The sequence below is a fragment of the Pararhizobium sp. PWRC1-1 genome (genome assembly GCF_049897905.1).
GTDB lineage: Bacteria > Pseudomonadota > Alphaproteobacteria > Rhizobiales > Rhizobiaceae > Pararhizobium.
In genome coordinates this window covers 1-56601 of record NZ_JAFCXE010000008.1, presented here as the reverse complement: position 1 = coordinate 56601, position 56601 = coordinate 1, and the positions used below count along the sequence as shown (strand labels likewise).

The 56601-nt window shown below is 61.0% G+C and carries 51 protein-coding genes and 1 rRNA gene (1 of these 52 only partly in view); 21 read left to right on the top strand and 31 right to left on the bottom strand.

Features of this window, described 5'->3' with window-relative positions; all coding sequences use genetic code 11:
* Positions 1-503: the 3' portion of a M48 family metallopeptidase gene (locus ACP7E0_RS14235; RefSeq protein ID WP_426125857.1), read on the top strand. Its footprint begins 256 nt before the window's first position; 503 of the gene's 759 nt are visible here — the last part of the coding sequence; its start codon lies beyond the left edge, outside the window; its stop codon occupies positions 501-503.
* Positions 504-514: 11 nt separating this feature from the next.
* On the opposite strand, the gene ACP7E0_RS14230 is transcribed toward ACP7E0_RS14235, so the two are convergent.
* Genes ACP7E0_RS14230 through ACP7E0_RS14220 form a run of 3 tightly spaced genes read right to left on the bottom strand, consistent with a single transcriptional unit; the run spans position 515 to position 1347 of the window.
* Positions 515-715 (bottom strand): YqaE/Pmp3 family membrane protein, encoded by a 201-nt coding sequence (locus ACP7E0_RS14230; RefSeq protein ID WP_426125688.1) that lies wholly within the window; start codon positions 713-715, stop codon positions 515-517.
* Positions 716-772: 57 nt separating this feature from the next.
* Positions 773-1138, bottom strand: coding sequence for a type II toxin-antitoxin system VapC family toxin (locus ACP7E0_RS14225; protein ID WP_426125687.1), 366 nt, complete (start codon positions 1136-1138; stop codon positions 773-775).
* Positions 1132-1347, bottom strand: coding sequence for a ribbon-helix-helix protein, CopG family (locus ACP7E0_RS14220; RefSeq protein WP_426125686.1), 216 nt, complete (start codon positions 1345-1347; stop codon positions 1132-1134). Before ACP7E0_RS14220 ends, ACP7E0_RS14225 begins: the two co-directional genes overlap by 7 nt.
* 128 nt (positions 1348-1475) lie before the next feature.
* On the opposite strand from ACP7E0_RS14220, the gene ACP7E0_RS14215 reads away from it, so the two are divergent.
* From ACP7E0_RS14215 to ACP7E0_RS14190, 6 genes are all read left to right on the top strand, one after another.
* Positions 1476-2162 carry a phosphoribosylanthranilate isomerase gene (locus ACP7E0_RS14215; RefSeq protein ID WP_426125685.1) on the top strand — a complete coding sequence of 229 codons (687 nt, stop codon included), beginning with the start codon at positions 1476-1478 and terminating at the stop codon, positions 2160-2162.
* Entirely contained in the window at positions 2159-3379 is a 1221-nt protein-coding gene (gene trpB / locus ACP7E0_RS14210; RefSeq protein ID WP_426125684.1) for a tryptophan synthase subunit beta, read from the top strand. Before ACP7E0_RS14215 ends, trpB begins: the two co-directional genes overlap by 4 nt.
* 4 nt (positions 3380-3383) lie before the next feature.
* Positions 3384-4223, top strand: a complete 840-nt coding sequence (gene trpA, locus ACP7E0_RS14205) for a tryptophan synthase subunit alpha (protein WP_426125683.1) — start codon at positions 3384-3386, stop codon at positions 4221-4223.
* A 50-nt stretch (positions 4224-4273) separates the two neighbouring features.
* Positions 4274-5188, top strand: a complete 915-nt coding sequence (accD, locus tag ACP7E0_RS14200) for an acetyl-CoA carboxylase, carboxyltransferase subunit beta (protein WP_426125682.1) — start codon at positions 4274-4276, stop codon at positions 5186-5188.
* 129 nt (positions 5189-5317) lie between these two features.
* Complete coding sequence (locus ACP7E0_RS14195) at positions 5318-6661, top strand: bifunctional folylpolyglutamate synthase/dihydrofolate synthase (RefSeq protein WP_426125681.1); 1344 nt, start codon at positions 5318-5320, stop codon at positions 6659-6661.
* Positions 6662-6704: 43 nt separating this feature from the next.
* A complete protein-coding gene (locus ACP7E0_RS14190; protein ID WP_426125680.1) occupies positions 6705-7334 on the top strand; it encodes a GNAT family N-acetyltransferase in 630 nt (209 codons plus the stop codon).
* 61 nt (positions 7335-7395) lie between these two features.
* Here ACP7E0_RS14190 and trxA read toward each other — a convergent pair whose 3' ends face one another.
* From trxA to ACP7E0_RS14130, 12 genes are all read right to left on the bottom strand, one after another.
* Entirely contained in the window at positions 7396-7719 is a 324-nt protein-coding gene (trxA, locus tag ACP7E0_RS14185; RefSeq protein ID WP_113313031.1) for a thioredoxin, read from the bottom strand.
* 90 nt (positions 7720-7809) lie between these two features.
* A complete protein-coding gene (gene addA / locus ACP7E0_RS14180) occupies positions 7810-11376 on the bottom strand; it encodes a double-strand break repair helicase AddA (protein WP_426125856.1) in 3567 nt (1188 codons plus the stop codon).
* Positions 11366-14557 (bottom strand): double-strand break repair protein AddB, encoded by a 3192-nt coding sequence (gene addB / locus ACP7E0_RS14175; RefSeq protein WP_426125679.1) that lies wholly within the window; start codon positions 14555-14557, stop codon positions 11366-11368. Before addB ends, addA begins: the two co-directional genes overlap by 11 nt.
* Positions 14558-14561: 4 nt before the next feature.
* On the bottom strand, positions 14562-15296 hold the full coding sequence (locus ACP7E0_RS14170) for a nucleotidyltransferase family protein (protein ID WP_426125678.1): 735 nt from the start codon (positions 15294-15296) through the stop codon (positions 14562-14564).
* A gap of 42 nt (positions 15297-15338) precedes the next feature.
* Positions 15339-16826, bottom strand: coding sequence for a tRNA (adenosine(37)-N6)-threonylcarbamoyltransferase complex ATPase subunit type 1 TsaE (tsaE, locus tag ACP7E0_RS14165; RefSeq protein WP_426125676.1), 1488 nt, complete (start codon positions 16824-16826; stop codon positions 15339-15341).
* Entirely contained in the window at positions 16826-19306 is a 2481-nt protein-coding gene (locus ACP7E0_RS14160; protein ID WP_426125675.1) for an ATP-binding protein, read from the bottom strand. Before ACP7E0_RS14160 ends, tsaE begins: the two co-directional genes overlap by 1 nt.
* 402 nt (positions 19307-19708) lie before the next feature.
* A complete protein-coding gene (gene ahcY / locus ACP7E0_RS14155; RefSeq protein WP_426125674.1) occupies positions 19709-21109 on the bottom strand; it encodes an adenosylhomocysteinase in 1401 nt (466 codons plus the stop codon).
* Positions 21110-21294: 185 nt separating this feature from the next.
* Entirely contained in the window at positions 21295-21576 is a 282-nt protein-coding gene (locus tag ACP7E0_RS14150) for an HPr family phosphocarrier protein (RefSeq protein WP_426125672.1), read from the bottom strand.
* Between the two features lie 4 nt (positions 21577-21580).
* Positions 21581-21982, bottom strand: a complete 402-nt coding sequence (locus ACP7E0_RS14145) for a PTS sugar transporter subunit IIA (RefSeq protein ID WP_113312929.1) — start codon at positions 21980-21982, stop codon at positions 21581-21583.
* Positions 21983-22119: 137 nt separating this feature from the next.
* On the bottom strand, positions 22120-22503 hold the full coding sequence (locus tag ACP7E0_RS14140) for an HPr kinase/phosphorylase (protein WP_426125671.1): 384 nt from the start codon (positions 22501-22503) through the stop codon (positions 22120-22122).
* An 89-nt stretch (positions 22504-22592) separates the two neighbouring features.
* Positions 22593-24347 (bottom strand): stimulus-sensing domain-containing protein, encoded by a 1755-nt coding sequence (locus ACP7E0_RS14135; RefSeq protein WP_426125855.1) that lies wholly within the window; start codon positions 24345-24347, stop codon positions 22593-22595.
* A 267-nt stretch (positions 24348-24614) separates the two neighbouring features.
* Complete coding sequence (locus ACP7E0_RS14130) at positions 24615-25349, bottom strand: response regulator transcription factor (RefSeq protein ID WP_037097523.1); 735 nt, start codon at positions 25347-25349, stop codon at positions 24615-24617.
* Between the two features lie 341 nt (positions 25350-25690).
* Between ACP7E0_RS14130 and ACP7E0_RS14125 the strand changes: the two genes are divergently transcribed.
* The 5 genes from ACP7E0_RS14125 to ACP7E0_RS14105 all read left to right on the top strand — a co-directional run bounded on the left by ACP7E0_RS14125 (position 25691) and on the right by ACP7E0_RS14105 (position 29495).
* The gene (locus ACP7E0_RS14125) at positions 25691-27301 is read left to right on the top strand and encodes a phosphoenolpyruvate carboxykinase (protein ID WP_426125670.1); all 1611 of its coding nucleotides are present in this window, start codon (positions 25691-25693) and stop codon (positions 27299-27301) included.
* Positions 27302-27440: 139 nt separating this feature from the next.
* On the top strand, positions 27441-27875 hold the full coding sequence (gene arfB, locus ACP7E0_RS14120; RefSeq protein WP_318414947.1) for an alternative ribosome rescue aminoacyl-tRNA hydrolase ArfB: 435 nt from the start codon (positions 27441-27443) through the stop codon (positions 27873-27875).
* 85 nt (positions 27876-27960) lie between these two features.
* Entirely contained in the window at positions 27961-28434 is a 474-nt protein-coding gene (gene lysM, locus ACP7E0_RS14115) for a peptidoglycan-binding protein LysM (RefSeq protein WP_426125669.1), read from the top strand.
* A 2-nt stretch (positions 28435-28436) separates the two neighbouring features.
* A complete protein-coding gene (locus ACP7E0_RS14110) occupies positions 28437-28877 on the top strand; it encodes a hypothetical protein (protein WP_426125668.1) in 441 nt (146 codons plus the stop codon).
* Positions 28878-28883: 6 nt separating this feature from the next.
* A complete protein-coding gene (locus ACP7E0_RS14105) occupies positions 28884-29495 on the top strand; it encodes an alpha-ketoglutarate-dependent dioxygenase AlkB family protein (RefSeq protein ID WP_426125667.1) in 612 nt (203 codons plus the stop codon).
* A gap of 3 nt (positions 29496-29498) precedes the next feature.
* Here the strand turns inward: ACP7E0_RS14105 and coaA are convergent, their stop codons facing one another.
* From coaA to hisB, 7 genes are read right to left on the bottom strand one after another with little or no spacing between them, the layout of a single operon-like run.
* Complete coding sequence (coaA, locus tag ACP7E0_RS14100; protein ID WP_426125666.1) at positions 29499-30494, bottom strand: type I pantothenate kinase; 996 nt, start codon at positions 30492-30494, stop codon at positions 29499-29501.
* Between the two features lie 7 nt (positions 30495-30501).
* Positions 30502-30816, bottom strand: coding sequence for a phosphoribosyl-ATP diphosphatase (locus ACP7E0_RS14095; RefSeq protein ID WP_426125665.1), 315 nt, complete (start codon positions 30814-30816; stop codon positions 30502-30504).
* 18 nt (positions 30817-30834) lie between these two features.
* Complete coding sequence (gene hisF, locus ACP7E0_RS14090) at positions 30835-31611, bottom strand: imidazole glycerol phosphate synthase subunit HisF (RefSeq protein WP_426125664.1); 777 nt, start codon at positions 31609-31611, stop codon at positions 30835-30837.
* Positions 31608-32351 carry a 1-(5-phosphoribosyl)-5-[(5-phosphoribosylamino)methylideneamino]imidazole-4-carboxamide isomerase gene (gene hisA, locus ACP7E0_RS14085; RefSeq protein ID WP_426125663.1) on the bottom strand — a complete coding sequence of 248 codons (744 nt, stop codon included), beginning with the start codon at positions 32349-32351 and terminating at the stop codon, positions 31608-31610. The genes hisF and hisA overlap by 4 nt, the downstream gene beginning before the upstream one ends.
* A 1-nt stretch (position 32352) precedes the next feature.
* The gene (gene hisH / locus ACP7E0_RS14080) at positions 32353-33003 is read right to left on the bottom strand and encodes an imidazole glycerol phosphate synthase subunit HisH (protein WP_426125662.1); all 651 of its coding nucleotides are present in this window, start codon (positions 33001-33003) and stop codon (positions 32353-32355) included.
* The gene (locus tag ACP7E0_RS14075) at positions 33003-33479 is read right to left on the bottom strand and encodes a DUF2628 domain-containing protein (RefSeq protein WP_426125661.1); all 477 of its coding nucleotides are present in this window, start codon (positions 33477-33479) and stop codon (positions 33003-33005) included. Before ACP7E0_RS14075 ends, hisH begins: the two co-directional genes overlap by 1 nt.
* Before the next feature lie 27 nt (positions 33480-33506).
* A complete protein-coding gene (gene hisB / locus ACP7E0_RS14070) occupies positions 33507-34115 on the bottom strand; it encodes an imidazoleglycerol-phosphate dehydratase HisB (RefSeq protein WP_426125659.1) in 609 nt (202 codons plus the stop codon).
* Between the two features lie 224 nt (positions 34116-34339).
* On the opposite strand from hisB, the gene hslV reads away from it, so the two are divergent.
* The 5 genes from hslV to ACP7E0_RS14045 all read left to right on the top strand — a co-directional run bounded on the left by hslV (position 34340) and on the right by ACP7E0_RS14045 (position 39537).
* Complete coding sequence (gene hslV, locus ACP7E0_RS14065; RefSeq protein ID WP_426125657.1) at positions 34340-34864, top strand: ATP-dependent protease subunit HslV; 525 nt, start codon at positions 34340-34342, stop codon at positions 34862-34864.
* Entirely contained in the window at positions 34854-35372 is a 519-nt protein-coding gene (locus ACP7E0_RS14060; RefSeq protein WP_426125656.1) for a GNAT family N-acetyltransferase, read from the top strand. Before hslV ends, ACP7E0_RS14060 begins: the two co-directional genes overlap by 11 nt.
* Positions 35369-36676: an ATP-dependent protease ATPase subunit HslU gene (gene hslU / locus ACP7E0_RS14055; RefSeq protein ID WP_426125655.1), complete on the top strand. Its 1308-nt coding sequence runs from the start codon at positions 35369-35371 to the stop codon at positions 36674-36676. The genes ACP7E0_RS14060 and hslU overlap by 4 nt, the downstream gene beginning before the upstream one ends.
* A gap of 470 nt (positions 36677-37146) precedes the next feature.
* Complete coding sequence (locus ACP7E0_RS14050) at positions 37147-38061, top strand: DUF1402 family protein (RefSeq protein WP_426125854.1); 915 nt, start codon at positions 37147-37149, stop codon at positions 38059-38061.
* Between the two features lie 81 nt (positions 38062-38142).
* Positions 38143-39537, top strand: coding sequence for a cytochrome P450 (locus tag ACP7E0_RS14045; RefSeq protein ID WP_426125654.1), 1395 nt, complete (start codon positions 38143-38145; stop codon positions 39535-39537).
* Here the strand turns inward: ACP7E0_RS14045 and ACP7E0_RS14040 are convergent.
* A complete protein-coding gene (locus tag ACP7E0_RS14040) occupies positions 39500-40054 on the bottom strand; it encodes a hypothetical protein (RefSeq protein ID WP_426125653.1) in 555 nt (184 codons plus the stop codon). The genes ACP7E0_RS14045 and ACP7E0_RS14040 overlap by 38 nt on opposite strands.
* Before the next feature lie 204 nt (positions 40055-40258).
* On the opposite strand from ACP7E0_RS14040, the gene ACP7E0_RS14035 reads away from it, so the two are divergent.
* Both ACP7E0_RS14035 and ACP7E0_RS14030 read left to right on the top strand, forming a co-directional pair.
* On the top strand, positions 40259-42259 hold the full coding sequence (locus ACP7E0_RS14035; RefSeq protein ID WP_426125652.1) for a hydantoinase/oxoprolinase N-terminal domain-containing protein: 2001 nt from the start codon (positions 40259-40261) through the stop codon (positions 42257-42259).
* Positions 42260-42368: 109 nt separating this feature from the next.
* Positions 42369-44543: a malate synthase G gene (locus tag ACP7E0_RS14030; RefSeq protein WP_426125651.1), complete on the top strand. Its 2175-nt coding sequence runs from the start codon at positions 42369-42371 to the stop codon at positions 44541-44543.
* Between the two features lie 800 nt (positions 44544-45343).
* Here ACP7E0_RS14030 and ACP7E0_RS14025 read toward each other — a convergent pair.
* The gene (locus ACP7E0_RS14025) at positions 45344-46006 is read right to left on the bottom strand and encodes a L,D-transpeptidase (protein WP_426125650.1); all 663 of its coding nucleotides are present in this window, start codon (positions 46004-46006) and stop codon (positions 45344-45346) included.
* Between the two features lie 182 nt (positions 46007-46188).
* Between ACP7E0_RS14025 and ACP7E0_RS14020 the strand changes: the two genes are divergently transcribed.
* Entirely contained in the window at positions 46189-46722 is a 534-nt protein-coding gene (locus ACP7E0_RS14020) for an MmcB family DNA repair protein (protein ID WP_426125649.1), read from the top strand.
* A gap of 7 nt (positions 46723-46729) precedes the next feature.
* Here the strand turns inward: ACP7E0_RS14020 and ACP7E0_RS14015 are convergent, their stop codons facing one another.
* The 7 genes from ACP7E0_RS14015 to ACP7E0_RS13985 all read right to left on the bottom strand — a co-directional run bounded on the left by ACP7E0_RS14015 (position 46730) and on the right by ACP7E0_RS13985 (position 55856).
* Positions 46730-47314 (bottom strand): ActR/PrrA/RegA family redox response regulator transcription factor, encoded by a 585-nt coding sequence (locus ACP7E0_RS14015; protein WP_426125648.1) that lies wholly within the window; start codon positions 47312-47314, stop codon positions 46730-46732.
* Between the two features lie 77 nt (positions 47315-47391).
* The gene (locus ACP7E0_RS14010) at positions 47392-48696 is read right to left on the bottom strand and encodes an ActS/PrrB/RegB family redox-sensitive histidine kinase (protein ID WP_426125853.1); all 1305 of its coding nucleotides are present in this window, start codon (positions 48694-48696) and stop codon (positions 47392-47394) included.
* A gap of 31 nt (positions 48697-48727) precedes the next feature.
* A complete protein-coding gene (gene hrpB / locus ACP7E0_RS14005; RefSeq protein ID WP_426125852.1) occupies positions 48728-51187 on the bottom strand; it encodes an ATP-dependent helicase HrpB in 2460 nt (819 codons plus the stop codon).
* 5 nt (positions 51188-51192) lie between these two features.
* Positions 51193-51855 carry an ATP-binding cassette domain-containing protein gene (locus ACP7E0_RS14000; RefSeq protein WP_426125647.1) on the bottom strand — a complete coding sequence of 221 codons (663 nt, stop codon included), beginning with the start codon at positions 51853-51855 and terminating at the stop codon, positions 51193-51195.
* A complete protein-coding gene (locus ACP7E0_RS13995) occupies positions 51856-53496 on the bottom strand; it encodes an ABC transporter permease (protein ID WP_426125851.1) in 1641 nt (546 codons plus the stop codon).
* 70 nt (positions 53497-53566) lie between these two features.
* Positions 53567-54772 (bottom strand): ABC transporter substrate-binding protein, encoded by a 1206-nt coding sequence (locus ACP7E0_RS13990; RefSeq protein WP_426125646.1) that lies wholly within the window; start codon positions 54770-54772, stop codon positions 53567-53569.
* Positions 54773-54911: 139 nt separating this feature from the next.
* A complete protein-coding gene (locus ACP7E0_RS13985) occupies positions 54912-55856 on the bottom strand; it encodes an ornithine cyclodeaminase family protein (RefSeq protein WP_426125645.1) in 945 nt (314 codons plus the stop codon).
* 680 nt (positions 55857-56536) lie between these two features.
* Between ACP7E0_RS13985 and ACP7E0_RS13980 the strand changes: the two genes are divergently transcribed.
* Positions 56537-56601: ribosomal RNA gene (locus tag ACP7E0_RS13980) — 16S ribosomal RNA — on the top strand; the annotation flags it as partial.

Genomic DNA, 56601 nt, shown 5'->3' with positions numbered 1-56601 from the left:
GCGAGAGTGTGCTGGAAGAGGGTGGGACCATTCTTCTGCGCGGCGTCGCCCACCGGATCGAGCGCACCGGCAAGCTGCGCGGCCTGACGGAAGCGGTGATCATCGATGACGAACCAGTGCTGCTTGTCAGTGGTGCCGAGGAACACCTGCGCCGCCGGATCGCGGATTTTCTGAAGAAGGAAGCCCGCAAGGACCTGGAACGGCTGGTGTCGATCTACGCCCGCATGGTCGGCAGGAGGGTGAAGTCGCTGAGTTTCAAAGATACGCGCAGCCGCTGGGGATCCTGTGCCGCCGATGGCGCCTTGAGCTTTTCCTGGCGTATCGTCATGGCGCCGCCGAAAGTCATCGACTATCTCGCCGCCCACGAGGTTTCACATCTGCGCGAGATGAACCATGGGCCGGATTTCTGGGATCTGTGCGAACAACTCTGCCCTGCGATGGACGATGCCAAACGCTGGCTGAAGCGCAATGGCACCATGCTGCACGCAATCGACTTCGATTGAGCCTATCCGGCTTAACGCCGGTACTGATTGCCCAGCGCTTCCCTGATCTTCTCATCCGTCTTGTACTGGCTGAGCGCATAGACCGACCAGATCGCCGCCGGAATCCAGCCGATCAGGGTAATCTGCAGGATAAGGCAGATGATGCCCGCAATTGGCCGGCCGATGGTGAAAAACTGAAGCCAGGGCAGGATGATGGCAAGCAGAAGGCGCATGATGTTCTACGTGTGTCTGCTTGGGATATAGGAAGCCTCAGGAGCCATGCAACGGGTCTATATCGTATAGGGCACGCGCACGAAGGGCGAATCGGCCGCGAAATCCTTGGTGTTTCGGGTGATGAGCAACATACCGTTTGCCTGTGCCGAAGCCTCGATAATCGCGTCCGGCAACTTGATGCGCCGCTTGCGGCGAAGCGTCACAGCAAGATCGGCAATCGGTGCGGTCAGCCCGACCAGGCTAAAACCATTGAGAAAAGCGCGCGTTCCCGTCTCAGCCTCCTCGCGGGCGCCTGCCATGACCTCCATCCATGAAATGATGCTAATGGCCTTTTCCTCATAGAGAGCAAGCTCGTCGCGAGCCTGTGCAATACCATTGAGATAGTCGATCAGGATATTGGTATCGAACAGTGCCTTCACCATTCGCCGCGAACTTTCTCCTGATAGGACAGCCCATCCATTCCAGCTTCGCCCCAGAGCCCGAAGGCGTCGCTGATGTCAACGCGGCGCCGGCGTTGGACGTATTCGTCGATTGCTGCCCGGATCACTGCTGCACGCGACAGCTTTTCCGCTCTTGCTATATCTTCAAGTGCCTCAACTTGAAGCGCGGTAATGTCAATCAGAGTTCTCATGAGGTCCATCCTATATATCGATATACGATATCATTTTAGCGGAGACTTGTCATCTGAGTGCTTTCGAAAGCCCGCAATTGTCGGTTTTAAGCTCGACTTAAGGCCCATTTCATGTCAGTGCGCTGTGCATGAAAACGGAAGTCAAAATTTGCGGGCTGAAGACTGCCGAGGCCGTGGATCGGGCCGTGGCGCTCGGCGCGCGCTATACGGGTTTCATCTTCTTTCCCAAGAGCCCGCGCAATATCGAGCCCGATGATGCCGGCCGGCTGGCGGAGCGCATTCGCGGCAAGGCGAAGATCGTTGCCGTCACCGTCGATGCCGATAATGATGATCTCGACGAGATTGTCTCGGCGCTGTCGCCCGACATTCTCCAGCTTCACGGCAATGAGAGCCCCGAGCGTGTCCTGAACGTCAAGGCGGTCTACGGATTGCCGGTTATCAAGGCGCTCTCCATTCGTGAGGCTGATGATCTCAGGCGGATCGAACCCTATATAGGAATAGCCGACCGCTTCCTGTTCGACGCCAAGCCGCCGAAAGGTTCGGATTTGCCGGGCGGCAACGGCGTGTCTTTCGACTGGAAGCTCTTGCATGCGCTTGACGAAAGCGTTGATTACATGCTTTCCGGTGGTTTGAACGCGGAGAATATCGGTGAAGCCCTGGCTCTGACCGGCGCCAAGGCCATCGATACGTCCTCAGGTGTGGAAAGCGCGCCGGGTGTCAAGGATCTGGGGCGCATGGAAGAGTTTTTCGAGGCTGTTTCCCGCGCGCAAGCGGATATGGCCGGAGCCAAAACATTGGCAGGGAGAAGCAAGTGAACGAGAAGCCAAACCCGAATTCGTTCAAGACCGGACCCGATGAAGATGGCCGCTTCGGCATTTTCGGTGGCCGTTTCGTCGCCGAAACTTTGATGCCGCTTATCCTCGACCTGCAGGCCGAGTGGGACAAGGCCAAGACCGATCCGGAATTCCAGGCCGAGCTGAAACATCTCGGTGCCCATTATATCGGCCGCCCGAGCCCGCTCTATTTCGCCGAACGCCTGACGGAGCATCTTGGCGGCGCCAAGATCTATTTCAAGCGCGAAGAGCTGAACCATACCGGCTCGCACAAGATCAACAATTGCATCGGCCAGATCCTTCTGGCCAAGCGCATGGGCAAGACCCGCATCATCGCCGAAACCGGTGCCGGCCAGCATGGCGTGGCGTCCGCCACCGTTGCCGCCCGCTTCGGTCTTCCCTGCGTCGTCTATATGGGCGCAACCGATGTCGAGCGTCAGGCGCCGAACGTTTTTCGCATGAAGCTGCTCGGTGCCGAGGTCAAGCCGGTAACGGCTGGGTCCGGCACGCTGAAGGACGCGATGAACGAAGCCCTGCGCGACTGGGTCACCAATGTCGACGACACCTATTACCTGATCGGCACCGCTGCCGGTCCGCATCCCTATCCGGAAATGGTCCGCGACTTCCAGTCGGTGATCGGTATCGAAGCCAAGCAGCAGATGCTGGAGGCTGAAGGCCGCCTGCCGGATCTAGTCATTGCTGCCGTCGGCGGCGGCTCGAATGCGATCGGCATCTTCCACCCCTTCCTTGACGACGAATCCGTCAAGATCGTCGGCGTCGAAGCCGGTGGCAAGGGTCTGGAGGGTGACGAGCATTGTGCGTCTATCACCGCAGGTTCGCCGGGCGTGCTGCATGGAAACCGCACCTATCTGCTGCAGGACGGCGACGGCCAGATCAAGGAAGGCCATTCGATTTCCGCTGGTCTCGATTATCCCGGCATCGGCCCCGAACATTCCTGGCTCGCCGATATCGGCCGTGTCGATTATGTGCCGATCATGGACCATGAGGCGCTGGAAGCGTTCCAGCTGCTCACACGGCTCGAGGGGATCATTCCGGCATTGGAGCCGAGCCACGCGATCGCCGAAGTGATCAAGCGGGCGCCGAAGATGGGCAAGGACGAGATCATTCTGATGAACCTCTCCGGCCGCGGCGACAAGGACATCTTCACCGTCGGCAAATTGCTTGGAATGGGACTGTAACCGCATGACCGCACGCATGGACAAACGATTTGCCGATCTGGCCGCCGAAGGCCGGCCGGCGCTGGTCACCTACTTCATGGGCGGCGATCCGGATTTCGAGACGTCGCTGGCCATCATGAAGGCTTTGCCGTCGGCCGGTGCCGATATCATCGAGCTTGGCATGCCCTTTTCCGATCCGATGGCCGATGGCCCCGCGATCCAGCTGGCCGGACAGCGCGCGCTGAAAGGCGGGCAGACACTGGCCAAGACCCTGGAGATCGCCCGCCATTTCCGCGAAAGCGATCAGGATACGCCGATCGTCATGATGGGCTACTACAACCCGATCTACATCTATGGCGTTGAACGCTTTCTCGACGACGCACTGGCTTGCGGTATCGACGGCCTGATCGTCGTCGATCTGCCGCCAGAAATGGATGACGAATTGTGCATCCCGGCGTTGAAGAAAGACATCAACTTCATTCGCTTGGCGACGCCGACCACTGACGACAAGCGGTTGCCGAAGGTTCTCGAAAATACCTCTGGTTTCGTCTATTATGTCTCGATGAACGGCATCACCGGCTCCGCTCTGCCGGATCCCACTGTTGTCGGCGGTGCCGTGCAGCGGATCAAGGGCCATACGAAACTTCCGGTCTGCGTCGGCTTCGGCGTCAAGACGGCTGAGCATGCCCGCGCCATCGGTGCGTCGGCAGATGGCGTGGTCGTTGGCACCGCCATCGTCAACCAGATAGCGTCCAGCCTGACCGGGGACGGAAAATCAACAGGGGCAACGGTACCGGGCGTCGAAACGCTGGTTCGCGGCCTTGCAGTCGGCGTTCGCTCCGCGAAACTTGTCGCGGCCGAATAAATGCCCACATTGTGGGGCAGGACCGGCTTTGAATATTCAGGAGTTTGGATTTGAACTGGATCACGAATTACGTTCGACCGAAGATCAACTCGATGCTCGGTCGCCGGGAAGTTCCGGAAAATCTCTGGATCAAGTGCCCGGAAACTGGCGAGATGGTGTTTCATCGCGATCTCGAGGAAAACAAATGGGTCATCCCCGCATCCGGCTTCCATATGAAGATGCCGGCCAAGGCGCGGTTGAAGGACCTGTTCGATGATGGCGTCTATGAGGGCCTGCCGCAGCCGAAGGTGGCGCAGGACCCATTGAAGTTCCGCGATTCGAAGAAATATGTCGATCGCCTGCGCGACAGCCGCATCAAGACCGATCTCGAAGACACGATCGTTGCCGGTGTTGGCCGTTGCCGTGGTGTCAAGCTGGTCGGCGTCGTGCATGAGTTCAACTTCATGGGCGGCTCGCTCGGCATGGCTGCCGGAGAGGCGATCGTCAAGGCGTTCGAAAAGGCGATTGCTGAAAAATGCCCGCTGGTGATCTTCCCGGCTTCGGGCGGCGCCCGCATGCAGGAAGGCATCCTGTCGCTGATGCAGCTGCCGCGCACCACGGTCGCCGTGCAGATGCTCAAGGAAGCGGGCCTTCCCTATATCGTCGTGCTCACCAACCCGACCACGGGTGGCGTGACGGCGTCCTATGCCATGCTGGGCGATCTGCATCTGGCCGAACCCGGTGCCGAGATCTGCTTTGCCGGCAAGCGCGTCATCGAACAGACCATTCGCGAAAAGTTGCCGGAAGGTTTCCAGACATCGGAATACCTGATGGAACACGGCATGATCGACATGGTCATCAAGCGCCACGATATTCCAGACACGCTGGCCCGTGTCCTGAAGATCCTGATGAAAAAGCCGGTCGATGCCGCCAAGCTGAATGGCAGCACCGCGATCGCTGCGGTCCCGATGGCCGCCAGCGCCTGAGCTTAAAAATACGAAGGGCGCTCGGGATTGCCCCGGTCGCCCGTAAGCGATGAGATCATTTGGGATTGGCGCGTCTTGAGCGCGCTTGAATGAGCGCCCGGCGCTCCGGCGGTAGTTGGAGGAGCGGTGATGAGCACGGTGCAGGTGTCCGAAGCCGGACAGGAAATCGACAAGCTGCTGGCGCTTCACCCGAAGGGCTTCGACCTGTCGCTCGACCGGATTACCCGGCTTCTCGATGTGCTCGGCAATCCGCAGGACAAGCTGCCACCGGTCATCCATGTGGCCGGCACCAACGGCAAGGGTTCGGTGACTGCCTTTTCCCGCGCGATCCTGGAAGCTGCCGGACTTACCGTCCATGTTCATACATCGCCGCATCTGGTCAACTGGCACGAGCGTTATCGCCTCGGCAAAAAGGGCGAACGCGGCGCGCTGGTCAGCGATGCCGTGCTGGCCGATGCCGTTCGCCGCGTCGGCGAGGCCAATGCCGGCCAGAAGATCACCGTCTTCGAAATCCTGACGGCCGTCACCTTCGTGCTGTTTGCCGAGCATCCGGCCGATGTCGTCATCATCGAAGTCGGCCTCGGTGGCCGTTTCGATGCCACCAATGTCATCAAGACACCCGCCGTTTCGGTCATCATGCCGATCTCGCTCGATCATCAGGCCTATCTCGGCGATCGTGTCGAACTGATAGCTGCCGAAAAGGCGGGGATCATGAAGCGCGGCTGCCCGGTGGTGATCGGCCATCAGGAAGAAGATACGGCTCGCGACGTACTGGTCTCCATCGCCGAACGGCTGAATTGCCCGCTCTCGGTCTATGGGCAGGACTTCATGGCGCATGAGGAATTCGGCCGCCTGGTCTATCAGGACGATTTCGGTCTGGCCGATTTGCCGCTGCCGCGGCTGCCCGGCCGCCATCAATATGCCAATGCCGCCGCCGCCATCCGCGCCGTGAAGGCCGCCGGTTTCAATGTATCCGATGCCGTCATCGACAAAGGACTGGTTACGGTCGAATGGCAAGGCCGCCTGCAGCGGTTGACCGAAGGCAGTTTGGCGCGCCTGGCGCCGGAGGGATCGGAAATCTGGGTGGATGGCGGCCATAATCCAGGCGCTGGCCAGGTCATTGCCGAAACAATGGCCAACCTGGAAGAACGCGATCCGCGGCCGCTGTTCCTGATCATCGGAATGATCAACACCAAGGATCCGGTCGGCTATTTTCAAGCATTCAAGGGGTTGGCCGAACAGGTGTTTACCGTTCCGATTCGCGGCTCCGACGCTGGAATAGACGCGGTCGCTCTCGCCGCCGATGCAGCTTCGGCAGGCTTCGAGGCAGGCGCGATGTCCACAGTCGCCGAAGCGCTTGGAGCGATTACGGCGATGTTCAACGAGGATCCGGTCGCGCCGCGCATCCTGATCGGCGGCTCACTCTATCTGGTCGGCGACGTTCTGGCCGACAACGGCACGCCGCCGCGATAAAACGCGCGGCTCGCCCATCTGAGTTCCTGAGCAGAGAAAACGAATGTACGACAATAATCCTGAATTGCCCGAGGGCTATTCGCCCATCCCGCCCGGCAAGGTTGCCAATGTGGTGACGTTTCTGGAAATGCGAAAGCGCCCGGCGGAAACGGCCGGCTTGCCGGACCTGCCGCTCACGCTGGTGCGCCTCGGTCCACACAATCTCGATATCTACCGGCGCCTGTTTCGCGAGGTCGGGGAGGACTGGCTATGGGTCTCCATGCTGGAGATCGGCGATGACGAGGTGCGCGACATTCTCGCCCATCCGTCGATGGAGACCTATGCGCTGCGCGACGGTGATCGCGATATCGGCCTGCTCGAGCTCGACTTTCGCGTGACCGGCGAATGCGAAGTGGTCTATTTCGGCGTGGTCAAGGATGCGATCGGCAAGGGCACGGGCCGTTTCCTGATGAACCAGGCGATTGCCAAGGCGTGGGCGCATCCGATCGAGCGGTTCTGGCTGCACACCTGCACATTCGATCATCCCGCCGCTGTTGGCTTCTATCAGCGCTCCGGCTTCAAGCCCTATACGTTGATGGTCGAGATCCACGACGATCCGCGTCTGATGGGTCTGCTACCGAAAACCGCTGCACCGCATATTCCATTGCTGGAGCCTGCCGCCGGCGTCAAATGACTTTGCAGAAACGAAAAAAGCCCGGTTTCCCGGGCTTTTTTGATTCCACTTGGAATTTCACTTACGCAGCAGCGTTGGCAATCCACGAGGTCAGGGCCGTCTTCGGCGCAGCACCCACCTTGATGTCGGCAACTTCGCCGGCCTTGAACATGGCAAGGGTCGGGATAGAGCGCACGCCATACTGGGCGGCGATTTCCGGGTTCTCGTCGATGTTGACCTTGGCAACCTTGACCTTACCAGCCATTTCAACGGAAATTTCTTCCAGGCTCGGAGCGATCATCTTGCACGGGCCGCACCATTCGGCCCAGAAGTCCACGATGACAGGCTCGACGGAGTTCAGGACTTCGTCCTGAAAATTGGAAGTATCGACTTTTACGGTAGCCATAGGCTGCTCCTTGGTTTCGAAATCGGCGTTCTTCGAACGGTTGTCCATCATGTGATGGTTGAGCGTCAGCTTTTCAATCCCATCCCTATCTCACTTTGTCGCGAGCTCCACAAGGCTCCCGTCCAGCATCGCCTGTGGCAGGATGAGAACGGTGGGACCCCCGGTATAAATCAGAGCACACTGGATGAGGTGATCCGGGTAAAGCGGCTTCAGCAGGGCGCGGTAAATCGCCAACTGCGCCCGGTAGACGAAGGGGACCGCTTCGGCGGATTCCGGGATTTCGCGGTTGGTCTTGAAATCGGCAATGATGACGGTTTTTTCCGAGACGGCCAGCCGGTCGATACGGCCGGACACCGCAAAATCCTTGGCTCCGAGCTTGAGCGCACCCATGACGGACACTTCCGCCCGGCTGCCTTCGGAGAACAGCGCGGCGAGTTCCGGATGCTCGATCACCTTCAGGACCGATTCGGTCAGGGCCTGCCGTTGCGGGGCAGACCAGCGCGGAACGGAGCGAAGCAGATAACGCTCGGCCGCAGGCCCTCGTTCTTCAGGCGTGATCGATGGCAGGACCTGCAGGAACCGGTGCAGGATCGCACCGCGCAGCAACGACGTGTCGGCGCTAGGCTTTTGCGAGAACAAGGAGGAACCGACGATGGTACCGCTATCCTCCTCGTCGATCACCGCACCCGCGCCGGAAGGGCTGAGGGGCCGGGGCAGATGTTTTTGCGGCGGCAATGGCTGTAGGAGTGCCGGCGGCAGGCCGGTGTGTTGCGTTTCCCCCGTATCCACGCCCCGCTCCTGTGTCTGCAGATCGCGGCCGGACGCGGAAACCTGCCAGCGATAACCGGTCCATTCCTGGTCGCCGGCGGAAAACGTCATCGGCGCACTGCGGCCGCGCTCATCGGCAGACAGACTGCCGGTGACCATCGCATGCCAGCTTTCGGTGTTGGCGCGCTTGCCCTGATAACCGCAGACGATCAGCCGGTCGGCCGCGCGTGTCATGCCGACGTAGAGCAGTCGGCGGTATTCTTCCTCGGCCGCCGTCTTCAGCCGGTCTGTATCCGCATCCACCAGCGCGTTCGATGCGGCGCCCGGCGGACGCCAGACGGGCAGGGCCATGGCACCCTGATGATCGTCCTGCTTGATCATGCGCAGGCCTGAAACATGCTGGGAATTGAACGCCTTGCCGCCGCCATCAACCAGGAAGACCACCGGTGCTTCTAGGCCCTTGGCCGCGTGGACCGTCATGATGCGGACCTCGTTGCGCTCCTTGTCCTGTTCGCGCTTGACCGTTGGCGCTTCCATTTCCAGCCCGGAAATGAAGGCCTGCAGGCCGGGAAGGCCGTTCTTTTCATGGTCGAGCGCAAAGGTCAGGAATTCGTCGAGAATATCGCTGACTTCGGTGCCGAGCCGTCCGAGATAGGCCGCCCGCCCGCCGTCCTGGCCAAGGATCTGCGCGTAGAAATCATGCACGGGCAGGGTACGCGATAGCGATCTGTAGCGCTGCAGCTTACTCAGCGCGGGATGATAGCGGCTCGTCTCGTCGGCGCCGAAATCCAGAAGGTTTTTCCAGAGACTGACGGATGATGGCCTACCCACCGCCAGCGCGGCGATATCGTCTTCGCCAAGGTTGAACAGCGGGCTCTTCAACACCGCAGCCAGCGACAGATCGTCCGGCGGCAGAAGCACGAAACGGCCAAGCGCCATCAGGTCCTGCACGGCAATGTGGTTGGTCAGCACCAGCCGGTCGGCGCCGGCAACGGGGATATTCTCCCGCGTCTTCAAGGCCCGGGTCAGCGCATTAACGAAGGCGTCGCGCTTGCGCACGAGAACGATGACATCGCCCGGCTGCATCGGCCGTCTGACGCCCTTTTCGATCACCGTTTCCCGGCCGATCCAGTCGGCCAGGATAGAGGCGATGCGCTGTGCTAGGATATTGGCCGGCGCATCCTCCGGCGTCGCGTCGAAGGCGGCGGTCCAATCGTCCTCCCGGATGCTGTCGGCCGGCGCGATCGCATCCCAGACCTCGACGACACCGGGATGGCCGATGCGGTTAGAGGCGTGCACGACAGCATCGTTACGGGCACTCAAACCACGGGCATGGAGCGGATTTTCAAACACGGTATCGACGGCTGAAAGCACATCCTCGGTAGAGCGGAAGGACAGCTGCAGCCGGATAGGGCTGAAGGCCTTGCCGCCATCGCGGACCCGCCGTTCGGTCTCGATGCTCTCGTTGGAAAACCGCTCGGGCCGGGCGCCCTGGAACGAATAGATCGACTGTTTCTCATCACCGACCGCAAACATCGTCCGGTTGCCACCGCGCGCCGTTTCGCCGGAGAAGAAATCCTCGGCGAGCGACTGGATGATCGTCCATTGCACCGGGCTGGTGTCCTGCGCCTCATCGACAAGGATATGGTCGATACCCTGGTCGAGCTTGTAGTGGATCCAGCGGCTGACATCGCCCCGCGATAAAAGCGTCGCCGTACGGTTGATCAGGTCATCGAAATCCAGCTGGCTGCGGCTTTTCTTGATGTCTTCGTAGTCGCTGTTCAGCCGGTCGGCGAGCACCAGTGCCGCCTTGGTGGCCTCGAACATCGCAATCAGGTTGAGCCGGTCGGTGGCGGCAGCGATATGGTCACGGGCCCCGTTGACGAGGTCCTCCAGATCCGGCGCCTTGTCGCGCATACCCTTGGACATGAAGGCGGAATCGGCTTTCGGCTTGCCAGCCTGGGTGAAGAACAGCCCGTTCAGTGCGTTATAGCGCTGCAGGGGATCGGCGAGTTTGCCGACCATGCGCAGGCCATCGGCGAACTCCGTAACCTTGGCTCCCCCGGCTGACAGCGCCATGCCGATATAACGTTCGAGCGCCGCACCGTTCAGACCCTTCAGAGGCCAGAATCCGGCTAATGCCGTTTGCGTTGTCTCATCCGGGCCGAGCCCCAAGGCCAGCCGAAGCGCCGGATCGATACCCCCTTTGCTCGCGGCTTCATCTAGAAACACCTGGATCGGCGTGCGCTGGGCAACGATGGCAGACAGCAGTTTTTCAAGGCCGGTATCGTCGGCGAGGTCGAGCACCGTGGCAAAGGCCTCGGTCAGTTCGCGGTCATCCTCGCTTGCGGTGGCGGTCAATAGCGCCCGCCGTGCATCGGCCAGAAGCGTGGCGGAGGCGCGGTCGTCGAGCACGGAGAAATGACCGGCGACATTGGCCTCCAGCGGAAATTGATGCAGGAGTGCCTCGCAGAACGCGTGGATCGTCTGGATCTTCAAGCCGCCGGGCGTTTCTAGCGCCCGCGCAAACAGGCGGCGGGCCTCCTGGCGTTTCAACAGGTCAGGCCTCTCGCCCTCGATCGCCGCGATCCGGCCGTCCAGCGCGTCGTCATCCAGCGTCACCCATTCGGCCAGCCGCTCGAACACGCGGTTGGACATTTCCGATGCCGCCGCCTTGGTGTAGGTCAGGCAAAGAATCGCCGACGGCCGGCAACCGGACAACAGGAGCCGGATAACGCGCTGCGTCAGCACATGCGTCTTGCCGGAGCCGGCATTGGCGGAAACCCAGGCGGAGCGGGCGGGGTCGGAGGCAAGTGCCTGCTTGGCCGAGGTCCAGTCGAGCCAGGCCTGCGGCGTTGGCTCAAACGGGCCGAAATCGTCATCCTTCATTGCTGTCATCCTCGCCTTCCGCCGTTGCCCATTCGGCAACGCGGGCCAGATGGTCGTACTCGCCGCCGTAATCGCGTTCCTTTTGCACGATCAACCGGGAGGCAAAACCGTATTTGCCGCTCATCAGGGCAGCGAGAAGACCTGTCAGTTCATTCAGCGAATCCTCGGCCAGTTGCTCGGCCGATTTGGTCTCGACATTGGCGCGCGCCTTGGCGTGCTCATTGTTGACCTCCTGCACGGCAAACCGCTCGCCGGGTTTGAGCCTGACGTAAAGCAGCGATTGCGGGTGTTTCGCTCCCGTCTTCTGGAAGGCGCCGGCCTTGAGCGCTGCCGCTTCCAGTGCCAGCTGAGGATCGAGCAGGGCGCGGGCCTCGTTGATCGAGGGGTTCGATCCCGTCTTGTAATCGACGACCACGGCGCTTCCATCGCCGAGAATATCGATCCGGTCGGCAATGCCGGTCAGCTTGATGTCGGAAACCCCAAGTTCCATCGATGCGTAGAGTTCGGTAAAACTCTTGCGGACATCGCCCTGGCGGCTGATTTCCCAATCGATGAAAGCCTTGCCGACAGCGGCAAAGCGCGGCCGCCAGACGATATCGATATGGGAAGGCAGGGCCTGCTCGTCAAAAGCCTCGTTGAGAATCCGGTTCATTTCCGTCTGTGCTTCCGGCGATGCTGCATCCAGCCCGGCACGCACGAAACGCTCGACGATCTTGTGGTACAGCGTGCCGCGCTCGGCAGCGCCCGGATCGCGGTTGAAGGGATCGATCGGCTGTAGGCGCAGGATGCGCCGCGCATAGACGGCATAGGGATCGCGCCGTAGTCGGCTCACCTCGCTGAAGGAATAGCTGCGCGGCTGGTGTTCCGCTGATGGTTTCGGCTCCGGCCTCTTGGCCAGCGGCTGGGTGACGCCCTGATCCAGCATACCAGCCCATTGCTGATAGTCCCTGCCATTGTTGCGCAACGTTGCCGCAAAGGACTTGCCGCCGACAGCCAGAAGCCGTTGCAGCCAGCGGGAGGCGACGGTCGGCGTTGCACCCTTGCGCATGGCGCGGGTCAAGATGAGTTTGCGCGTGCCGCAGGCCATCTGGAAATCATGCGCCAGCTGGCCGATCCGCCGCTCCGGCGGCTCAAGCCCCATCGTCGTCTTCATCGTGCGCGACAGGAATGGATCATTGGCTGTCTGGCCGGGCCAGGTGCCTTCGTTCATGCCGCCGAGAACCACGAGATCGACGCTCTGCAGGCGCGATTCGAGTGCGCCGAAAATGAACACGCGGGGATGGCGCATCGAGCGCGGCTTGATCGATTCGCTCGCCGACAAGGCTTCGACGATATCGCTCCATTGCGGCCCATCCGCCGTCAGCTGGCCTTCGGTGTCGATGACGGAGCGCAGCTGCGTCGCCAGTGCTTCGCCGGCTTCACCCGACCACAGCCCGGCAAGGCTGCCTTGCTCATCGATGGCGACCGCTTCCAGCGCGGCTCCGGTTTTCTCTGCCCATTGCGAGAGCGGCAAGGCTGCCGTCAGCCCACGGCCGCTTCTGCGATGACGCACCAATGTGCCGGCCAGCGGCTCGGCTGCCGCAGCAATGCGCCGGGCAAGATCGCGGGCTTGTTCGATGGTCTCGTCATCGATCTGGCCGCGCCATTCCGGCAGATGCTTTTTGCCGATCTCATGCTGCAGCGTCTGGTCGAGAAGGGCTTCAAGCTCGGAAATATCGGCGCTGCCGGTGCCCCCGCGCAGCGCCATCAGCTCCAGCGTCGTGGCCGCTGCATTCATCGCTTCCAATGAAAGGCCGAAACGCGCGAGCGGATGTTTGAGAAGCGCCACGATCGATACGGGATCGCCCGGCCGCAACGAAGCCTCAAGCAGCAGACGCGTCAGGCTGCCGGGTCCGGTGGACGAGAGCGGCGTACCGGCGGAATCGTCGGCCTCAATGCCGAACCGCATCAGTTCTGCCGCGACCCGGCGTGCAAGGTCGCGATCGGGCGTGATGAGGGCTGCCTGGCTTTCCTCATTGCCGTGCAGCGCCAGGCGCAGCGCAATGGCGATGGCGGTTGCCTCCTCGCGCTCATTGGCCGTTTCGATCAGCGCGGCGTCGGCAAAGGCGGCCGTCAACCGGGCAGGATCCACATCGTCACGCAGCGCCGTCCAGCTGCTGGTCGCCTGCACCGGCAAAAGGGCATAGGAGATCAGCTCCGCCCGGTAATCGAGATCAGGCTGCGAGCTACCGAGAACCGCAACATCCTGGCGGGAAACGTCCATGCGCTTCAGCAGGCGGAAGAACCCGTATTGCGGATGGCTGCGGCTCGCCGGATCCGGCCGGCCGGTCAGCGTTCCGGTTTCCGGCGCGATCATCATCCACTCGGCATCGCTCATCGTCTGGTCGAGACCGGGCAAGACGATCGTGCCGTTTGGAAGTTTCTGCACAGCAGCAATCAGCTTGGCGGTTGCCGGGATCGAGCCGGTGGAGCCGGCGATGATGATCGGGCCGGTCACCTTGCCGCTGGCGATGCGCTGGGCCTCGGCTTCAAGGATGGCGTTGCGGTGGCGGGCGGGCGAGGATTGCTTCAACTCCTCCAGCCGGGCTGGCCAGTAGCTGCTGGCAATTTTCAGGAACGCCAGCGTCAGCTGCCACCAGAGCGCATGGTCGGCGTCATCGAGCTTGCCGAGCGCGTCCCAGTCCAGCTCCTCCGTCTCCATCGCGTCGATGATCTCGGAGAGATTGCGCGCCAGCCAGATGGCATCGGCGGGGCTGGCCGGTGCGATCAGCGGGCTTTCCGCATGCACGTCGAGCACAGCCTTCGGCAGCTGGTTTCGCCAGGCAAGGATAAGGCAGCCCAGCTCGATCAGCCGGGCGATGTTGGGCAAAGGCGGCGCGAGATCAAGGATCGCCGGGATTTCGGCATCGAAAAAACCGCTGTCGTCATCGGTTTCGCCCAGCGCGCGGATCATCGGCAGAATCGCCGAGCGTCCGCCGAGGCAATCGACGAGCTCGGAGCGCAGCACGCGGGCCGAGCGCCGAGTCGGCACGAAGATGGTCACGCCGGCAAGCGACAGCGGATCGGCCGTGTCGTAACGAAAACCCGGAACCAGTTCGCCGGAACACAGCTTTTCGACCAGCGTCTTCAGGAAGGGAAGGCCGGGTGGAATGGTGAAGACGTTGGAGACGGGGTCCGTCACGTCATCAGGCTCCTGTTGCAAACTGTTGGATGGCGTCTTCGGCCTGGCCGACCGCTTCAGGCGTTCCGACCGTCAGCCAGTGACCATCGAGGACGATACCGAAAAGCCTGTTTCTGGCTATCGCCCGGTCGAAGTAGATGTTGAGGTTGAAAGCATCCTGCGGCGCATCGGTGAAAAGGTGGCTGTGCAGCGCGATGGCGCCCGCATAAACGACAGGATTGTCCATGCCGTCCTTGTAGCGGGAAAGCCGCCCCTCCGCATCGAGCGAGAAATCCAACTTGCCATTGTGTCCGGTCGTGTCTTCGTTGCGGACGCAGAGCAGCGCCATGTCCATGGTTTCCGGATCGAAGAAGGATGCGAGCCTTTCGAGATTGGGCGGAGAATCCGGCTTTTCTCCGACCCAGAACAGGTCCGCATTCATCACCAGAACCGGGCCTTCGGGAAGCAGCGTCAATCCTTTGACCAGGCCTCCACCGGAATTCATCAGCGCTGCCCGTTCGTCTGAAATCACGATGCTTGGCCGGCTTCGCTCAGCCAGATGCGCTTCCATCCGGTCGGCGAAATGATGAACGTTGACCGCTGCCGTCGTCACGCCCGCCGCCTCCAGGAGATCGAGCACATAGTCGATCATCGGCTTTCCCGCGATCGGAACCAGCGGTTTCGGCATGGTGTCGGTGAGCGGGCGCAGACGGGTTCCAAGTCCCGCAGCGAGCACCATGGCGTTTTCGATGATGGACATGGGCAGCACGTATTCCACTGAAGCTTCGACCGTTGATTCGGTCTAAAGGATTCCAGCCTTTATGCACCAATCGCGCAAGGGCGCGAGTGCTTCGTGTTGAAGCGCCACCTCAAGATAGGAAAATGTGCGCGGCATATGCTTCATATAGAAGGGCTTGCCGTCGCGCTGCATCAGCCGCACCCAGATGCCAACGAGCTTGCAATTGCGCTGGGCGGACACCAGATGCCAGTCGCGCCGGAACGTCGTCTCGTCGAACGCTCCGAGAGCGTGGCGCTCGGAGCAATAGAGCGACAGCATCGCGTCGCGCATGTCCGGTTCGATCGTGACGCGGGCATCCTGCGTGATCGAGGCGACGTCATAGGCGGTCGGGCCGATCATCGAATCCTGGAAATCGATGATGCCGATCCGGTCGAACCCTGAGCGGTCGCCGCGCCAGATGATATTAGGCGAGTGGAAATCCCGCAGCAGCAGCTTCTTTTCCGATGAAGGCATAAGATCGATCAGTTGATCCCAGACGGCAAAATAGCCATGGCGCTCGACATCGGAAGCCTTTTCGCCGCGCTTCCAGGGCAGATACCAGTCGAGCAGCAGGCTGGTCTCGATCTTCATCGCCGTGCGGTCGAAATCGGGAATGTGGTGAGTGACGCAGCCGAGCGATATGTCCCGCGTCACTGGCTGCGCGTGCAGATGAGCAAGGACACGCACACTTTCCAGGTAACGCTCGGAGATCGGCCGTCCGTCCGCGTCGAGAATACCGTCACTGCCGAGATCTTCGATCAACAGGATGCCGGCATCGAAATCGCTCTCATAGATGTCCGGAGCGCAAAATCCCTTGTCCCTGATATCGCGGGCAATGGCGACGAACGGGATGACGTCTTCGGCCAGATGCGCCAGCTGCTGGTAATATTTGCCGTCCTGAAGAATTGGGCCCGGCGTGTGACGGGCGGAGTCCATCAGGATGCGGACCGGCTCGCCCTCAACGAGAATGCGTTCATAGGCGCGCGCGGAAGCGTCGCCGCTCAGATGCCGACGTTTGGCGTGGCCGTATCCGCGCTGTCTGAGGAAGGCGCGGATGGCAAGGCTGCGCTCAATTCGCGCAAGGGCGGCGGCTTCGCCGCTGATCGTGACGGCGCGTCCGTCACCGAGATGAGAAAACGTGGCGGTCAGCCGTGACTTCGGCAGCGCTGAAAGCGCATTCTCTGGCCATTCCACCAGGCAGATGCCCTCGGATAGGGCCTCGTCAAAGCCCAGCTCATCGAGTTCCGATACATCCGCGAGCCGGTAGAGATCGAAATGCGAAACGGGAATGCGCAGCTCGTAGCTCTGCACCAGCGTGAAGGTGGGGCTTGGAACCTCTAGCGCCGGATCGTCAGCCACGGCGCGCAGAAAGGCACGCGCCAATGTCGACTTGCCGGCGCCGAGATCACCCGATAGCGCCAGACAGTCACCAGCTTTCAAGGCCAGCGCCAGATCTTCGCCGAGCTCGATGGTGGCTGCCTCGTCCTTGAGGGTGAGCTCGATCACCTGCATTATTCCGCCGCAGCGATCTGCGGCAGGTCGCCCGAAGGGATGCGGCAGGTCACTTCCGTGCCTTCGCCTTCGCGGCTGCGGATCGATACGGTGCCGTGATGCAGGCTGACGAAGCTTTCAACGATAGACAGACCAAGGCCTGCACCGCCGTGCTGGCCGTGGCTTTCGAAACGTTTGAACACGGCGTCGAGCACATCCTGCGGAATGCCGGTGCCACTGTCGGTGACGCTGAAGACGAAATCGCTGCCCTCGCGGCGGCACTTCAGGCTGACCGTGCTGCCGTCGGGCGCAAAATTGGCGGCATTGGTCAAAAGCTTGATGAGGATCTGCTTCAGCCGCTGGTGATCGGCCACGAACAGACCCAGCATATCCGGCGTATCGATCTGCAGGGTGACGGCGCTTTCCTGCAGCCTGTCTGCCATCTGCAACGACACTTCATCGAGGAAATCCGTCAGGTTGATTTCCGACAGGTCCAGCTCGACGATCCCCGCATCGACGGTCGCCAGATCGAGGATGTCGTTGACGATCGTCAGAAGCAGCGAGGACGATGTGGAGATATGATCGACATATTCCGCCTGCCGTTCCGTCAGCGATCCGAAAGCGGGTGTTTTCAGGAGATCGGCAAAGCCGATGATGTTGGTCAGCGGTGAACGCAGCTCATAGGAGACGTGCTGGACGAAATCGTTCTTCAGATGGTCCGCCATCCGCAACGCATCGTTCTTTTCGGTCAGCGCGCGCTCGACCCGGGCGCTATCGGTGATGTTGACGAAAGTCAGCATCGTCTGGGCGTTGGGCAGCGGAATGACGGCGAAATCGAGGATCAAGCCGGTCCGCAGCTCCAGAATACCTTGGCAGGACGGGCGTTCGTCGTCGAAGCTGGTGATGAGATGGGAAAACTGCTTCCAGCCATCCGGCTGGTCGTAGGACGGCGCGCAGGCCTGTTCGATGGCGCGGATATGCGTGCCGGGCTTTGCTTCGATTTCGCTCACGCCCCAAAGTGCGCGGAACGCAGGATTGGACAACTTGATGCGGCCGTCCGGCCCGAACACGGCGACACCTTCCGAGAGGTGGTCGATCGTCTCGCCCTGGACCTGGACCAACGTGTTGTAGCGGGTTTCCAGATCGACCTTTTCCGTCAGGTTTTCAAACACCCAGGTGGCTCCGCCTTGCGGGCGGGCGGTTGCGAACACGCGCAGGGTTTGGCCGTTGGGCAGGTGCCAGAGGTCGGATTGCGTCTCGATCGCCTGATAGACGGCGAGCGCTGAATCCTTCCACTGCTTCCAGTTCAGCTGTTCCGGCAGTTTGCCGACGGCGCGCAGCCGGTCGAGGATCTCGCCATTGCCGGGCTTGCGCTCAAGGAAGCCCATGTCGAGGTCCCACAGGCGCTGGAACGCCTGGTTGTAGAATTGCAGCTGCTGGCTGCCGTCGAAGATCGCCACCGGCGTTGCCAGATGATCGAGCGTTTCGGCGTGGCTCTTCAGGGTGCGGTTGAGTTCCTCGCGGACGGCCTCGACGTCGGAGACGTTGATCGCCATGCCTGCGGATCCGCTGGTGCTCTTGGCGTCCACCACGTCAAAGAACGTCCGGTTTCCACGCACCACGGTGGAGACCTTGTCGCGATAGGGCGAATCATAAGTGCTGAGGACGCGGATTTTCTCGCGTGCGACGGTTGCCAGAAGCTCGCGGCTCTCCTTGACAGCTGCGGAAGGATCGGCGGCTTCAACAGCTTCGGCATAAGCTTCGTTTACCCAGAGAATGGCGCCGTCCGGCCCGCGCTGCCAGACGGGAAGATCGATTGCGTCGAGCAGCGTATGCAGGTTGGACAGCGCGCCGTGCAGGCGGTCGCGTTCCATTTTCACTTCCGCAAGCTCGGCCCGCAGATTGTTCAGTGCCACGAAACGCACGAAGGCGCGGCCGCCGGAAACGCGGCCCTGGGCCTCGATGATTTCACTCCGGCTGGTTTCGACGACAAGGTCGAAGCTCTCTGCATTCGAACGCAGCCGTTCGATGGCTTTTTCCAGCTCGGATGCTGATTGCGATTTAATCCAGCGGCCAAAAGCAAGGAAGTCTCGGTCATCCTGTGGTGCGCCGGTCTCGGCCGGCAGCTGGCCGAGAAATTCAGGTTTGTTCGACTGGCCTTCCCAAACGACGATGCGGCGGTTCTTGTCGGCAATTAGTGCCTGGAACCGCGAAATCCGGTGGTTGGCATCGGCCAGCGCCGTGTTCAGCTCGCGATTGTCGGTCTCCATATTGCCGCGCTGGCGGATCAGCCAGATGGCCGACAGCATTGCTGCAGAAATGACACCGATCAGCACGGAAAAGGTCACGACTTCGGACGAGCCGAAGAGGTTGGCTGTCGCCACGCCTTCAACCGCTGCAAAAGCAGGGCAGGCGAAAGCCACGAGCGTCGAGCTTGCCATGAACCGGCGCAGCAGAGACGGAATCCGGCCGCCAGCGCGTTTCAAAGGACCTGTTTCCATGGCGTGCTTCCCCGTTTGCACCACATATGATCGATGCGCCGGAAAACCCGAATCACGCGATCAGCTGTGTATTCAATACCTTGAAGCGTGCCCCGGCCTTTCGGCAGGGTCCGTTCAAGGTCATTTTGTCCGGTTGCAAATCGCCAAGCAGTGTTAAGTCGAAATCCCGCTAAAGCGGGCCTCGTTCAATTCCGATTGCAGTCCGGCATGTCTTCGTCTGTTTGCCGCCTCAACGACAAGACATCCCATCCGCGACGCGTCTGTTCCGCATCTTCGTCACGAATCATTGTGCCAAAAACATACGCCTTCGGGGAATCCTCGGGAAGGGCGAAGCAAAAAAAGAGGCCGCGATCTCCTGTCAAGATCGCGGCCTCTATATGTTGTGGATTATCCGGGTAAGGACTAGTAGCGGTAGTGTTCAGACTTGAATGGGCCCTTCGGCGTCACGCCGATATAGCCAGCCTGCTCTTCCGAAAGTTCCGTCAGCTTGGCGCCGAGCTTGGCCAGATGAAGGCGAGCGACCTTCTCATCGAGGTGCTTCGGCAGGATGTGGACACCCTTGTCATACTGCGCACCCTTGGTGAACAGCTCGATCTGGGCCAGGACCTGGTTGGAGAACGAAGCCGACATGACGAAGGACGGGTGACCGGTGGCGTTACCAAGATTGAGCAGGCGGCCTTCCGACAGAAGAATCATCCGGTTGCCCTTGGGGAACTCGATCAGGTCGACCTGCGGCTTGATGTTGGTCCACTTCATGTTGCGCAGCGCGGAAACCTGGATCTCGTTGTCGAAGTGGCCGATATTGCCGACAATCGCCATGTCCTTCATCTCGCGCATGTGGTCCATGCGAATGACGTCCTTGTTGCCGGTCGTCGTGATGAAGATATCGGCGGAGGACACAACGTCTTCGAGCAGAACGACTTCAAAACCGTCCATGGCGGCCTGCAGGGCGCAGATCGGATCGACTTCCGTGACCTTGACGCGGGCGCCAGCGCCGGAGAGCGAAGCGGCAGAACCCTTGCCGACGTCGCCGTAGCCGCAGACGACGGCAACCTTGCCGGCCATCATCACGTCGGTGCCGCGGCGGATGCCATCGACCAGCGATTCCTTGCAGCCATACTTGTTGTCGAACTTCGACTTGGTAACCGAATCGTTAACGTTGATGGCCGGGAAGGGCAAAAGGCCCTTGGCATGCAGTTGGTAGAGACGGTTGACGCCAGTGGTGGTTTCTTCCGTCACACCCTTGATGGCGTCGCGCTGTTTGGTAAACCAGCCCGGCGAAGCGGCAAGGCGCTTCTTGATCTGGGCGACGAGGATTTCTTCTTCCTCGGATTCAGGCTTCGACAGAACGTCCTCGCCGGCTTCGGCGCGGGCGCCGAGCAGGATGTACATGGTGGCGTCGCCACCGTCATCGAGGATCATGTTGGAAACGCCGCCGTCGGCCCACTGGAAGATCTGGTCCGTGTAGGTCCAGTATTCTTCAAGGCTTTCGCCCTTGACTGCAAAGACCGGAACGCCGGTGGCAGCGATGGCCGCTGCGGCGTGGTCCTGCGTCGAGAAGATGTTGCAGGATGCCCAGCGTACGTCGGCGCCGAGAGCAACCAGTGTCTCGATCAGGACGGCCGTCTGGATGGTCATGTGTAGCGAGCCGGTGATGCGCGCGCCCTTCAGGGGCTTGGCGGTGCCGAATTCCTCGCGGCAGGCGATCAGGCCCGGCATTTCGGTCTCGGCGATGGTGATTTCCTTGCGGCCGAAATCGGCAAGGCCGATATCCGCAACCAGATAGTCATTTTTCGTGCTCATGAAAGTCTCCGGGCTGGTGCCGTGCACGAATACCTGACATTTTGGCAGGACCGGGCAGGGCGCACTAGAATTCGGCACTTCCGGCTGTCAGCAGGAAGTTTGTTCCTCAACTATCAGGAAACGCGAAAAGGAGCAACAGGACATAAAGAGGTCTTTATGTCTTTATGTCTCTCATTTAGCCTGGGTCAGATTTCTTCGCCGAACTTGTCGGCAACCAGCGCATCGAGCGCATCGAGTGCCTCCTGGGCTTGGCGGCCGCTGGAGGTGACGGAGACCGAACAGCCGGTGCTGGCGGCCAGCATCATCAGCCCCATGATCGAGGTGCCGCCGACGGTCATGCCGTCCTTCGAGACGTGTATCTCGGCATCGTAGCCCTCGACCGTCTGGACGAACTTGGCCGAGGCGCGGGCATGCAGTCCGCGCTTGTTGACGATCAGAAGGTCGCGGGAGAGGGTCACGACCGACATCCCATTATTTTCCACTGAGGACGCGGCTTGCGACATTGATGTATTTCCTGCCTGCTTCGGACGCTTCGATGAGTGCCTTGTCCATATCGCTTTCGCCACGGACGCCGGCCAGTTTGATCAGCATGGGAAGGTTGACGCCGGCAATGACTTCGACGGTGCCGCTCTGCATCACCGAGATCGCCAGATTGGACGGCGTGCCGCCGAACATGTCGGTGAGGATGATAACGCCATTGCCTTCGTCGGCTGCAAGAACCGCGTGCAGGATGTCCTGCCGGCGCTGATCCATATCATCCTCGGGGCCGATGCAGACAGTCTCGATTGACTTTTGCGGACCAACGACATGCTCCAGCGCATGACGAAACTCTTCAGCCAGCTTGCCGTGTGTGACAAGCACAAGTCCGATCATGGTGTCTTCGCTCCAACTGCATCTGCAAATCTATAAGGAGGGTCAGATATCGCAATGCAGCAATTTCGTCCACCTTTAGGGCGGCCATCTTGGCAAGGAAAAGGCGAATGGCAAGTTAAAAATCCGGAAATGCTGCTTTAAAAGGCATCAATGTCCTTGAAAATCGGCATTTTGAGGTAAATAAGCCGCAAAATTTCAAAGGAATTCAAGCCTTCAGCCAGGGGAAGGCGATGCAACGGCAAAAAATCACCGGAGGGCAAAGAAAACCTCTCATTTTCCGGGGGTAAACGCGGCTCAAACGGCGGTTTGACCGGAAGAATGGCAAAATCGATCACGGCGGCCGGTATCGTTTCTACGGCAACGATCCCAGCGCCGCGAACCTCGGCAAGGCCTACAATCGAGGCCGGGCGGCCAGCGACGATGCGGCCGTTGCGCACCGAAATCATCACCTGATCATCCGAGACGAGAGCTGCAAACAACCCGCAATTCCTTGCCGTCGTCAGACAGGAGAGCGCCAGCATCGTCTTGCCGGCACCGGATGGGCCGACAAACAAAAACCCCCGGGTTCCGAGCACAACGGCGGTCGCGTGAATATTGACCGCCGGGTTCGTCACGAATGGTTCTCGATGGGAAGAGAAAGGATGAAACGGGCGCCGGTAATCTTGCCGCTCGCATCCAACATGTTCTCAGCCTTCAGCGAGCCGCCATGGGCCTCGGCGATCTGGCGGGAGATGGAGAGACCAAGACCCGAATTCTGGCCGAAATCCTCAGCCTCCGGCCGGTCGGTATAGAAGCGTTCGAAGATGCGGTCGATGTCTTCGGCCTGGATGCCCGGGCCATTGTCCTCGACATAGATGATGCAGCGGCTGCGGGTACGGGTCAGCCGCAGGACGATGCGACCGCCCTGGTCCGGAACGAAGGACCGGGCGTTCTCGATCAAGTTGGTGATGATCTGGCCGATGCGCAGCTCGTAGCCACCCACATCGAAGCGCGCCTTCGGATTGTCCTTGCGCTCGACGACGAAGCTCAGCTCGACGATCTTCTTGCCGCTGCGGATCTGCCGGGACAGATCGACAAGGCCACCGAGCAGTTTTTCCAGATCGACGGCCTTCGCATCGCTGCGGGCAAGTTCCGCATCGAGCCTCGAGGCATCGGAGATATCGCTGATCAACCGGTCGAGACGGCGGACGTCGTGCTGTATGACGTCCATCAGCCGCTTCTTGGAATCGTCGGTACGGGCCAGCGGCAAGGTTTCCACGGCGCTGCGCAGCGAGGTCAGCGGGTTCTTCAATTCATGGCTGACATCGGCGGCAAAATTCTCGATCGCGGCAATACGGTCATAGAGCGCCGTCGTCATTTCGCGCAGCGCAACCGAAAGGTTGCCGATCTCATCCTGGCGGGAGGAGAAATCCGGGATTTCCTCCCGCTCCTTGGCGCCGCCACGCCGCACGCGGATGGCAGCCGCCGACAGGCGTCGCAAGGGGTTGGCAATCGTGCTCGACAGCAACAGCGACAGAATGACGTTGACGAGCGCCGCGACCCCGAACACGCGGATGATGGCCAGCCGCTCGGCGTGAACGATCTTGTCGATATCGCCCGCCTGCGTCGATAAAAGCAGGACGCCGAGAACGGCGCGAAACCGCTGAACCGGCACGGCGACGGAGACGATCAGTTCGCCCTTTTCGGTGACACGCACGACGGCACCGCGAACGCCGGTCAGCGCATTCATGACTTCCGGATAGATCGCACCGTTGCCACCTGGCGGTTCCTTGTAGAGCGGCAGGTTCCCCGGCTGCAGTACGCGATTGAACCAGGAGTTCAGCCGCTCGGACCATGTCACGGCTTCCGGTTCGATCGGCGGCAGGTCGAAACGCAGCACCTGACCGCCGGTATAGAGGTGGCGGGAATCCAGTAGAAGATCGGCATCGGCATCGAACAGGCGGGCGCGGGTGCGGGTCGGCGATATCAGCCGCCTAAGGACCGGTGCCACACGTTCCTGGTTGATCGGGAATTCGAGATCCTCGTCGCTCGGTAGCGGCGTGATGCTTTGGCCTGCCTGCAGTTCCAGCAGCTTTTCGGGATCGATTGTGATCGAGTTGGTATCGACGGAGGCGGATGCGGCGATCGCGCCGGCAATAATTTCCCCTTGCGTCAGAAGGCTTTCGACGCGGGCATCGATCAGCCCTTCGCGGAACTGGTTCAGATACATGATGCCGCCGACGAGAACGACGAGCGCGACGAGATTGAAGAACAGGATACGGCGCGTCAGGCTGGAAAAGACAGCGTTGCCGAAGATGCGGCGAATCAACGTGAAGGGATGCGCCCACGTCCGGCCGGAAGCCGCCCGCGTTTCGCCTTCATCCATATCGATGTTTCGCAAGACTTCGACCAAGCCTTCAACTCCCGCTTTCGCGGCCCCTGCATGTCAATGGCAGCTACTGCCGTCAATGGCAGTTACTGCCGTTTCAATGGCAGCTTTGGCTGCCGTCCGCCGGAGGGCGGATTGGAGATCGCGCTTGCGTCTCTCTTTGGCGCGGAGCCGTATCATACAGCTCCGTCCTTGACCACGCTAGACTTGCACCTTGCGGCGATGCCTAGCCTGGCTTGCGTGGCGAGGAGATAAGATCCGGCCTCAGGCCGATTCGCGGAAGCGGTAGCCGACGCCGTAAAGCGTTTCGATCATGTCGAAGTCGTTGTCGACCATCTTGAACTTCTTGCGCAGCCGCTTGATGTGGCTATCGATGGTGCGGTCGTCGACATAGACCTGTTCGTCATAGGCAGCGTCCATCAGCGAATCGCGGCTCTTCACCACGCCTGGGCGCTGGGCCAGCGAATGGAGGATAAGGAACTCGGTCACCGTCAGGGTCACCGGCTCGTTCTTCCAGGTGCAGGTGTGGCGTTCCTGATCCATCGACAGCTGGCCGCGTTCCAGCGAGCGTGCCTGGATATCGGCGGCACTCTTGGCAGCACCGCTGCCGGTGCTTGCAGCCGCCGCCGCTTCGCGGTTGGCTGAGCGGCGCAGGATCGCTTTGACGCGCTCGACCAGCAGCCGCTGCGAGAAAGGCTTGGTGATGAAATCGTCGGCGCCCATCTTCAAGCCGAACAGTTCGTCGATTTCCTCATCCTTGGATGTCAGGAAGATCACCGGGATATCGGATTTCTGGCGCAACCGGCGTAAAAGCTCCATGCCGTCCATGCGCGGCATCTTGATATCGAAAATCGCCAGTTGCGGCGGCCGGGCAAGCAGACCGTCGAGAGCCGAGGCACCGTCGGTATAGGTTTCGACCTTGTAGCCTTCCGCCTCCAGTGCAATCGACACCGAGGTCAGGATATTCCGGTCGTCATCGACAAGTGCAATCGTCTGCATCGTATAGGGCTCCACCATTTCGCTGCGCCTCCGAGGCCGACCCGGTTGTCCGGGGCTCTGCTGCGGTAAGACGCGTTTCATGAGTATAAAGGTGGAACAAATTGTGGCGAAGTAAAATGCAAAAGCAATGAGCATGATGCCGGAAGGGCGTTTCCGGCCAAAAATCGGCGTCTGAAAAGGTTCGATTCAACCGATTAAAAAAGCAATATTTTCTTTTAAATCGATTAATATACTGAAATCATTATATTTTTTACGACAGCAATCTTGTCTTTTCCCCTTCATGCTTCTATGATTGCTAACATTCAATGTTCTGTCGGCAAACCACGGAGGAAAGCTGGACCATGCAGGAACTCGGCATTCACAACCCATCCCTTGGGCTGGAATCAATCGGCTTCAACAACCTGGACGTGGTTCGGTACAACTTTGGCACCGCTGAACTCTATGAGGAAATCCTGCGCCGCAGCGAAGCGCAGCTGACTGCGGATGGTGCCGTGCGCGCCCTGACCGGCCAGCACACCGGCCGCTCGCCGAAGGACAAGTTCGTTGTTCGCGACGAAAACACCACGGGCGAAATCTGGTGGGACAACAACAATGCGATGTCGCCGGAGCATTTCGCGGTGCTGCATCAGGACATGCTCGATCATGCCAAGGGCAAGTCTCTCTATGCGCAGGACCTGATCGGCGGCGCCGATGCGGAAAACGCACTTGCGACCCGCGTCATCACCGAATTTGCCTGGCATTCGCTGTTCATCCGCAATCTCCTGATCCGCCCGGAACAGGCATCGCTTGCGTCCTTCGTTCCGAAACTGACGATCATCGACCTGCCGGACTTTAAAGGTAATCCTGCCCGCCACGGCTGCCGCACGGAAACGGTGATCGCCTGCAATTTCACCAAGGGCATCATTCTGATCGGCGGCACGTCCTATGCCGGCGAAATGAAGAAGGCCGTCTTCACCATGCTCAACTACCTGTTGCCGGCCAGGCGCGTCATGCCAATGCACTGCTCCGCCAACGTCGGCCAAGATGGTGACGCTGCGGTGTTCTTCGGGCTTTCGGGCACCGGCAAGACGACGCTGTCGGCCGATCCGAAGCGCGCGCTGATTGGCGATGACGAACATGGCTGGGGCGAACACGGCATCTTCAATTTCGAGGGCGGCTGCTATGCAAAGACGATCCGCCTGTCGGCAGAAGCCGAACCGGAAATCTTCGCGACCACCCGGCGCTTCGGTACCGTTCTTGAAAACGTGGTGCTCGATGAAAATCGCGTGCCTGACTTCAACGACGGCTCGCTGACGGAAAACACCCGCTGCGCCTATCCGCTGGATTTCATCCCGAATGCCAGCAAGTCGGGAACGGCAGGGCATCCGGGCACGATCATCATGCTGACTGCCGATGCTTTCGGGGTCATGCCGCCGATTGCCCGTTTGACACCAGATCAGGCCATGTACCACTTCCTATCCGGTTACACAGCCAAGGTTGCCGGCACCGAAAAGGGTGTGACCGAGCCGGAAGCGACCTTCTCGACCTGCTTTGGCGCACCGTTCATGCCGCGTCATCCGTCGGAATACGGCAATCTGCTCAAGGCTCTGATTGCCGAACATGGCGTCAATTGCTGGCTGGTCAACACCGGCTGGACCGGTGGCGCCTATGGCGTGGGAAATCGCATGCCGATCAAGGCGACGCGGGCGCTGCTCGCTGCAGCGCTTGACGGCTCGCTGGCCTCGGCCGAATTCCGAACGGACAGCAATTTCGGCTTCGCCGTTCCAGTTTCGGTTGCGGGCATTGACAGCAGCATCCTCGATCCGCGCTCGACTTGGAGCGATGGCGTTGCCTATGACGCGCAGGCCCGCAAGCTGGTCGACATGTTCGTCGCCAACTTCGCCAAGTTCGAAAGCCATGTCGATGGCAGCGTCCGCGATGCAGCACCTGGCGCGAAGCTCGCAGCCGAATAAATCAGCCCTCGCAGAGGGTTGCAGACGATGATTCACGTGAAACCCGGCGCGAAAGTGCCGGGTTTTTGCGTTGACCGCGGGTTCGCGCGTTTTCAATTCTGCCATCCTGTGAGATAGAGCGGTGGAAGGATGAAACGACATGGCCAGCGATCCGCTTTACATCAACGACCGCATCGTCATCGCCGGCTGGGAGCTGACGGAGCAATTCGTGCTGGCTGGCGGGCCGGGCGGACAGAACGTCAACAAGGTCTCGACCGCGGTTCAGCTGTTTTACGGCATCGCCGCGTCGCCGGCCTTGCCGGAGCGGGTGCGTGACAATGCCATCAAGCTCGCTGGCCGCAAGGTCTCCAAGGATGGCGTGCTGATGATCGAGGCCAGTCGATTTCGCAGCCAGGAACGCAACCGCGAGGATGCGCGCGAACGGCTGAAGGAGCTGATCCTCAAGGCCGCCGAACCGCCGCCGCCGCCGCGCCGGAAAACCAAACCGACCAAGGGCTCGATCGAACGACGCCTGAAGGCAAAGACCGGACGCGGCGAAGTCAAGAAGATGCGCGGCCGCCCGGAAAACGATTGATCGCCGCAATTTTCATCCGGGCCTTGTTTTTTCCCCATGAGTGCACTCTGTTAGGGTTGAAGAAACCCGCAAAAGGAGAAGCGCCATGGGTCTGTTCAGCTTTATCAAGAATGCCGGCAAGAAACTCGGCATCGGCGGCGATGACGATGCGCCGGATGTCGAAGCGGTGAAGAAGGAACTGGCGTCCCATGATCTCGGCACAGACAAGGTCAATGTGGCGGTCGAGGGCGACAAGATCGTGCTCACCGGCGTGGTCAAGGACCAGTCCGCCTTTGAAAAGGCCGTCGTTGCCGTCGGCAATACGCTGGGTATCTCGAAGGTCGAAGCGGCAGAACTGAAGGTCGCCGACGGTGCCGCAGAACCCGCGGCGGCCAAGGACCCGGTCTTCTACACGGTGAAGAAGGGCGACAACCTCTGGAAGATCGCCGAATCGCAATACGGCAAGGGCAAGGGCGCGAAAAACACCGTCATCTTCGAAGCGAACAAGCCGATGCTGACCCATCCGGACAAGATCTATCCCGGCCAGGTCCTGCGCATTCCGGCTCTGGACCAGGCCTGACCATGAAAACAGCCGGCGCAGCTCTGTCGATTGCCGTTGCCGTTCTGATGACGGCGCTCAGCGGTCCTGCGCTGGCCCTGACGTTCCGCGAGCCCGCCAAGGGCTCGTCGGAACGGGCGGCCATCATGGATACGCTGCGCCCCGCAGTCGAGGCGGAGATGCGCGGCCCGGTCGAATTCGTGGTTACCACCATCCGGGTCACGCCGAACTGGGCCTTCGTTCAGGTCGAGCCGCAAAGGCCGGGTGGCGGTGTCATCGATCCCGAGAAAACCGGTTTTGCCGGGGATACCGACATGATGGATGGGCTGACCGTTTATGCACTGATGGGCTTTCAGGCCGGCCGCTGGAACCTGATCGATCACATGGTCGGGCCGACGGATGTCGGTTATGCCGACTGGCAGCAACGCTACGGCGTCCCGGCCGCCCTGCTCGGACTGGAATAATCTCCGATGAAGGTCTTGCCCCAGGGTATCCGGCACATTCCGGACTTTCTCGATCGGCAGCAGCAGGAGGCCCTCGTCGAAAGTATCCGCGCCGTCGTGGCGGAAGCGCCGCTGTTCGTGCCGGCCATGCCCCGCACCGGCAAGCCGATGTCCGTGCGCATGACCAATTGCGGTCCGCTTGGCTGGGTGACCGACAAGGAGCGCGGCTACCGCTACCAGCCGCAGCATCCGCTCACCGGCAAACCATGGCCGGCAATGCCCGACGCACTTCTGGAAATCTGGCGTACCGTCTCTGGAGCCGCGAAGGAGCCGGAGGCTTGCCTGGTCAATTTCTACGCCGATGACGCCCGCATGGGCCTGCATCAGGATCGGGATGAAAAGGACCTGGAAACGCCGGTCGTGTCGATTTCGCTGGGAGACAACTGCCTGTTCCGTGTCGGCGGCACCGAACGCAGCGGGGGAACGCTGTCGTTCAAGCTGGCGAGCGGCGATATCGTCGTGCTCGGCGGCGAAGGGCGTCTCGCCTTCCACGGCGTCGATAAAATCTACCCCAACACGTCGACGCTGCTGAAGAACGGCGGCCGCATCAACCTGACGCTCCGCCGCGTCACCGTCTGACGCCTAAAGTTTGCGCAGCGCCACTGTCTCGGTGAGATGATTCGGGCCCTTCTGCAGGATCAGGTCGGCGCGCGGACGCGTGGGCAGGATGTTCTGGCGCAGGTTCTTCAGGTTGATGTTCTGCCAGAGCCCCTCGGCGATCGCCAGCGCTTCGTCCTCGCTCACCTGCGCATAGCGCTTGAAGAAGGATTCCGGATCGCGGAAGGCGGTCTGGCGCAGGCGCATGAAGCGGTTGACGTACCAGGTGTGGATCAGGCTTTCCTCGGCATCGATATAGATCGAGAAATCGAAGAAATCCGACACCATCGGCACGATCTTGCCGTCAGCGGGCAGATTGCGCGACTGCAAGACGTTGATACCCTCGAAAATGAGGATGTCCGGCCGGTCGACGACCTGGAACTGGTCGGGCAGCACGTCATAGGTCAAGTGGGAATAGGTCGGCGCCTTGACGTTCGGCTGGCCGGCCTTGATCGCCGACAGGAAGCGCAACAGCGCGCCGATATCATAGCTTTCCGGAAAGCCCTTGCGGTCCATCAGGTTTTCCCGCAGCAGCGTCGCGTTGGGATAGAGAAAACCGTCGGTCGTCACCAGATCCACCTTCGGGCTCGACGGCCAGCGCGACAGAAGCTCGGCCAGGATACGCGCCGTCGTCGATTTGCCGACGGCAACGGAACCGGCAATGCCGATGACGAAAGGGGTCTTGGCGTCGTTCGACATGCTGAGAAACTGCTGGCGCTGGGCAAACAGCCGCTGCGAGGATTCCACATGGGTGGATAATAGGCGCGATAGCGACAGGTAGATGCGCCTGACTTCACTGAGATCGATCGGGTCGTTCAGCGATCGCAGCCGCTGGACTTCATCGGCCGACAGGGTCAGCGGCGTATCGGCCCGGAAATGCGACCATTCCTCCGCCGAAAAGAACCGGTAGGGCGAATAGTCCTTGTTGTCGAAATGATCCGGAATATCGGCCGGTGCGATGTCTTTGGCGACGATTGTCATGACGTGTCTACCGGCTTGCCTTTTCCTGGAGTCCGGACTGGCTTGTCCGCCGCTCAAGTTCGCTCATCACATCCTGCAATGGAATGTCAGCAATTTTCAATACGACCATAAGATGATAGATCAGATCGGCACTCTCGGCGACAAGGTTGGCGCGATCGTTGCTGATGGCGGCGATCACGGTCTCTACCGCTTCCTCGCCCAGCTTCTTGGCCGCCTTCGCCTGCCCATGGGCCACGAGTTTGGCGGTCCAGGATTCGTCCGGCGAGGCCTTCGCCCGCAAGGCGACGATCGCTTCGAGATCGGAAAGGCTGAAATTGCTCATCTGTCTTTGTCCTGAAGCTCAATCGAGCCGCATGGCGATGCCATGCTCTGCCATATAGCGCTTGGTTTCGCCGATGCTATAGGTGCCGAAATGGAAGATCGACGCGGCCAGAACCGCCGTCGCATGGCCGTCGCGAATGCCCTCGACCATATGATCGAGCGTGCCGACGCCGCCCGATGCGATAACCGGCACGGATACGCGGTCGGCAATCGTGCGGGTCAGCGCGATATCGTACCCGGCCTTCGAGCCGTCGCGATCCATCGACGTCAAAAGCAGTTCGCCAGCGCCAAGCTTGACCATCTTCTCGGCAAAGGTCACGGCATCAATGCCGGTTGCCTGGCGGCCACCATGGGTGAAGATTTCCCAGCGGTCTTCCTCGCCAGGCTTCGACACCTTCTTCGAATCGATCGAGACGACGATGCACTGGTTGCCGAACTTGTCGGCCGCTTCGGCGACGAAATCCGGATTGCTGACGGCGGCCGAATTGATCGATACCTTGTCCGCTCCGGCAAGCAGCAGCTTGCGGATATCGGTCACGCTACGCACACCGCCGCCGACGGTGAGCGGCATGAAGCAATGATCGGCCGTGCGCGCCACCACATCGAAGATCGTGTCGCGGTTGTCGGAGGACGCCGTGATGTCGAGGAAGCAGAGCTCGTCGGCACCGGCAGCGTCATAGGCCTTGGCCGATTCGACCGGGTCGCCGGCGTCGATCAGATCGAGAAAACTGACACCCTTGACGACACGGCCGTCCTTGACGTCGAGGCAGGGGATAACGCGGGCTTTGAGGGTCATGCCGCTTTTCCTTTGGCGTTCCGGATGAGCGACAGTGCCTCGGCCGGATCGATACGTCCATCATAGAGCGCCCGGCCGGAAATGGCGCCTTCCAGTTTTGCCGCATCCGGTTGAACCATGCGGCGGATATCGTCCATCGAGGCGAGGCCGCCCGAGGCGATGACGGGAATAGAAACGGCATCGGCCAGTTCCAGCGTCGAATCCCAGTTGATGCCGGTCAAGATGCCGTCGCGGTCGATGTCGGTATAGATGATCGCAGAAACGCCGGCGCCTTCGAACTTTTGGGCGAGTTCGATGACACCGAGTTCGGAGGCCTCAGCCCAGCCCTCGACCGCCACCTTGCCGCCCTTGGCGTCGATGCCGACGGCGACCTTGCCGGGAAATTTGCGGCAGGCTTCGATCACCAGCGCCGGATCGCGCACGGCGACGGTGCCGAGGATGACGCGGGCAAGGCCGCGTGACAGCCAGTTTTCGATATGATCGAGCGTCCGGATGCCGCCGCCCAGCTGCACCGGGTTTTTGGTGGACTTGAGGATCGCGTCGAGGGCAGCTCCGTTGACGGTTTCACCGGCAAAGGCGCCGTTGAGATCGACCACGTGCAACCATTCGAAACCCTGGTCTTCGAAGGCCTTGGCCTGCGCGCCAGGGTCGGGATTGTAGACGGTCGCCTGTTCCATGTCGCCGAGCTTGAGGCGCACGCACTGGCCGTCTTTGAGGTCGATGGCGGGAAAAAGGATCATGTCAGGGCTTCCAGCGCAGAAAATTCGAGATGAGGGCAAGGCCGAGCGTCTGGCTCTTTTCCGGATGGAACTGGGCGCCGGCCTTGTTTCCCTGGGCAACAAACGCCGTCACCGGGCCGCCATATGTTGTGGTGGCGATCAGGTCGTCGGGGTTTTCAACGGCAAGATGGTAGGAATGGACGAAATAGGCATGCAGCCCATCCTCACCGGTCTTGATGCCATCGAACAGCGGATGCGGCTTCTTCAGCGTCAGCGTATTCCAGCCAATCTGCGGGATTTTCAGCGCGGGATCGGCGGGCACCATCTCGACGACATCACCCTTGATCCAGCCAAATCCTTCCGTCGTCGTCTTTTCCAGCCCGCGCGATGACATCAGCTGCATGCCGACGCAAATGCCGAGGAACGGCCGGCCGGATGTCTCCACCGCTTCGTTCAGCGCTTCCCGCATGCCATCGACGGCATCGAGGCCTCGGCGGCAGTCGGCATAGGCACCGACGCCGGGCAGCACGATCCGGTCGGCGCTGGCAACGCGGTCGGCCTTGTCGGTCAGTTCGATGTCGGCGTTGATGCCGGCTTCACGTGCCGCCCGCTCGAAGGCTTTGGTGGCCGAGCGCAGATTGCCGGATCCGTAATCGATGATCGCAACGCGCATCAGCGTTCTCCATAATTTTCAAACAGGCCGACGGCGGCGCGGCCATCGGCGGGCTTTGCGGTTGCCGTCGGCAGCACCGGTGGTTGCCAGATGGCTTCGCCTTCGACCGCGCTTTCGGTGGCCACTGTGTGATCATAGATCATTTCGGCGGTGGCCAGATCGTTGGCGGTGATAATCGACTGCAACGTCCAGCCCTTGGATTGCAAGCGCTGGGCAATAAAGGCCGGCCCTTCCAGGGCGACAAGCAGGCGCAGGGCCAGCTCGATCAGCAATCCCGCCAGGCTTGGCTCCGGGATTGCAAAGGCAATGAGCCCTTGCAGGATGGCGACGGTGATACCGGCAATCCATTGGCGTTGATACAACAACCAGAACGCCGGAAAGACGAAGGCGATCCAGGAAAACTTGTCGGCGATGAAGCGTGCATTTTCGTCGCTCTTCGGAGCGCCGGGAGACGTCAGAACCAGATAGGAGGCCATGTCAGCCAACTTTCACTATGGGCCGGATCAGACCAGCGTTCCCTTGGTCGAAGGAACGCGGCCTGCCTGGCGCGGATCGATCTCTGTTGCCGTGCGAAGCACGCGGGCAACGGCCTTGAAGCAGGTTTCGGAGATATGATGGTTGTTGGCGCCGTAGATGTTCTGCACATGCAGCGTGATACCGCCGTGCTGTGCCAGCGCCTGGAAGAATTCGCGCACCAGTTCCGTGTCGAACGTGCCGATCTTCGGCGCCGAGAAATCGACGTTCCAGACAAGGAACGGCCGGCCGGAGACATCGACGGCAGCGCGGGTCATCGTTTCGTCCATGGCAAGGTCGAGTGAGGCGTAGCGGGTGATGCCGCGCCGGTCGCCGAGCGCCTTGGAAAGCGCCTGGCCGATGGCGATGCCTGTGTCTTCCACGGTATGATGATCGTCCACATGCCGGTCGCCCTCGGCAACGATGTCCATGTCGATCAGCGAATGGCGGGAAAGCTGATCCAGCATATGGTCGAAAAAGCCGACGCCGGTCGAAATCCGCGACGTGCCGGTGCCGTCTATATTGACGGACACGGTCACCGAGGTTTCGTTGGTCTTGCGCGAAACGCTGCTGGTGCGGCTCACTTGCTTGTCGGCCATCAGGTTCTCCCGAATGTGATAGAGCCGCTCCTTATCAGGCGGTGGGCGAAATATCCAGAACTGCCGCCATGATTCTCGCAGGCGCGAAACGCCGCCGGATTGACGGGGGCAGGGGGAGCGCGACGTGGGCTATTTGCAATCGGCAAAAGCGCACTTACATAGGTTTCAACGGAGCCGATGTTCGGCTCGTCGAAGCGGCCCGGAAGCCGGGCAGGGTGGGTTTCATGACAACGATTATTACCGTCCGGAAGGGCGGACAGGTGGTGATGGCGGGCGATGGCCAGGTGAGCCTCGGCCAAACCGTGATGAAGGGCAATGCCCGTAAGGTTCGCCGCCTGGGCAAGGGCGAGGTCATCGCCGGTTTTGCCGGCGCCACAGCCGATGCGTTCACGCTGCTGGAACGGCTCGAATCCAAGCTCGAACAGTATCCCGATCAACTGATGCGGGCCGCTGTCGAGCTTGCCAAGGACTGGCGCACCAACAAATACCTGCGCAATCTCGAAGCGATGATGCTGGTGGCCGACAAGTCGATCACCCTTGCCATCACCGGCAATGGCGATGTGCTTGAACCGGAACACGGCACCATCGCCATCGGCTCGGGCGGCAATTATGCCTTCGCCGCAGCGCGGGCGTTGATGGATACTGATAAAAGCGCTGAAGAGATCGCGCGCCGGGCGATGGAGATCGCCAGCGATATCTGCGTCTATACCAACGGCAACATCGTTATCGAAAAGCTCGATGCAGCCTGATCAGACCATTGCCTTTGTGGCTGTCGATGCGAGCCATGAGCCGATGCTGCTTGGCTGGCTGTCGCAGCCGCATGTGCGTGAGTGGTGGGGCGACCCGCAGGATGAGCTCGAGCTGATCCGCGAAGACCGGACTACAGGAAACACGAAGGGTTTCATTTTCTTCGTCGATGGTGAGCCTGCCGGCTACATCCAGTCCTGGCTACCGGTGCAATATGAAGGCGATCGCTGGGCAAAGGACCTGACACCCGATACGCCGGGGATCGATATCTTCGTTGGTCCGGCCGGCATGACCGGGAAGGGCGTAGCCTCCAAGGCGATCCGGGCTTTTGTGCCACAGCTTTTTGCCGGCACGGCGCCACGTATCATCATCGACCCGGATGCAAGAAATACCCGAGCCATCAAGGCTTATGCCAAGGCGGGGTTCACCCCCTATGGCGAATGGAACGATAGCTCTGGGCGCACAATCCTGATGGAATTGACCCGGACAGAATTTGAGAGGACCAGATGACCACATTTTCACCCCGCGAAATCGTGTCGGAGCTCGACCGGTTCATCATCGGCCAGCACGATGCCAAGCGCGCAGTTGCCATCGCCCTGCGCAACCGCTGGCGCCGCCAGCAGCTCAGCGATGAGTTGCGCGACGAAGTCATGCCGAAAAACATCCTGATGATCGGCCCGACCGGCGTCGGCAAGACGGAGATTTCCCGCCGTCTGGCCAAGCTCGCCGGCGCGCCCTTCATCAAGGTCGAAGCGACGAAATTCACCGAAGTCGGCTATGTCGGCCGTGATGTCGAGCAGATCATCCGCGACCTTGTCGAAGTCGGGATCGGCCTGGTGCGCGAAAAGAAGCGCGCCGACGTCAAGGCCAAGGCGCATCTGAATGCCGAGGAGCGCGTGCTTGACGCTTTGGTTGGCGCGACCTCTTCGCCAGCCACACGCGACAGTTTCCGCAAGAAGCTGCGGGCCAACGAGATGGATGACAAGGAAATCGACATCGAGATTGCCGATACGGCAACGCCCGGCGGCGGCTTCGAAATCCCCGGCATGCCCGGTGCCAATATCGGCGTTTTGAACCTGTCGGAAATGTTCGGCAAGGCGATGGGGCAGCGCACCAAGAAGGTTCGCACGACGGTCAAGGAGAGCTACGGCATCCTGATCAACGACGAATCCGACAAGCTGCTCGACAATGAGGAAATCCAGCGCGAGGCCGTGCGTTCGGCCGAAAATGACGGCATCGTCTTCCTCGACGAAATCGACAAGATCGCCGCCCGCGATGGCGGCATGGGTGCGGGTGTTTCACGTGAAGGCGTGCAGCGCGACTTGCTTCCCTTGGTCGAAGGCACCACGGTCGCGACCAAGTATGGTCCGGTGAAAACCGACCATATCCTGTTCATCGCCTCGGGCGCCTTCCATGTCTCCAAGCCGTCCGATCTCCTGCCGGAATTGCAGGGCCGCCTGCCGATCCGCGTCGAGCTGAAGGCGCTGACCAAGGAAGACTTCCGCCGCATCCTGACGGAAACCGAAGTCAGTCTGATCCGCCAGTACAAGGCGCTTCTGGAAACGGAAGGCGTCAATCTGGACTTCACCGAAGACGCACTCGATGCGCTGGCCGATGTTGCGGTCAAGCTCAACACCAGCGTCGAAAACATCGGCGCCCGGCGTCTGCAGACCGTCATGGAACGGGTCCTCGACGAGATCTCCTATGCAGCACCGGACAAGTCCGGCGAGGCCCTGACGATCGATGCGGAATATGTGCAGAAACATGTCGGCGATCTCGCCGCCAACACGGATCTGTCGCGTTATATTCTGTAGGCAGTACGAAAGTCTGGAAGGAGCGCCTACTGAGGATTGCTTCTTTTAAGCCCCGGCAAGCCAGAAAATCGGTTGTTGGCGCTACAATACCCTACCTTCCGTCATCCTCGGGCTTGACCCGAGGATCTACCATAAGAGCCGGATGGGTCCCTTGCCAAAACATGAAACCCCATCAAATGGACTGAGGAAATAGATCCTCGGGTCAAGCCCGAGGATGACGGAGTTGGGGGTTCGGGCATCCGAAAGAAAGCAACCCGAGGCATTTATCCGCAACCAAAGCAAAACCCACGTGCATCCTCAAACGATTGCACTGCTTGTTTGCATCCCCTTCACGCGATAAGCCTTTGTCCGTGCCGGGCATGATTCCGACACGATTTTGCCGCATGCGTCCCGGCACATCCGGAACGTCAAGACAGGTTCACAGGAAACAGAGCGTGCGCCCCATTCTTCAGATGCTTTTCGTCGCGGCCATGATTGCCGTTACCGGCCCCGCAATGGCGGACGGCATTCGTGTGGTGCCCGAGGGCAACCGGTATCAGGAACAGCCGAACGTGCCGGGTGCATCCCTGCGCCGGACCAAGGCCGGCAAGACCTCGTTTGATGCCAAATACGACAAGGTGCACAATCTGCTGGCCAATGACAGCAAGCTGATGGGCAAGATCAAGTCGACGGCGCGTGCCTATGGCATCGACCCGATCCACATGATCGGCGCCATCGTCGGCGAGCATACCTACAATGTCGACGCCTATGACCGGCTGCAGTCCTATTACGTCAAGGCCGCCGCCTATGCCGGCGACAGTTTCCGGTTCGGCTACGAGGGCGAAACGGTGGCGCAATTCGTGGCCCGTCCGGAATTTTCCAAATGCGTGGGCAAGAAAAGCTCCTATGCGCTGTGGACCTGCCGTGAAAGCGTCTGGGACAGCCAGTTCCGCGGCAATGCGGTTGGCGGCACCGCCTATCCGAACAATCGCTTCAGCGCGGTGTTCTTCCAGCCGTTCTTTGCCGGCCAGACCTTTGGCCTTGGCCAGATCAATCCGCTGACCGCGCTGATGCTGACCGATATGGTGTCGCGCGTTTCCGGCTATGACCGGCTGGATGAAAACGATGCCGCCGGTGTCTACAAGGCGATCATGGATCCGGACCAGTCGCTTGCCTATATGGCCGCCTCGATCCGCCACTCGATCGATGCCTACAAGTCGATCGCCGGCATGGATATTTCCGACAATCCCGGCATTACCTCGACGCTCTACAATGTCGGCAACCCCGATCAGCGCGCGGCGGCTCTTGCCGCGAAGAACAAGGGCGGCGAGGTGCAGTGGCCGGAGGAAAATTATTACGGCTGGCTGGTCAACGACAAGCTCGCGGACCTGAAGGCGCTGCTTTAACTTTCCTGAAATCGCCTTATCTTCATGTGAAGATGCGCGATGGCCGCCGTGCATGGTTGGCGGCGTATGGAAAGTATCTTCATGGATATGAGACCCGAACCGTTCGAGCCGCCAGCGCCAATCCCCCGCACGGTGCCGCCGTCGCGTCTGCAGATCATCCGCACGGTGATGCGCAATCCTCTGGAGCTGTGGGGCGAGCCCTCCTACACGCTGCGCTGGATCGACACCAAGTTTGTCACGCAGCGTACCCTGATCGTCAACGCTCCCAATCTGATCCGCTATATCCTCGTCGAAAATGCCGCGAACTACGAAATGTCCAAGGTTCGCCGCCTCATCGTGCGGCCGATCCTGCGCGATGGGCTGCTGACCGCCGAGGGCGAGGTCTCGAAACGCTCGCGCAAAGCCATAGCGACGGTGTTCACGCCGCGCCATGCACGGGGCTTTGCCGCCAGGATGCTGTCAAAGACCGAGGAATATGCCGCGAAATATGACGAGGCCGCCGCCACGGGTTCGGTGGTGAATATCGCCACCGACATGACCGAGCTGACCTACGAAATTCTCTCGGAAACGCTGTTTTCCGGCCAGATCGCCGCCGAGACCGAGGGGTTTGCCGATAGCGTCGAACGGCTGCTGCACCGGATGGGCCGCGTCGATCCGATGGACATTCTGCTGGCCCCGTCCTGGGTGTCCCGGATCACCCGCATCGGCGGCGCCAAGGTGATGGCGGAATTCCAGGCGATCGTTGCCAAGACCATGGACCAGCGGCGGCAGCTGATGCGCTCAGACCCGGAGGCCGCACCACAGGATTTCCTGACGCTTCTCCTGCAGCTGGAGCGGCCACAGGGGCTGTCCACCGACGAGATCGCCGACAATATCCTGACCTTCATTGGCGCAGGACACGAAACCACGGCGCGGGCACTCGCCTGGACGCTCTATTGCGTCGCCAATTCTCCGCATGTGCGTGCCAATATGGAAGCCGAGATCGACGCCGTGCTGTCGAGCGGAGCCGAGCCGGTGGACTGGCTCGACCTGATGCCGCATGTGCGGGCTTCGTTCGAGGAGGCGATGCGGCTCTATCCGCCGGCACCGTCGATCAACCGGGCTGCCATCGAGGCGGATTCCTGGACTTCTTCGCAGGGCGAGCGGGTGGATATCCCCAAGGGTATTGCGGTTCTGATCATGCCCTGGACGCTGCATCGCCATGTGCTCTACTGGGACAAGCCAAGCGCCTTCATGCCGGAACGCTTTCTGCCGGAAAACCGCGACAAGCTGCACCGGTTCCAGTACCTGCCGTTCGGCGCCGGGCCGCGCATCTGCATCGGCGCGACGTTCGCGCTGCAGGAAGCGGTGATTGCGCTTGGCGTGCTGATGAAACGCTTCCGCTTCGACATGACGCCTGAGACAAAACCTTGGCCGGTGCAGCGGCTGACCACCCAGCCTAGGGGCGGGCTGCCCCTGAGGGCGTCGGCGCGCTGAAGGCCTTGCCGGGCGTTTCCGATTGCACGGCACGGATCGGCGAATCGGACGCTACCGGCTCCTGCATTTGCTTCTTCGGCCGCTTGATCGTCTTGATCGCCGCGCAGGTCGCGTCGCCAACACCCTCGCAGGGCTTGTAGACGACGATCTCGCTGCCGGCGCCATCGTCCCAGACGGCCTGGATCGCGAGCGTCTTCGCCTCTCCGGCCGGCAGCGAAATGTAGATATACTCGTTGGTATTGCTGTCGGGCAGGTTGAACGGGATCTGCGGATTGCATTTGCCGAGCGGAAAACGCTTGTCGAGCGTGTCGGAATTGACCGAGTAGCGGATTTCCGAGAGCCGGCAATGCATGGTCTGCAGTGCGGTAAAATAGATCAGCTGCTTGTCGTCGTAATTGCGGAACTGGATCCAGCCGGTCGTCTTGTTGGCATCGAGCATTGCCTTGTAGATGGCGACATCCGGAAGCACCGGCTTGTATTCTTCCTCATCGCTCGCTTCCTGCGCAAAAACAGGCATTGAGAACGCCGGGGCGTTAGCAAACGCAAGAACAAGCAAGAGCATACGTGAGAATCCAGTCATGCCATGATCCTTATTCCCGCACTGTCGCGCAGCCTGATTGCCGATGTCGGCGAAGCGATGGTCTTTCGCTGAAAGATGTCATATCACCTCGTGCATATCCTTTGAAGCCGGGTTTCCGGTACTGCCCGAATGGACGCTCTCGTGACTGACCATCTTCTCCTCGGTATCGATACCGGCGGAACCTATACCGACGCGGTTCTTTTCAGCGAGACCCATGGGGTCGTTGCCAAGGCAAAGGCGCTGACCACCCGTCACGATCTCTCGGTCGGCATTGCCGGTGCCGTTGAGGCGGTGCTTCAACAGGCAAAGGCACCCGCCTCCGCCATCGGCCTGGTGTCGCTATCGACGACGCTTGCCACCAACGCGCTGGTCGAAGGGCAGGGCGGCCGCGCCGGTCTGGTGATGATCGGTTTTGGCCCGGAAGATTTGAAGCGGGACGGCCTTCAGGAAGCATTGGGGACTGATCCGGTGATCTTCCTGCCCGGCGGCCATAATGTCCATGGCGGCGAGACGCTGCTCGATATGACGCTGCTCGACGAAGCCCTGCCACAACTGACAACCCAGGTTTCCTCCTTCGCCGTCGCCGGCTATTTCGCTGTCCGGAATCCGGCTCACGAACAACGGGTGCGCGACCGTATCCGCGAAGTCTCGCATCTGCCGGTCACCTGCAGCCACGAGCTGTCTTCCAAGCTTGGTGGCCCGCGCCGGGCGCTGACAACGCTTCTCAACGCCCGTCTCGTCTCGATGATCGACAGGCTGATCGGCGCCTGCGAAGGTTTTCTGAAAACCCGCGGCATCGATGTACCGATGATGGTCGTGCGCGGCGATGGCGCGCTGATTTCGGCGGCCGAGGCCCGGCTGCGGCCTATCGAAACCATTCTCTCCGGCCCGGCGGCAAGCCTCGTCGGCGCCCGGCACCTGACCGGCCTCGACAATGCGGTCGTCTCCGATATCGGCGGCACCACCACGGATGTAGCGGTGCTCGACAAGGGCCGTCCGCGTCTGGATGGCGAAGGCGCTGTCGTTGGCGGGTTCCGTACCATGGTCGAGGCGGTGGCGATGCGCACCTTCGGTCTCGGCGGCGATTCGGAAGTCCGCATCAACGATCGCGGGCTGCAGGCGAAGATCGATCTTGGCCCGCGCCGGTTCCTGCCGCTTAGCCTGGCCGCCGTCGAGCATGAGGCCGCCGTCATTTCCGTGCTCGAGCGGCAGCTGCGCACCGCCCATGTCGGCCGCTATGATGGCCGTCTGGCCGTGCGCACCGGCCTTCCCGATCAGCTGGCAAGCGGCCTCCAGCCGCAGGAGCAGGTTTTGTACGAGCGCATCGGTGCCGTGCCGGTGGCGCTGGAAAGCATTCTGACCAGCACCTTGCAGAAGGCGACGCTGGACAGGCTGGTGGCACGCGGCCTGGTCCATATCTGCGGTCTCACCCCGTCCGATGCCATGCATGTTCTGGGGCGGCAGGACCAGTGGAATGCAACGGCGGCCCGGCTGGGCGCTGAACTGGCGGCCCGGGTGAAGGACGGCTCGGGTAAGCCGATCGCGTCTTCAGCCGAAGCGCTGTCGGAGATGATCGTCGCCAGGCTTACCCGCCAGTCCGCCGAGGTCATTCTTGCCTCCTGCCTGGCGGAAGACGGTGCGGCCATCGATCCGGCCGTATCGCTTGCTGTCGACCGGGCGTTGAAACGCGAGCCGGGCATCGTCGCCTTCTCGCTGTCTCTGGATCGCCCGCTGGTCGGGCTCGGGGCGTCCGCACCGGTCTATTACCCGGCTATCGCCGAGATGCTCGGCGCCGAATCATCAATCCCGGCCGAAGCGGGGGTTGCCAATGCTGTCGGCGCCATCGTCGGCCAGGTGCGGGCCTCCGTTACGGTCTTTGTCACTGCGCCGGATGAGGGTATCTTCATCGTCAACGGTGCCGGCCCCAGCAGCCGGTTCCTCGATCAGGATCAGGCTTTCGCATCGGCCCGCGAACGGGCACAAATGGCAGCCCTGGCCTCGGCCCGGTCGAGTGGTGCTGATGAGCCGGCCCTGGTGATGCGCGAGGAGATCGATGCGCCGGAAATCGAGGGCAGCCGTAAGTTGGTCGAAGCCCGGTTCACTGCTGTTGCCAGTGGCCGTCCGCGAATCGCACACGATTGATTTGTTCTTTTTTGGAAATAATTCTTCGCATTCTTGCTGGATTGACAGGAAATGAAACCGTGAGAGACTGCGGCCTCTCAAATTTGAGCGTTAATTCATGGAGTTGCCGATGGGCCGGATAGAAAAGAATGGTTTGGGAATCGATGCGGATCTGCACGAATTCCTCGTCAAGGAAGCGTTGCCCGGCACCGGCGTCAACGTGGACCAGTTCTTCACGGCTTTCTCGCAGATCGTCCATGATCTCGCCCCGAAGAACCGGGAGCTGCTCGCCAAACGTGACGCGCTGCAGGAAAAGCTCGACAGCTGGTACCGGAAAAACGGCGCCCCTGTCGATATGGCGGCCTATGCAGGCTTCCTGAAGGAGATCGGCTATCTTCTGCCGGAAGGCCCGGATTTCACCGTGTCCACCAGTAATGTCGATCCGGAAATCGCCACGATCGCCGGGCCGCAGCTCGTCGTCCCCGTCATGAACGCCCGCTATGCGCTGAATGCCGCCAATGCCCGCTGGGGTTCGCTCTATGACGCGCTCTATGGCACGGACGCGATTACCGAGGATGGCGGCGCTGAAAAGGGCAGGGGTTACAATCCCGTTCGCGGCCAGAAGGTCATCGCCTGGGCACGCGGTTTCTTGGATGCCAGCGCCCCGCTTTCGGCCGGCGGCTGGGGCGATGTGACGGCGCTTGCCGTTGATGGCGCATCTCTGTCGATCTCGACCGCATCAGGTCCGGTAAAACTCACTGACGCTGCTCAGTTCGCCGGCTATCGCGGCGACAAGGCTTCGCCGTCGCATCTGCTTCTGAAGAAGAACAACCTGCATATCGAGATCGTCATCGATGCCTCGACGGCAACCGGCAAGGACGACAAGGCGCATATCTCCGACGTCATCCTCGAATCGGCCATCACCGCGATCATGGATTGCGAGGATTCGATTGCAGCCGTCGATGCCGAAGACAAGATCGTCGTCTATCGCAACTGGCTGGGCCTGATGAAGGGCGACCTGCAGGAAGAGGTCAGCAAGGGTGGCAAGACGTTTATCCGCAAGCTCAACCCGGATTTCAGCTTTGCCGCGCCGCAGGGTGGCGAGGTCATGCTGAAAGGCCGTGCGCTGATGCTGGTGCGCAATGTCGGTCACCTGATGACCAATCCGGCTATCCTGGACCGCGATGGCAACGAGGTTCCGGAAGGCATCATGGATGCCATGATCACCGGCCTGATCGCGCTCTATGACATCGGTCCGAATGGCCGCCGGATGAATTCGCGCGAAGGCTCGATGTATGTCGTCAAGCCGAAGATGCACGGTCCGGAAGAGGTTGCCTTCGCCTCGGAAATCTTCGGCCGCGTCGAGCAGGCGCTCGGCATGGCGCCGAATACGATGAAAATGGGCATCATGGACGAGGAGCGCCGCACGACGGTCAACCTGAAGGAATGCATCCGCGCTGCCAAAGAGCGCGTCGTCTTCATCAACACCGGCTTCCTCGATCGTACCGGCGATGAAATGCATACCTCGATGGAAGCAGGCCCGATGATCCGCAAGGGCGACATGAAGCAGGCGGCGTGGATTGCGGCTTACGAAAACTGGAATGTCGATATCGGCTTGGAATGCGGCCTGTCCGGCCACGCGCAGATCGGCAAGGGCATGTGGGCCATGCCCGATCTGATGGCGGCGATGCTGGAACAGAAGATCGCGCATCCGAAGGCTGGCGCCAACACCGCCTGGGTTCCCTCGCCAACCGCTGCGACGCTGCATGCGACCCACTATCACAAGGTCGATGTCTCGGCAGTTCAGAAGGACCTGAAGAGCCGGAAACGGGCAAAGCTCAGCGATATCCTCTCGGTTCCGGTCGCATCGCGTCCGAACTGGACGGCAGAGGAAATTCAGCGCGAGCTGGACAACAACGCGCAAGGCATTCTCGGTTATGTCGTCCGCTGGATCGACCAGGGTGTCGGCTGCTCGAAGGTGCCGGACATCAACAATATCGGCCTGATGGAAGACCGCGCCACACTGCGCATCTCCGCCCAGCACATGGCCAACTGGCTGCATCATGGCGTCGTTACCGAGGCGCAGATCGTCGAGACGATGCAGCGCATGGCCGCTGTCGTCGATGGCCAGAATGCCGGGGATGCGGCCTACACGCCGATGGCCGGCAATTTCGACGGCTCCATCGCGTTCCAGGCAGCACTCGAACTGGTGCTCAAGGGCCGCGAACAGCCAAACGGGTACACCGAACCCGTCCTGCATCGCCGCCGTCTGGAGCTGAAGGCAAGCGAGGCTGTGTCTGTTTGATGGGTTGACGTGGAGCTTCAGGATTTCCTGTCTCCACATTCGGCGTGCCCACGAGGAGAAAATTTTCCTATAATTATCAATTGCTTGCAGCGCACTCCCACTTCTCCCCAGCGGGGAGAAGTGCCGAACGCAGTGAGGCGATGAGGGGGCGGTTCGGCACATTCACAGCTTGTTGCCCCCTCATCCGGCCCTTCGGGCCACCTTCTCCCCGTGGGGGAGAAGAGGGTGCGGACGCAACCGTCCCGGATGATCGCTATCCCCGCGCATACCTTCGCCGCCACCAGCCACAGGGCATCGTTTCAAAAAAAAATCATCCCCGTTTTTCCCCGCCCCCAAAAGACAGGGCATACTGCTCAAGCCTCCGCCACCGGAGTGTTGCGCGAGACGGTCGTGGACAGGGGGAGGCTGGTGCCCGTCGTCGCGGCCGTAACGTGCGGTCGTGATGGCGGGGGATGGTGCCCAGGCGGGAAACCGCTTTGAAAACGTCTCCCCCGCGGCTTCCAGGCTGCGGTTTGGTTGAGCCATGCAAGTTCTGGCGCAAAGGCCGGGATGCAGCGAGACGGGGTAATCATTCGTAGGGGCCGGAAGCCCCGAGACAAGCCAAAGGCCACGCGGACGCGGTGCCATGTTGAAATTTTTTTGAGAGGTTCCGCATCCGCGTGCGCTCTCCATGCTCTTTGAAAACCGCAGGCGATTTCGCCGTGCGAAGGCGGACCCGTGTCATCTCGGCATGTCGAGGAGTCAAAAATCCCCGGACAAGCCGGGGATCTGAAACATCTGACACTCGGTCGAAGCAGCAGTTACTGCTGGACGATGACGTGGGTGTTCTTGCCCGGACGGACGCGGGCATAGAGGTCGATGATGTCCTGGTTGATCATGCGGATGCAGCCGGACGAAGCGGCGGTGCCGATCGAAGCCCATTCCGGCGAACCGTGGATGCGGAACAGCGTGTCCTTGCCTTCATCGTTGAACAGGTACATGGCGCGGGCGCCGAGCGGGTTGCGCAGGCCAGGCCCCATGCCGTTCTCGACATACTGGGCAACGTCCGGCTTGCGCACGGCCATTTCCTTCGGCGGGTGCCATGTCGGCCATTCCTGCTTCCAGGCGACGTAGGCGCGGCCTTCCCATGCAAAGCCGGCCTTGCCGACGCCGATGCCGTAGCGAACAGCCTTGCCACCAGGCAGCACGAAATAGAGGAAACGGTTTGGCGTGTTGACGACGATCGTGCCTGGCTTTTCATCCGTGACATATTCGACGATCTGGCGGTGAAAACGCTCATTGACCTTGTTGATCGGGATCGCCGGCAGGGCGTAGCCGTGATCCTCGACCGGGCCGTATCCATCGGAAAAGATCTGATTTGTCGCTACTTTTTCGCCGATGGGAGAGATCGGCGCCGTGGAGCAACTGGCCAAGGCGAGTGTAGCCGCGAGGCTGCACAGCAGAACTGCATTGCGGAAGCGCATGAGGTGTCTCTTGTAATGAAGTTAAGAATATCTGGGCTGATTCGACCATCAGCGATTATGGTTTATTTTCGATCGGCACCATGATTGCAAGTGAATGCGGTGCAGCATTCCTGCTGGATGATTCAAAAACTCCACGGAGTGTTTTTTTGCAACAAAAGCGGCCTTGTGCCAGAGTTTAAAGCATGGCGATTCTCTCTATCCACAACGATAGTCCTTTGATCGACGGGCGACAGTCGCAACGTGCGCTGATGGTTCGCCGCGGCGTGCAGCGTTACCTGCATGAATTGCGCCATGCCGTACTGCCGGAACTGACGCTTGCCAGCGGCAGGCGTGCCGACTTGATCTCCATTTCGCCGAAAGGCGAGATCTGGATCGTCGAGATCAAGACGTCGATCGAGGATTTCAAGGTGGACCGGAAATGGCCGGACTACCGGATGCATTCCGACCGGCTCTATTTCGCCACCCATCGCGGCGTGCCGCTGGATATTTTTCCAGAGGAATGCGGGCTGCTGCTGTCGGATGGTTACGACGCCGAGATGATCCGCGATGCGCCGGAACATAGGCTCCCGGCGCCGACGCGCAAATCCGTCACTCTGAATTTTGCCCGTGTCGCGGCGCAGCGGCTGATGCTGGCCGAATGGTCAGCGGACAGGGCAGGCGATACCAGCCCGAATTTGCGCGACATCGTTTCAGGCTCGCTGGACGGTGAAAGCTGACGCGCCGTTACTTCGGCGCGCGCTTGGCCAGGATGCGCTGCAGCGTGCGGCGATGCATGTTGAGCCGCCGGGCGGTCTCGGAGACGTTGCGCTCGCACATTTCGTAGACGCGCTGGATATGTTCCCAGCGAACCCGGTCGGCCGACATCGGATTTTCCGGCGGTTCGGCGCGTTCGCCGGCCCTTTGCACCAGCGCTGAGAAAATGTCATCGGCGTCGGCGGGCTTGGCGAGATAATCCACTGCGCCGAGCTTCACCGCGTTGACGGCGGTGGCGATATTGCCATAGCCGGTCAGCATGATGATGCGCGTGTCGTCACGCCGCGTGCGGATTGCTTCGATGACATCGAGACCGCTGCCGTCGCCAAGCCGCAGGTCAACGACCGCGTATTTCGGCGGGCGGGTCTTGGCCTTGGCAATGCCCTCGGCAACCGATTCGGCGATATCGACGGCAAAGCCGCGGGTTTCCATGGCGCGGGCAAGGCGGCGCAGGAACGGCGCGTCGTCATCGACGATCAAAAGGGACGTATCAGTGCCGATCAGCGAAGCATCACTGGGTGCAGCGCTGGCCGCTTCGGTGGTGTTTTCCGTCATGTCGCAATCCTCGGTGCAGTCTCTCGTTCCTGCACTCTATGTAAGTTCGCATATTCCCGCTACCGAATGCCGTAAAGTCATTTTGACAGTTTCGTGTCCATCAGGATGCGCGGCCATTCGACGCTGATGCGGGCGCCGGGCTTTTCCGGACCACCGTTTTCAAAGGCCAGCTTGGCGCCCGAGCGCTCCAGCAGCGTCTTGGCGATAAACAATCCGAGACCCAGGCCGCCAGCGCTGTCGTCTTTCTGCCGCTTGGTGACATAGGGCTCGCCGATCCGGCTGAGGATATCCGGCGCATAGCCGTCGCCATCGTCCTCGATGACAACCGAAACGATCGCCGGCGTATGGGTGACGGTGACCGTCACTTCCTTCTTGGCATAGTCTACCGCGTTCTCCAGCAGATTGCCGAGCCCGTAGAGAATGCCGGCATTGCGGTTGCCGACCGGCTCCTTGGCGCGGTCACCACGCTCGATCAGGTTGATCTGGATGCCGAACTCGCGATGCGGCGCCATGACCTCCTCAACCAGCGACGACAGGGGCAGATGCCGCATATGGTCTTCGTTTTCCGAAGACAGCGTCGTCAGGCGCCGCAGGATATCCCGGCAGCGTTCACTCTGGCTGCGCAACAGGTGAACGTCCTCGCCGAAACGCGGATCGTTGCCCAGTTCACGTTCCATCTCCTTGGCAACGACGCTGATGGTTGCGAGGGGTGTGCCGAGTTCGTGGGCGGCGGCGGCGGCAAGGCCGTCGAGTTGCGAAAGGTGCTTCTCCCGCTGCAGAACCAGTTCCGTCGCCGTCAGTGCCTCGGACAGCTCACTCGCCTCCAGCGAGACGCGGTAGGTGTAGAAGGCCGCGAACGCCGTGGTGGCAACGATGGCGAACCAGATACCAACCGTTAGTACCGTTGGCATCAGCAGCACCACGCCGGGGTACCAGGGCAGGGGGAAGGGCGAGAAGGCAAGCGCTGTAATGCCGAGAATGGCAAGGATTGCCAGCGCGATGCTGTGCCACTTCGGCTGCGAGGCGGACGAGATGATGACGGGAACGCAGACAAGCGGCGCAAAAGGATTGGCAAGGCCGCCGGTGATGAACAAAAGTGCCGTCAGCTGGGCAAGATCGATGCCGAGCAGGGTAAAGGCGGCCGGCGGCTGCAGCCGGTGTGTCGGCGGGTAGCGAATGGTTAGATAGGCGTTCACCCACGCAAGCAGGGCAATCAACGAGCAGCAGGCAATCAGCGGCAGCGGAAACTGTAGCCAGAAGGCGGTGATCATCACCGCGATCGATTGCCCGCCAACGGCCAGCCAGCGCAGCCGGACAATCGTCTGCAGGCGCAGAACCCGGCTTGTGGTGGCTTCTTCCCCGTCGAGTGCGGCCGCGATCATCCGGTTTCCTGTCGTCAATACCATTGAAGCCTCATGTACCACGCGGTTTTGCCCGTGTCGTCGGCGGCGCATTGGCCGGATCTTCCGGCCAGGGGTGTTTCGGGTAACGTCCACGCATATCGGCGCGAACGTCCTTCCAGGACCCGGCCCAGAAACCGGGCAGGTCGCGCGTCGTCTGCATCGGTTTGTGGCCCGGCGAGATCAGTTCCAGAAGCAGCGGCAGTCGCCCGCCGCCGATCGACGGATGTGTCTTCAGCCCGAAGAGTTCCTGAACACGGATCGACAGTACCGGCTCGTCGCCGTCGTAGCGGATCGGGTGGCGCTGCCCGGTCGGCGCTTCGAAATGGGTGGGCGCCAGCCGGGCAAGATCACGGGCGACCTCGTGCGGCACCAGCGATTGCAGCCCCTCCCAGAGGCTGCCCGCATTGATATCATCGATGCCGCGCGTATCGCGCTGGAAAGGCACGAACCATTCGTCCAGCCGCGATAGCAGGCTGTCATCCGACATGTCGGGCCAGGGTTCACCCAGCGTGCGGTAGAGAAAGCCGACGCGGTCGCGCAATTGCGCCGCTTCCCTCGAGAATGGCAGGACCGCAAGCCCAAGCTGGCGAACGCCATCGGCCAGCGCCCGCGCTGCCGGTTCGCCCTTGGGTTTGCCGAGCGGCGTCTCATCGAAAATAATCGCGCCAAGCCGCGTCACCCGTCGTGCGCGGACCTGCCGGCTTGGCTTGTCGAAGAAGGTCTGGTCCTCCTGGACGATCGCATGCGGCATGTGCGCTTCGACATCGGCACGTGAGATTTCCGCAGCGGCCAGAATACGCTGCCCGCCGGCACGGCCGGTCAGGTCGGCAATGACCAGCATCGAGGCGCCCGCCAGCCGCTCGGTTTCGGGCAGTTCGGCCCCACGGCCATTGGCCATGACAAACCGTCCGCGTCCGCCGCGTTGCAACGCGATCCGGTCAGGAAAGGCCCGCATTAAGAGAATACCGGGCTGAACCGGATCGCTGGAATCCCTGGCCGCACTCAAGCCCTTGGCCATCCGCCGGGCCAGCCCCCGCGAGGCATCGGCGCGGTCGCCGCGCTCGGACTTGAAGCGACGCAGCCGGTCTTCCAGATCGATGCTGCTTCCGCCCAGCCCCTGCTCGGTCAGAACCACAGCCAGAAGACATGCTTCAGTGGCCTGGCCGTCTCCCGCTGCCGAAACAGCCATGGCGGCAAGGCGCGGCGGCAGTGCCAGCTGCCGGATCTGCTTTCCGCGCGCCGTCAATGTGCCGTTGGTATCGAGCGCGCCGAGCTGAACAAGCAGAGCCTTCGCCTCCTGCCATGTCGTCACCGGCGGCGGATCGAGAAAGGCAAGGCCGGCTGGGTCCGTGACGCCCCAATGGGCGAGATCCAGCACGAGGCCTGACAGATCGCTCGAGAGAATCTGCGGCGGCGTAAACGCGGGCAGCGCTGCCGTTTGCCCCTGATGCCAGAGACGGATGGCAATGCCCGGTTCCGTGCGCCCGGCACGGCCCGCCCGCTGATCGGCGGAGGCACGCGAGACGCGCACGGTTTCCAAGCGGGTGATGCCGGTCGATGCCTCGAAAGCGGGAAGCCGTTGTAGCCCGCTATCGATGATGATGCGCACACCGTCGATGGTGATCGAGGTTTCGGCAATCGACGTGGCCAGCACGATCTTGCGTGTTCCTGCAGCAGCAGGGCGGATCGCCGCATCCTGTTCCTTCTGGCTGAGATTGCCAAACAGCGGCGTGATGATTGTTTCCGCACCGAACCGGCCGGACAACCGTTCCACTGTTCGGGTGATTTCCGCCTGTCCCGGCAGGAAGGCGAGGATCGAGCCGGTTTCCTCACGATGCGCTTCGACGATGGCCCGCGTCACGGCATCTTCCACGCGTTCCGTCGATGCCCGTTCACGATAGCGCACGTCCACCTGGAAACTGCGCCCCTGGCTTTCGATCACAGGCGCACCGCCCAAAAGCTCCGCCACCCGCTCGACATCCAGTGTCGCCGACATGACGATCAGCTTCAGGTCATCGCGCAGCGCCTGCTGCACATCGAGCGCCAGCGCCAATCCGAAATCCGCATCCAGCGACCGCTCGTGAAATTCGTCGAAAAGCACCGCCGCAATACCCGGCAATTCCGGATCATCGAGCAGCATCCGGGCAAACACGCCCTCGGTCACCACCTCGATGCGGGTCCTCGCCGAAATCCGGCTGTCGAGCCGCATGCGGTAGCCCACCGTATCGCCAACGCTTTCGCCAAGCAGGCTTGCCATGCGCCCGGCAGCCGCGCGGGCCGCCAGCCGGCGCGGCTCAAGCAGGATGATCCGGCCATCGCCGCGCCAGGGCTGGTCCAACAGAAACAGCGGCACAAGCGTCGTCTTGCCGGCGCCAGGCGGCGCCGAAAGCACGACCGCCGGAGCCTGCGCCAATGCTTCGCCGAGTACCGGTAGAATGGCCTTCACGGGCAGATCGGGAAGGGTGTCCATAGCGCTCATCGGCCGGTATCCTCGCCGATCACAACGACAGGCCCGCCAGCGGCTTGCGCATCCGCCTGATCATGGGTGACCAGAACGACCGGCAGGCCAGCGGCTTTCGCCCGTGAGAAAATTAGGATGCGGGTCTGCTGCCGCAAGTCGCTATCGAGTTTGGAGAACGGTTCGTCGAGCAACAGCAAGCGCGGCGCCGACAGCATCACACGCTGCAGCGCCACCCGGGCTTTCTGCCCACCCGATAGCGTGGCGGGATCCCGATCGAAAAACCCTTCCAGTTCGACATCCACAAGTGCCTGCTCCACCATGCGCCGCCGCTGGTCGCGTTTTGCGATTGAAGGCGTCAATCCGAACAGAAGATTACCGCCGACCGAGAGATGCGGAAACAGCAGCGGATCCTGAAACAGCATGCCGCACCGGCGTTTTTCCGCCGCAACGCCGGTCAGGTCGTCGCCCTCGATCAGGATACGGCCGCTGGCCGCAAAGGCCGGGTCGAGAAAACCGCCGAGATAAGCAAGCAGCGCCGATTTTCCGGAGCCGGATGGTCCCATGACCGTCAGGATTTCTCCCGGCCGGACGTGCACTGACAGAGACAGCAGCACTGGGCCGTTAAGGGCGATGGAAATCGCCTCCAGATGCAGGCCGTCTGTCGTGTCGGGTTTCATTCAAATCCTCATCGCGCGCCGGTCGCGGAATAGCAAGTGCGGCACCAGCGATGCAATCAGAAATCCGCCGAACGGAACCAGCGTCTGCAGAAGCGCATAGACGCCGATGGCCCGCCGGTCGCCACCGGACGACAGGGCCACGGCCTCGGTGGTGATAGTGACAATCCGCCCGGCGCCGATCAAAAGTGTCGGTAGATAGAGCCCGGCGGAAACCGCAAAACCGACGGCAAAGGCAGTGAGGCAGGCCCGCGTCAACAGCGGCAAGCGAACGTGCAGCAGGATCTGCAACGGCGATTTGCCGAGCCCCGCCGCCAGCGTTTCGTAGCGCCGGTCGAGCGACTGCCAGGGTTGCGACAGGGACAGAGTGACATAGGGCAGCACGAAAATCAGATGCACGAACAATAGCAACGCGAAGGACGCGTTAAAACCAAGCGCCACGCTGAGGATCTGCAGACCGAAGACGAAGCAGAGCTGCGGCACGATCAACGGCAGGTAGAGTACACTGCTAAAGGCGCGGCTGTCGCGAACGCCGCCCTGCCACAGCAGTCCGATAGAAAACAAGAGCGCGATGGCCGCAGAACTGCTGGCAAGCGAGATCGTCGTGGCAATCGCATCTCCAGCCTGCGGCAAGGCGCGCATCCAGGGCTGAAGCGTAACACTATCCGGCAGCAGAGATGGAAACGGCCAGAGACCGGCAATCGACCATAAGAAGAGCACAAAAAGGCCGAGAAAGACGAGTGCCGCCGCTAGGGCCATGGCTGCGCAGGCCGACCTGCGCAGCAACCGGTCATCAGCCCTACGAACACCGGATCCAGACATCCGTCGCAGCAGAACAGATCCGATCTGCTCCAGGGCCAGCCATGTCACCATCGCCGCGATAGTGAGCCCGAGCTGCAGCAGCGCGCCGGCCGACGCCAGGAATCGCATCTGCAGATCACTATCGGCCATCCATTCGGCAATACGCACCGCAAGCGGCGCCGGCAGCGCCGGACCGAGGATCATTGCTACATCGACGACCGAGCTGGCATAGGCCAAAACTGCAAACACCGGCAGCCGGATCTGCCGGTAGATCAACGGCCAGACGCTGATCAGGAACCCCCGGATGCGGCCATAGCCAAGACTGGCCGATAGCTGCCGCGCCTGGACGAGCGGCACCTGCGGCAGCGCCGCCAGCATCACCAGAAACAGGAATGGCATTTCCTTGACGATAAGACCGGCCATCATCGTCAAGCCCAGCGGGTCCTGCGGCACCAGCCAGTCGGGTGGGCTGCCATAGCCGGTGAGACCGGGCGAAACGAGACGCATCGCCAATCCGGACGGGGCAACAAGGAAGGCCAGGCCAAAGGCTGCCGCAGCATGCGGAACGGCGAGCAGGGGCGATATCAGGTGCTGGATGCGCGAAAACATCCGTGTTCCCGCATAACCGGCGATAAACAGCATGACGATGGTGAGCGATATGCCGGTGGTCACGAGCGCCGCCGCAAAACTGATCAGCGACGAGCGCAACAGGTGAGGCTGGGCCGCGAGCTCTGCAAAATGCTCAAGGGTCAGATGGTCACCGCCGAGTGCGGGCAACAGGCCAAGGGCCGGCCCGACCGTGCCTGCAAGCCCGGCCAGGATCGGCAGGCCGATCATCGCCATCACGACACCCGATACGCTGAATCGGCGGCTCACGGTTTTACCGCTGGTCTGCGGCCGGATGTGGTTTCCTTCAGTTTGCCGCCCCATAACGCTTGATCCATTCCGCCTCGATGCGCGTCATCCAGTTGGGATGCGGCTCGGCCAGTGCTGGTCCCAGCTTGTCCGGCGGCAATGTCGCGATGCCGAGATCAAGCGCTGCGAACGCGGCCCTGTCGGACTCTTGCAGCTTGCTGAGTGCCAGCACCGTCGGATCGCCCCAGATCTTCGGATCCTCCTTTCGCACCTGTGCTTGCGGCGACAGCAGGAAGTTGGCCAGTACCAGGGCGCCCGCCTTGGCATTGGCATTATAGGGAATGCCGACAAAATGGGTGTTGCCGAGCGTTCCCTTCGAAAACACGAAGGAGCGGACGCTGCCGGGCAGTTCACCGGCAGCGATACCCGCCGAAGCTTCAGCCGGATTGAACGCGAAGATGATGTCGAGTTCGCCATCGGCCAGCTTCTGCTTCATGTCGGGATAGTTTTTTGGGAAAGCCTTGCCCTTGCGCCACAGCAGCGGATGCAACTGATCGAGATAGGCAAACAGCGGCGCCACATCCGCATGGAACGTCGCATCATCGACCGGCTTCTGCAGCTTCGCCTTGTCGGCGATCAGTTCGCTCAGTACCTGTTTGAGAAAAGACGAGCCGATGAAATCCGGCGGTTGCGGATAGGAGAACCGGCCGGGATGAGCTTTTGCAAAGGACAACAAATCCTTGGCCGAATCCGGCAGGTCTTTGCGTGGCGTGCGGGCCTCATCATAGAAGAACACCAGCTTGGCCGCCCCCCAGGGACTTTCCAGTCCTTCGGTCGGAATAGTGAAATCCGTTGTCGTCGTCGGCTGATTCTCGATGTCGACCAGACCCCAGTTTGGCAGCTTCGTTGCCCAGCCCGGCGAAAACAGCAGGCCCTGGCGCTTCATCGCGGCAAAATTCTCGCCATTGATCCAGATGAGATCGACGGACCCATGCTGGTTGCGCCCGGCCGTCTTTTCGGCAAGCACGGATGTGACAGCCTTTGCAGTGTCGTCCAGTTTGACCTGCACGACCGTGATGCCGTAGCGCGCCTTCACGGCGTCGCCGGCCCATTGAATATAAGCGTTGATATTGGCCGAGCCGCCCCAGGCATTGAAATACACGGTTTCGCCGTGTGCCTCGGCCAGTACATGGTCCCAGTTGGCCGCATCGGTTGCCATGGCCGGTCCGATAGAAGCCAGCGCCAGCGGAGCCAAAAGCGCCATCCGTATAAACATCCGCCGTGTCGATCTGATCATGCTTCCCCACAAGCTTGCATCGCAATTCGCGGCCCCAACCTAAGCCAAGGCCGCGGTCCGTCAACGCCGACCGGGGTCAACCGCCATCACGATCCGGTGACGGCGATCAGCCGCGCCGCGACTGTTCAAAGGCAAGAACGGCGCCTGCCAGATCCTCAAGCGCTGCACCGACGGATTTGAACAGGGTGATTTCGCTCGGGTCTGTCCTGCCCGCATGCCGCCCGCCGGTCAGTTCAGACAGATCCGCCCGCACCGAACCGGCGGCAATGATGCCGGCCCGCAATGGCTGAACCAGATCACCGCCTTCGGTGAGCGCCCCATCGCGCGTATCGACAAACAGCGTGGCGCGCTCGACGGCCCGGTCATCGCTCTCGCGCATGCTCGGCTTGAAGGCGCCGACCAGGTCGAGATGCGCCCCATCCTTCAGCCAGTCGCCGCGGATCAGTGGCTCGGATGAGAGGGTCGCACAGGAAATGATATCGGCCTGACGGGCAGCTTCTTCTATATCGGTGGCAACGGAGACGGCGATTCCGGGAAGATCAAGCTGCGCTGCGGTCGCCTCGGCTTTACGGGCATCGCGCGCCCAGATCGTCACCTCGGAGATCGGCCGCACCGAAGCATGTGCCTCGATCAGGTTCTGCGACAGCCGTCCGGCGCCGACCATCAGCATCTGGCGCGCATCCTTGGCCGCGAGATAGTCTGCCGCCAGCGCTGATGCGGCGGCGGTGCGGCGCGCGGTAAGTTCCGCGCCGTCGATAATGGCCAGAAGCTGGCCGGTCTTGCCGGAAGAGAGCAGATAGCTACCATGGATCGCTGGCAGGTTCCGGCCGCTATTGCCCGGAAACACCGACACCATCTTGACGCCAATATAGCTGCCCGGCTGCCAAGCCGGCATCAGAAGTAGGGTCGCGGCATCTTCTCCCGGAACCGCCACGTCATGATGATGGCGCACCGGCATCTCGCAACCGTCGCGAAACATTGTTCTGAGCGCCGCGATCAGATCGGCCCAGGGTAGGGCGGCGCGCGTTTCGGCTTCATTCAGGACCAGCATCTGTCTCTCCCATGATAAAAGTCGATGGACCTTAGCAGGAGTTTTTAAGGGCACCAAAGGACAGGATGTTTTGATGTTGTGTCGGCAGGCGCATAACCGTTGAATTGCGCCCAAACGGCTCCTTCCCAATTTTGACCAATTGGGAAAGATTTGGGCGGCCGATTTCGATGATTGTGACCCGGATTCGCGTCTGTTTTGGCCCTGTATTGAAATACACTAGCAAATTCAGTTACTTATCAGAAACTTCATTTTTTTGAAATTGTCGTGTTGACTTGTTTCGGGTGTGTCGCCTATAAACCGCTCACCAACGAGGGCGGCGGCGCTGCTGGCGACCGACGAACTCGCTCTGAAGTTTCTTACGAAAGTTTAGTGCGGATTGTGGGTTTCAGGCGGGAACGCTGGTGGCTCTCGGGGTAAGGTTTTCGACGGTTTGACCGTCTGTTTTTTGACAATTGAATAGAGAGAAAGAGAAACGTGGGCGGCGGATGTTCGCAACTGGATTAAGTTCCGGTTTTAAGTCGACAATGGCGGTCACGTTTCTATGAGAAGTTACATCGTTCTTGCTTTAGCATCTTTAGTGGTGTGGGCAGTTCGGCGCCGGATGGCGACGGATTGTTTGAGTGAGGATATGTGAAGTTCTCGTCGATTCAGACGTGACCATTAAAGCCAGACTAGATTTTCAACTTGAGAGTTTGATCCTGGCTCAGAACGAACGCTGGCGGCAGGCTTAACACATGCAAGTCGA

Excerpts from the sequence above, each read along its gene's own strand:
- hrpB (WP_426125852.1), bottom strand. The coding sequence starts at position 51,187 with ATGGACACCCTTCCCGATCTGCCCGTGAAGGCCATTCTACCGGTACTC.
- trxA (WP_113313031.1), bottom strand. The coding sequence starts at position 7,719 with ATGGCTACCGTAAAAGTCGATACTTCCAATTTTCAGGACGAAGTCCTG.
- ACP7E0_RS14020 (WP_426125649.1), top strand. The coding sequence starts at position 46,189 with ATGGCGATTCTCTCTATCCACAACGATAGTCCTTTGATCGACGGGCGA.
- hslV (WP_426125657.1), top strand. The coding sequence starts at position 34,340 with ATGACAACGATTATTACCGTCCGGAAGGGCGGACAGGTGGTGATGGCG.
- ACP7E0_RS14025 (WP_426125650.1), bottom strand. The coding sequence starts at position 46,006 with ATGCGCTTCCGCAATGCAGTTCTGCTGTGCAGCCTCGCGGCTACACTC.
- ACP7E0_RS13995 (WP_426125851.1), bottom strand. The coding sequence starts at position 53,496 with ATGGCGATGATCGGCCTGCCGATCCTGGCCGGGCTTGCAGGCACGGTC.
- ACP7E0_RS14230 (WP_426125688.1), bottom strand. The coding sequence starts at position 715 with ATGCGCCTTCTGCTTGCCATCATCCTGCCCTGGCTTCAGTTTTTCACC.
- ACP7E0_RS14030 (WP_426125651.1), top strand. The coding sequence starts at position 42,369 with ATGGGCCGGATAGAAAAGAATGGTTTGGGAATCGATGCGGATCTGCAC.
- addA (WP_426125856.1), bottom strand. The coding sequence starts at position 11,376 with ATGAAGGATGACGATTTCGGCCCGTTTGAGCCAACGCCGCAGGCCTGG.
- ACP7E0_RS14160 (WP_426125675.1), bottom strand. The coding sequence starts at position 19,306 with ATGGAAACAGGTCCTTTGAAACGCGCTGGCGGCCGGATTCCGTCTCTG.
- ACP7E0_RS14225 (WP_426125687.1), bottom strand. The coding sequence starts at position 1,138 with ATGGTGAAGGCACTGTTCGATACCAATATCCTGATCGACTATCTCAAT.
- hisB (WP_426125659.1), bottom strand. The coding sequence starts at position 34,115 with ATGGCCGACAAGCAAGTGAGCCGCACCAGCAGCGTTTCGCGCAAGACC.
- ACP7E0_RS14045 (WP_426125654.1), top strand. The coding sequence starts at position 38,143 with ATGGATATGAGACCCGAACCGTTCGAGCCGCCAGCGCCAATCCCCCGC.
- ACP7E0_RS14075 (WP_426125661.1), bottom strand. The coding sequence starts at position 33,479 with ATGGCCTCCTATCTGGTTCTGACGTCTCCCGGCGCTCCGAAGAGCGAC.
- ACP7E0_RS14190 (WP_426125680.1), top strand. The coding sequence starts at position 6,705 with ATGTACGACAATAATCCTGAATTGCCCGAGGGCTATTCGCCCATCCCG.
- ACP7E0_RS14095 (WP_426125665.1), bottom strand. The coding sequence starts at position 30,816 with ATGAGCAATTTCAGCCTTTCCGATCTCGAAGCGATCGTCGCCTTGCGG.
- ACP7E0_RS14060 (WP_426125656.1), top strand. The coding sequence starts at position 34,854 with ATGCAGCCTGATCAGACCATTGCCTTTGTGGCTGTCGATGCGAGCCAT.
- tsaE (WP_426125676.1), bottom strand. The coding sequence starts at position 16,826 with ATGCAGGTGATCGAGCTCACCCTCAAGGACGAGGCAGCCACCATCGAG.
- ACP7E0_RS14125 (WP_426125670.1), top strand. The coding sequence starts at position 25,691 with ATGCAGGAACTCGGCATTCACAACCCATCCCTTGGGCTGGAATCAATC.
- ACP7E0_RS14050 (WP_426125854.1), top strand. The coding sequence starts at position 37,147 with ATGATTGCCGTTACCGGCCCCGCAATGGCGGACGGCATTCGTGTGGTG.
- ACP7E0_RS14110 (WP_426125668.1), top strand. The coding sequence starts at position 28,437 with ATGAAAACAGCCGGCGCAGCTCTGTCGATTGCCGTTGCCGTTCTGATG.
- ACP7E0_RS13985 (WP_426125645.1), bottom strand. The coding sequence starts at position 55,856 with ATGCTGGTCCTGAATGAAGCCGAAACGCGCGCCGCCCTACCCTGGGCC.
- ACP7E0_RS14215 (WP_426125685.1), top strand. The coding sequence starts at position 1,476 with ATGAAAACGGAAGTCAAAATTTGCGGGCTGAAGACTGCCGAGGCCGTG.
- ACP7E0_RS14130 (WP_037097523.1), bottom strand. The coding sequence starts at position 25,349 with ATGCAGACGATTGCACTTGTCGATGACGACCGGAATATCCTGACCTCG.
- lysM (WP_426125669.1), top strand. The coding sequence starts at position 27,961 with ATGGGTCTGTTCAGCTTTATCAAGAATGCCGGCAAGAAACTCGGCATC.
- ACP7E0_RS14170 (WP_426125678.1), bottom strand. The coding sequence starts at position 15,296 with ATGTCCATCATCGAAAACGCCATGGTGCTCGCTGCGGGACTTGGAACC.
- hisF (WP_426125664.1), bottom strand. The coding sequence starts at position 31,611 with ATGACCCTCAAAGCCCGCGTTATCCCCTGCCTCGACGTCAAGGACGGC.
- ACP7E0_RS14150 (WP_426125672.1), bottom strand. The coding sequence starts at position 21,576 with ATGTCGGTCGTGACCCTCTCCCGCGACCTTCTGATCGTCAACAAGCGC.
- hisH (WP_426125662.1), bottom strand. The coding sequence starts at position 33,003 with ATGCGCGTTGCGATCATCGATTACGGATCCGGCAATCTGCGCTCGGCC.
- hisA (WP_426125663.1), bottom strand. The coding sequence starts at position 32,351 with ATGATCCTTTTTCCCGCCATCGACCTCAAAGACGGCCAGTGCGTGCGC.
- ACP7E0_RS14145 (WP_113312929.1), bottom strand. The coding sequence starts at position 21,982 with ATGATCGGACTTGTGCTTGTCACACACGGCAAGCTGGCTGAAGAGTTT.
- ACP7E0_RS14140 (WP_426125671.1), bottom strand. The coding sequence starts at position 22,503 with ATGCTGGCGCTCTCCTGTCTGACGACGGCAAGGAATTGCGGGTTGTTT.
- ACP7E0_RS14220 (WP_426125686.1), bottom strand. The coding sequence starts at position 1,347 with ATGAGAACTCTGATTGACATTACCGCGCTTCAAGTTGAGGCACTTGAA.
- ACP7E0_RS13990 (WP_426125646.1), bottom strand. The coding sequence starts at position 54,772 with ATGGCGCTTTTGGCTCCGCTGGCGCTGGCTTCTATCGGACCGGCCATG.
- ACP7E0_RS14010 (WP_426125853.1), bottom strand. The coding sequence starts at position 48,696 with ATGATCGCGGCCGCACTCGACGGGGAAGAAGCCACCACAAGCCGGGTT.
- arfB (WP_318414947.1), top strand. The coding sequence starts at position 27,441 with ATGGCCAGCGATCCGCTTTACATCAACGACCGCATCGTCATCGCCGGC.
- ACP7E0_RS14000 (WP_426125647.1), bottom strand. The coding sequence starts at position 51,855 with ATGAAACCCGACACGACAGACGGCCTGCATCTGGAGGCGATTTCCATC.
- ACP7E0_RS14105 (WP_426125667.1), top strand. The coding sequence starts at position 28,884 with ATGAAGGTCTTGCCCCAGGGTATCCGGCACATTCCGGACTTTCTCGAT.
- ACP7E0_RS14135 (WP_426125855.1), bottom strand. The coding sequence starts at position 24,347 with ATGGATGAAGGCGAAACGCGGGCGGCTTCCGGCCGGACGTGGGCGCAT.
- coaA (WP_426125666.1), bottom strand. The coding sequence starts at position 30,494 with ATGACAATCGTCGCCAAAGACATCGCACCGGCCGATATTCCGGATCAT.
- ACP7E0_RS14195 (WP_426125681.1), top strand. The coding sequence starts at position 5,318 with ATGAGCACGGTGCAGGTGTCCGAAGCCGGACAGGAAATCGACAAGCTG.
- ahcY (WP_426125674.1), bottom strand. The coding sequence starts at position 21,109 with ATGAGCACGAAAAATGACTATCTGGTTGCGGATATCGGCCTTGCCGAT.
- ACP7E0_RS14040 (WP_426125653.1), bottom strand. The coding sequence starts at position 40,054 with ATGCCTGTTTTTGCGCAGGAAGCGAGCGATGAGGAAGAATACAAGCCG.
- ACP7E0_RS14015 (WP_426125648.1), bottom strand. The coding sequence starts at position 47,314 with ATGACGGAAAACACCACCGAAGCGGCCAGCGCTGCACCCAGTGATGCT.
- trpA (WP_426125683.1), top strand. The coding sequence starts at position 3,384 with ATGACCGCACGCATGGACAAACGATTTGCCGATCTGGCCGCCGAAGGC.
- hslU (WP_426125655.1), top strand. The coding sequence starts at position 35,369 with ATGACCACATTTTCACCCCGCGAAATCGTGTCGGAGCTCGACCGGTTC.